Below are 57671 nucleotides of genomic sequence, written 5' to 3'. Positions count from 1 at the left end.
CCAGCATCGCCGAGCTGGACGAGGCGGTGCGCACCGCGCGCGCGGCCGGCTGCCAGGACCTGATCCTGCTCAAGTGCACCAGCACCTATCCGGCCACCCCGGCCAACACCAATGTGCTGACCATTCCGCACATGCGCAACCTGTTCGGCTGCCAGGTCGGCCTGTCCGACCACACCATGGGCCTGGGCGCCTCGGTGGCGGCGGTGGCGCACGGCGCCACCGTGATTGAAAAGCACTTCACGCTGCGCCGCGCCGACGGCGGCGTCGACTCGACCTTCTCGATGGAGCCGGAAGAGCTGGCCGCGCTGGTGGTGGAAACCGGGCGCGCCTGGGAATCGCTGGGCCAGGTCACCTACGGCCCCACCGAGGCGGAGAAGAAATCGCTGGTGTTCCGCCGCTCCATCTACATCGCGCAGGACATCGCGGCCGGCACCGTGCTGACGCAGGACAACCTGCGCTGCGTGCGTCCCGGCCTGGGCCTGCCGCCCAAGTATTACGATTTGCTGCTGGGCCGCAAGGTCAACCGCGACGTGGCGGCCGGCACGCCCATGAACTGGGACCTGCTCGGTGGCTGATCCCTGGCGCGTGCTGCTGGTGGGGCTGGGCCAGATCGGCCTCGGCTACGACCTGCAGCTGGACGACAGCAGCGTCTATTCGCACGCGCGCGCCTTCGCCCGCCATCCGGACTTCGTGCTGGCGGCCGGCGTGGACGGCGACGCCGCCGGCCGCGCCGCCTTTGAAGCGCACTACCGCGCCCCGGCCTACGCCAGCGTGGCCGACGCGCTGGCGGCCGGGGTGGCGGTGGACGTGCTGGTGGTCGCCGTGCCCACCGCGGCCCACGGCAGCGTGCTGCGCGCCGTGCTGGCCGAACGCGCGCCGCGCGCGGTGCTGTGCGAAAAGCCGCTGGCGCCCGGCCTGGACGAGGCGCGCGCCATGGCCGCGCTGTGCGAAGCGCGCGGCAGCGCCCTGTACGTAAACTATATGCGCCGCTCCGACAGCGCCGTGATCGAAGTGGCGCGCCGCCTGCACGGCGGCGCCATGGCCGGCCCGGTCAAGGGCGTGTGCTGGTACTCGAAAGGCTTGCGCCACAACGGCTCGCACTTCGTCAACCTGCTGGAGTACTGGCTGGGGCCGCTGAACGGCCACCGCCTGCTGCAGCCGGGCCGCCGCTGGGGCGAGGACGACGCCGAGCCGGACGTGCAGCTGCAGTTCGCGCGCGGCAGCGTGCTGCTGCTGGCCGCGCGCGAGGAAGACTTCTCGCACTACACCATAGAGCTGGTGGCCGGCAACGGCCGCCTGCGCTACGAGCAGGGCGGCCGCCTGGTGCAGTGGCAGCCGGCCGTGGCCGGCGCGCTGGCCGGCTACCGCGCGCTGGCGCCGGAACCCGAAGTGCTGGCCAGCGGCATGCAGCAGTACCAGTACCACGTGGCCGAGCAGCTGGCCGCCGCGCTGGGCGGCCGCCCGCACGTGCTGTGCGGCGGCGCCGACGCGCTGGCCACGCTGCAGCACGTGCAGACTATCATCGATGAATGTACCCGCACTTAAAGGACTAGCATGAAAAACCTCGCCATCGCCGGCGGCGCGCCGCTGCGCACCGCGCCCTTCACCCTGCGCCGCACCATGGGCGCCGAGGAAAAGCAAGCCGTCAACGAGGTGATGGACAGCGACCAGCTGTCGTCCTTCTTCGGCAGCCCCGGCGACCAGTGGCTGGGCGGCCCCAAGGTCAAGGAATTCGAACGCAAGTGGGCCGAGCGCTACGGCTTCCGCCACGCCATCTCGGTCAACTCCTGGACCACCGGCCTGATGACGGCGGTCGGCGCCATGGGCATCGGCCCGGGCGACGAGGTGATCGTCTCGCCCTACACCATGTCGGCCAGCGCCACCGCCATCCTGTTCTACGGCGGCATCCCGGTGTTCGCCGACGTCGACCCGGACACCTACAACCTGACCGCCGAGACCATCGCCGCGCGCATCACGCCGCGCACCCGCGCCATCATGCTGGTGCACATCTTCGGCCAGGCTTGCGACATGGACCCCATCATGGCGCTGGCGCGCCAGCACGGCCTGAAGGTGATCGAGGACGGCGCGCAGTCGCCGGGCGTGCTGTACAAGGGCCGCCCGGTGGGCGCGATCGGCGATATCGGCGGCTTCAGCCTGAATTATCACAAGCACATCCATACCGGCGAAGGCGGCATGCTGGTCACCAACGACGACCAGGTGGCGCTGCGCTGCCAGCTGATCCGCAACCATGCGGAAAACCTGGTCGAGGCGCACGGCGTGCAGGACTTGACCAATATGATAGGCAGCAACTACCGGCTGACCGAGCTGCAGGCCGCCATCGGCATCGTGCAGCTGGACCGGCTGGACGCCTACCTGGTGCGGCGGCGCAAGCTGGCGCTGCGCCTGGAGCAGCAGCTGGCCGGCATCCCCGGCCTGCAGACCGCGCGCCTGGCCGAGGGCGCCGAACATGCCTACTACGTCTACCCGATCAAGTACGACGCGGCCGTGACCGGCATTCCGCGCGCGCTGTTCGTGCGCGCCGTCAACGCCGAACTGCCGGCGCCCGGCCACCCCGAGCAGATCGGCCTGTCGCCGGCCTATGTGCGCCCGCTGTACCTGGCGCCGGTCTACCAGCAGCAGATCGCCATCGGCAGCAAGGGCTTCCCGTGGACCATGAACCCCGGCGTCAAGTACGACTACGGCAAGGGCCTGTGCCCGGTGGTCGAGCGCCTGCACGAAGAGCAGATGCTGCTGACCATGCTGGTGCGCGAACCGCTGGAGGAGGCCGACATCGACGACTTCGCCGCCGCCATCCGCAAGGTGTTGCGCCACAAGGATGAATTGCCCACCTGAACTAAGGGGCCATGCTTGCGCTGACTGGGGGAATTGGTTAACCTAGGCGAAAGCATGAGGGCGCTGGCCCGATCGGACACACTATGCAAGAGCAGGAAGAGGAACGTGGCTTGCTGCTGCAAGGGCAACACGTCACGCTGGAGCCGTTTACCGCCGACAGCATCACGCCGGACTATGTGGACTGGCTGAACGACCACGAGCTGATGAAGTTCAGCAACCAGCGCTTCCGCCGGCACAGCGCCGACAGTTGCCGCGCCTACGTGGCCAGCTTTGCCGGCAGCGGCAACCTGTTCCTCGCCATCCGCCACCAGGGCCGCCTGGTGGGCACCATGTCGGTCTACCGCTCGGCGGTGCACGGCACGGCCGACATCGGCCTGATGATAGGACGCGGCGGCGGGGGACGCGGCTGGGGCCGCGACGCCTGGGCCACCATGCTGGCCTACCTGCTGGCGCGCGGCACGCGCAAGGTCACCGGCGGCACACTGCGCTGCAACAGCGCCATGGTGCGCATCATGCAAGCCTGCGGCATGCAGGCCGACGGCGTGCGCGCCGCCCAGGAACTGGTCGACGGCCAGCCGCAGGACGTGTTGTATTTCGCCAGTTTTCAGGCCGCATGCTGACCCCCCTGCCATCCGCTTGTCCGCCGGCGCCGCTGTGCGCGCCGCTGGCGCTGGTCGCGCACGACGCCGGCGCCGCCAACCACCTGCTGGCCTGGTACGACGCCGGCCTGCTGGGACCGGCGCACCGGGTGCGGCCCTGCCTGGCCGGCCCGGCGCTGGCGCTGTGGGGCGGGCGCGGCCCGGTGCTGGAACTGGCGCAGGCGCTGGACGGCGCGTGCGCCGTGCTGAGCGGCACCGGCTGGGCCAGCAGCCTGGAACACGAAGCGCGCCGCGCCGCGCGCGCGCGCGGCCTGCCCTCGGTGGCCGTGCTGGACCACTGGACCAATTATCCGCAGCGCTTCGCACGCGGCGCCGAGCCGGTGCTGCCGGACGCGCTGTGGGTCAGCGACGCCCACGCGCGCGCGCTGGCCGAGGCCAGCTTCCCCGGCGTGCCGGTGGCCGAGCTGCCCAATCTCTACCTGCAGCAGCAGGCCGACCGGATCGGCGCGCCGCCCGTTGCCGGCGCGGGCGCCCCGGCGCGCGTGCTGTACGTGCTGGAGCCGCTGCGCGACAGCTGGGGCGCGCTGCCGCAGCCGGGCGAGCTGCTGGCGCTGGACTTCTTCGCCGAACACCTGGCGCTGCTGGGCCTGCAGGGCGCCGCGCTGCGCCTGCGCCCGCATCCGTCCGACCCGCCCGGCAAGTACGACGCCTGGCTGCTGCGCCACGCCGCGCTGGGCGCCACGCTGGACAGCTCGGCCTCGCTGGCCGAGGCGCTGGCCTGGGCCGACACCGTGGCCGGCTGCCAGACCTACGCCATGGTGGTGGCGCTGGCCGCCGGGCGCCGCGTGGTCAGCAGCGTGCCGCCGTGGGCGCCGCCCTGCGTGCTGCCGCATCCCGCCATCCTCCATTTATCCGCTTTGTTGCCGCACGCGGCCCCTCCGCGCGCTTTATCCACATAGGTGTCTTATCATGATTAATACTTACGGCCAGCCGCTGTTCCCCGACCTGAAGTACTGCGCCCGCTGCTGCATGCCGGAGACCAACGAAGGCATGCAGTTCGACGAGATGGGCATCTGCCAGGCCTGCCAGTCCTCCGAGCAGAAGATCCGCATCAACTGGGTCGAGCGCGAGAAGGAGCTGCGCAAGATCCTCGACTACTACAAGAGCCTGAACAACGAGTACGATTGCATCATCCCTATCTCGGGCGGCAAGGACTCCACCTTCCAGCTGCACGTGCTGACCAAGGTGTACGGCATGCGCGCGCTGGCGGTCACCTTCAGCCACACCTGGTTTACCGAGACCGGCAAGTACAACCTGCAAAATTGCCTCGAGAAGTTCGATGTCGACCACATCATGTTCTCGCCCAGCCGCTCGCTGGTGAGCCGCCTGGCCAGGCAGTCGCTGTTCAAGATCGGCGACGCCTGCTGGCATTGCCACTCCGGGGTGGGCGCCTTCCCGATGCAGACCGCGGTGCGTTACGGCATCCCGCTGCTGATCTGGGGCGAATCGATTGCCGAATCGTCCGGCCGCGCCACCCACCGCAACCCGGTGCGCAAGTTCGACCGCGACTACTTCACCAAGGTGTCGGCCAAGCGCTACCCGGAAGAGATGGTCAACGACGAGATCAGCCTGCGCGAGATGGCCTGCTTCAAGCTGCCGTCGGTGGAGGACATCGAGAAGCTGGGCGCGGTCGGCATCCACCTGGGCGACTTCGTGTTCTGGGACGACGAGCGCCAGATGGAGTTCGTGCGCGACGTGTACGGCTGGCGCGAGGACAAGGTCGAGGGCACCTACAAGAACTACAAGAGCGTCGAGTGCCGCATGGCCGGCGTGCATGACTACACCAAGTTCCTCAAGCGCGGCTTCGGGCGCGGCACCGACCACGCCAGCCAGGACGTGCGCGCCGGCCTGCTGACGCGCGAGGAAGCGTTCGAGCTGGCCAAGCAGGCCGACACCGAACGCCCGCCGGCGCTCGACTGGTACCTCGAGATCACCGGCTTCAGCGAGGACGAGTTCAACACCGTCATGCGCCAGCACCGGGCCCAGGTGACGGCCGGCGGCGGCCTGACCGACGCCGCCTTCAGCGACGCCGTGCAAGCCTACCGCGCCGCGCAGGTGAAGGCATGAGCGCGCGCACCCCGGCCCAGCTGGCCGAGTACACCGCCAGCCAGCTGCTGCCGCTGCTGAAGGCGCGCGAAGTGAGCGCGCGCGAAGTGACCCAGGCCTGCCTGGACAGCATCGCCGCGCGCGAAGCCGACATCCACGCCTGGACCTACCTGGACCCGGAACTGGCGCTGCGCCAGGCCGACCAGGCCGACCAGCGCCTGGCGGCCGGCAGCGGCGGCCCGCTGTGCGGCCTGCCGGTGGCCGTCAAGGACATCTTCAACACGGCCGACATGCCGACCCAGATGGGCAGCCCGCTGTTCAAGGACTTCACCCCCGGCAACGACGCGCGCGTGGTGCACTACCTGCGCATGGCCGGCGCCATCATGCTGGGCAAGACCGTGACGGCGGAATTCGCCGTGCACGCCCCCGGCCCGACCTGCAACCCGCACCACCTCGGCCACATCCCCGGCACCTCGTCGAGCGGCTCGGCGGCGGCGGTGGCGGCGCACATGGCGCCGGTGGCGCTGGGCACGCAGACCGCCGGCTCCATCATCCGCCCGGCCAGCTATTGCGGCGTGATCGGCTTCAAGCCGTCGTTCGGCCTGGTGCCGCGCACGGCCATGCTGAAGACCACCGACACGCTGGACACGGTGGGCGTGTTCGCCCGCAACGTGGACGACGCGCAGATGATGTTCGACACCATCCGCGTGCACGGCATCGATTTCCCGATCGCGCACAAGATCCTGAACGACCCGGCGCGCCAGACCGTCGGCGAGCGGCCGTGGCGGGTGGCGGTGCTGCAGGGCCCGCGCTGGAACGACGCCGAGCCCTATGCGCGGCAGGCGCTGCAGGACTTCGCCGTGCGCCTGGCCGACGTGGCCAATGTGCACGTCGAGCACCTGGTGCTGCCCGACAGCTTCAACCGCGCGCACGACATCCACGCCACCATCTACGACAAGGCGCTGGCCTACTACTTCAAGGAAGAGTTCGAGGCGCACACGCTGGTGAGCCCGGTCATGTACGACATCGTCACGCGCGGCAACCAGCTCAGCGTGGAGCAGTACCAGGGCGCGCAGCAGCAGCAGACCGCGCTGGCCAGGGAACTGGACGCGCTGCTGGCGGCGCAATACGACATCGTGATCGACCTGTCGACCGGCGGCGAAGCGCTCAAGGGCCTCGATTCGGTGGACCGCCCGGACAACAGCCTGATCTGGAGCCTGTGCGGCGTGCCCAGCATCAACCTGCCGCTGTTTACCGGCCCGCTGGGCCTGCCGTTCGGCGCGCAAGCCTTCGCGCGCCGCTACAACGACTACCTGCTGCTGGCATTCGCGCGCCACCTGCAGGCGCAGGGCGTGTTGCACGCCAACACGCCGCTGCCGGCGTTCGCGCGCTAGCGCGACGGCACAGGCCGGGCCGGAGCCCGGCCGCGCGGGGCGCCAGGGGGGCTGCGCGCCCGGGCGGCGCTTACAGGAAGTGGCGCAGCGCGTGCGCCTCGGCGCCCGCTGCCAGGTAAGCGGCGAACTGGCGGCGCCGGAACTGGTTGAAGGCGTCCTCGTCGAGCCGGTACAGGTCCAGCCGCGCCAGCGCGCCGGCCACGTCGCTGCGCGGCATCAGCTGCGGGTCCGACCACAGCGTCTCGGCCGGGCACAGCGGCGCCGCCAGCGGGTTGAGCACCGGCACCTGGTTGCGCAGGCACTCGATGGCGGCGCTGGTGGGCGCGTCGTACATCAGGCACAGGTCCAGTCCCTGCACGAACTGCGGCAGCGTGCAGGCCACGCCGGCCAGCTGGGTGTCGCGCGCTATGCCGGCGTGCTCCTCGATCAGCCCGAACATGGTTTGCCCCGGACGGTTGCGGATCGCCAGCTCGATGCCGTGCTCGCGGCACCAGGCCGCGATGCGCGCCAGCCCGTCCAGGTAGGCCGCCAGGCCGGTGCTGAGCACCCCGCTCAGCGACAGCCCGCTCAGCATCACGCCCACGCGGCGCAGCGGCCGGCTGGCGCTGTCGCCGCTGCACGTTTCCGGATAGGCCAGCGCCTGGCGCCGCAGCTGGCGGCCGTCGGCGCGCAGCATCGGCAAGCCCTGCATCGGGTGCGTCAGCGCCGTCAGCTGGTCGGAATTGAAGGCGCTGCTGATGCTGACCTTGGCGTGCGCCAGCTGCAGCACCGGCACCTGGTGGCGCTGCGCAAAGCACAGCAACGGGCCGTGGAAGCCGGCGTCGTGGTCCGACAGCAGCATCTTGCCCGGGCGGCTGGTGCTGAAATAACGTTCCAGCAGCTGCAGCGTGATCAGCTGCGACTGGTACAGCTTGGCCAGCTGCAGCGCCTGGCGCGCGCGGTACTCATGGCTGGTGATGTAGGGCGCCAGCAGGCGGTGCAGCGCGTGCAGCAGGCGCTCGCCGTGCGGCGCCACCGACGCCAGCCCGTGCGAGGCCAGGTGGTTGTGCTCGACCCGCAGCATCTTCACCTGCAGCTCGGGCTGCATCGGCACGCCCCAGTACTTCGGCTCGATGTTGATGCTGCGCTTGCCGGCCGCCTTCAGCTCGGCCGCGAAATAGGGCGCGTCGTAGAAGCAGGTCGGCAAATGGGTCAGCACGTCGTAGCGCCCGGCGCGGCCCAGCAGGTCCGGCACCACGTCCGACTCGTCGGCGCGCTCGCCGTAATGGCTGGCCTGCGCCGCCATGCCCCAGCCTTGCAGCCGTTCCATGAGCAGCAGCGCCGGCAGGAAAGACGGCCAGTAGAAATTGGCCGGGTTGTCGTTTACCGGCAGGTGCAGCGTGTGGCCGGCGAAGCGCTCGCGCAGCGCGTCCCACAGCTGGCTGTACCACAGGTAGCTGATGAAGAAATAGTACAGGTTCAGCGCCTGCCAGCCGCGCAGCGACACGTCGCCCAGCATCTCGGCCATGTCGCGCATCAGCTCCTCTTCCAGCGCGGCGGCCAGCGCGCGCGCCTGCGGGTCGAGCAGCGCGTAGTCCGGCAGCGCGTCCGGCAGCACCAGCTCCGGCTGGCGCAGCTCGCTGCCGGCCAGCACGTCGGCCAGGGTCGGGTCGAAATACCAGGTGCGGTAGTCGTCGCCCACGCCGTCCGGCACCCGGGCGGCGGCCACGTCGTACGACGAAATGACGAGCAGGATGTGCGCCATCGGTCAGCGCTTGATGACCAGTCCCTGCCCGGTCGGCAGCGGGAACACGCGGTATTTGCGGGCTTCGAACCACGCATCCTCGGCGATCTTCTGCAGGCGGTACTGGCCCGACCACTCGTAGTCGTCCAGGATCACCATGCCGCCCGGGGTGACGCGGTCGAACAGCGCGTCGAGCACGGCGATTTCGAATTCGGCGCTGTTCAGGTCGATGTGCAGCATGGCGATCTTGTCCGGCGAATTGCCTTCCAGCGACTGCGGCAGCAGGCCCTTGACCAGGCGCACGTTGTCGTAGCCGGCGAAGCGCGCCTGGATCTCGTCGAACATGCCTTCCTCCTGGCCGTCGAAGGTGTGGTGCTCGACCGGGTTGTAGTCGTAGGTGTCGTAGCCCCAGAAAGTCTTGTCGAAGTTGTCCTTGCCGAAGTAGTCGATCACGGTCTTGATGCCGGTGCCGCGGTACACGCCGCACTCGACGAAGTCGCCCTCGACCTGCGCGCAGTGGTAGGCCGAGCAGGCCAGGATGTAGCGCCGCCAGGCGATGGCGCGGTCGGCGTCGTTCTGCGTGTTCGATTCCCAGGCGCGCACGAAGTTCTCGTCCGAGAACGGCGAATTGCTCTTGCCCCAGGTGAAGATGTTATCGCCCAGGTAGGTGCCGGGCACGCACAGCGTCTTGGCCTCTTCCATCAGCTGGTAGAAGCGGGCCGGATCGGTCAGGCCCCACACGGTGCGCACCATGAAGTTGATCACGCGTTCGGGATGTTCGATCGGGGTTTGGGCCGGCAGTATCATGGTCTTTTCTTTCGGAACGGAGGGCGTGGAGGCTGGCAGGGCGGGGGTCTTGACCACCGAGCGCAGCGCGGTTTCCATCTGGCGCACAAAGCGCGGGCTGTCGAACAGGATCGAGCTGTCGCGGTGCGTTTGCAGATGCTGTTTCATGGCGGCGATGCGCTCGGGCTGGCCCGCCAGCGCCACCGCCAGGTCTTCGTATTCCTGCAGCGAGTGCGTGATCAGTTCGGGCAGGCCGACTGCGTGCAGCAGGCTGCCCGCCATGCGCGCGCAGAAGGTGTTGCCGGCGCAGGTCAGCAGCGGCAGGCCGGCCCACAGCGCGTCGCTGGCGGTGGTGCCGGCGTTGAACGGCAGCGTGTCCAGGAACAGGTCGGCCACGCCGTAGCGGGCCAGGTAGGCGGCCGGCGTGGCCCGCTCGGCGAAGTGCAGGCGGCTGGCCGCCACGCCCAACCGCTCGGCGCTGGCGCGCAGGTTCTGGCGCACCACCTCGTGGTCCGACACCATCCACAGCACGCTGCCCGGGGTGCGCTGCAGGATGCGCATCCAGGCCGCGAACACCGGCTCGGTGATCTTGAAATTGTTGTTGAACGAGCAGAACACGAAAGCGTCGTCCGGCAGGCCCAGTTCGGCGCGCTGCGGGCGCGGGCCGATGGCGCGCTGGCGGTCGTTGATCTGGAAGCACTCCGGCAGGTACAGCGGCTGCTCGCTCATGTGCGGCGCCAGCTGCGCGGGCAGCACGAAGCGGTCGGCGATCACGTAGTCGATGCAGGGCAGGGCGGTGGTGCCGGGGAAGCCCAGGTAGGTCAGCTGCACCGGCGCCGGGCGGTACGACAGGATGTTGGGGCGGGTGCCCAGCGTCAGGCCGTGCAGGTCGATCAGCAGGTCGATCTCGTGCGCGCGGATGCACTGCGCGGCCTCCTCGTCCGTCATGGTGTCGATGCGGATGTAGTGGTCCATGGCCCTGACCACGCGCGCGCGCAGCGGCGAGTTGTCCTCCTTGGTCCACGAGAAGGCGTACACCTCGAATTGGCGGCGGTCGTGCAGCTCGTACAGCTCGGCCGTCAGGATGGCCACCGCGTGCGAGCACAGGTCGGACGACAGGTAGCCGATGCGGATGCGGGTGTGGCGATAGCCCTCGGCCGGCGCCATCGGTTCGGCCGGCGGCATCACCTTGTCGGCCACGAAGCGGCGCGCCGCCTGCAGCTGCTCATCCGGATCGTCCGAGGCGCTCAGCATGGCCAGCGCGGAGGTCGCTTCCACCATCTCGGCGTGGCTGATGCCGGCGATCGGCGCGTAAATCGGCCAGCTGCACTGCTTCTGGCGCAAATGGATCACATGGGTCAGCACCTTGGGCTGCCGCGGGTCCAGCGCCAGGCTTTGCATCAGCAGCTGCTCGGCCAGCGGCAAGTCCTTGCGGTTCTCCAGCACGCGGCCCAGGTTGTTCAGCGCCTGCACCCGGAAGGCGCGGTCGGCCGGCACGTCCGGACTGGCCAGCGTGGTCACCACGTTCCACATGAGCAGGGCCTCGGCCTGCAGGCCGCGCCGCTCGAGCAGGGTGCCCAGGTTCATGTGCGCTTCGATGAAGCGCGGATTGAGCAGGATGGCGCGGCGGTAGGCGTCTTCGGCGGCACTGTCGTCGCCCTGGTTGGACAGCGTCACGGCCATGTTGTACAGCACCGCGTAGGCGGCCGGCGACTCGGTGTGCTCCAGCCAGCAGCGGAACAGGGCCACCGCGCGCGGCGCGCGGCCGGCTTCGGTTTCCGCCGCCGCCGTGGTAAACAGCTGCACGATGGGCAATCCTCCCGCCACCGCCAGCTGCTCCGCTAATTGATAGGCTTCCGCCAGCGCCTGCCGCGCCAGCAACGCGTCCAGCCGGGCGAGTTGTGCCGGCAAGCTGGTCTCCTGCGGTGTACTCATCATCGTGGGATTAATTTTCTCGAGGCAACTATTCTAAACGAAAAAACGGGGCCGCAGCGCCCATATTGGCCCCACTATACCGCAGATGGCACGCCGCCAAAGCAATAAGGAAGCGGGTGTTTCCGCACTGTTGTTAAACCGTGGCGGGAAGGTGCGTGTATCATCGTCGGGACCTGATTCCCGGACCCTGGACGCCATGCTGCACACCCCCGCCGATTTCCTCCCCATGCAAGTGCCGGACCGCGCGGCCGGCGCCTGGACCTTTGTGTGCCGGGGCGACAAGCTGTTGCTGCGCGAGGCCGATCTCAGCCTGCCCGAGCCGGCGCTGCTGGCCGCGCTGACCGCGCTGGACCGGCCGCACGCCGTGGGCAGCTGGGCCGGCCGCCATTACCAGGCGCTGCATGCCGGCCCCGACTTCCCCTTGCCGCCGGGCCACGCCTTCATCGGCCTGCGCGCGCTGTTTGGCGCCGTGCCCGACGGCTTCCTGGGCGTGGCCGGGCGCGCCATCCAGCTGGCCGAATGGGCGCGCACCCACCGCTACTGCGGCGCCTGCGCCACGCCGATGGCGCAGCTGGCGGGCGAGCGCTGCTTCCAGTGCCCGGCCTGCGGCATGAGCGCCTACCCGCGCATCTCGCCGGCCATGATGGTGCTGATACGGCGCGGCGACACGGTGCTGCTGGCGCAGCACGCCAACGCCCCGGGCGGCCGCTACACGGCGCTGGCCGGTTTCGTGGAGGCCGGCGAATCGGTGGAGGAGGCGGTGCACCGCGAGGTGCACGAGGAGGTCGGGCTGCGGGTGCACAAGCTGCGCTACTTCGGCAGCCAGTCCTGGCCTTTCCCGCATTCGCTGATGATCGCCTACACGGCCGACTACCTGGATGGCGACATCCGCACCGATCCGGCCGAGATCGCCGAGGCGCGCTGGTTTGGCGCCGGCGACGCCTGGCCCGATTTCGCCCACACCGTCTCGATCGCCGCCGAGCTGGTCAACGCGCACCGGCCGCCGCAGCGCTAGCGCCCGCCGATGCGCGCGCCGCATTTTCTATATACTGACGCCAATCGCAATTTTTATGGCTACATCATGACTAAAGAAGCAGCATTTTCGGAAAACGACTGGCGCCGCCTGCTGGAAAGCCTGGGCGAAGACCCGGACCGTCCCGGCCTGCACGAGACCCCGCACCGCGTGTCGAAGGCGTGGAAGCACTGGACCTCGGGCTACGCCCAGGACCCGGTCGAGCTGCTCAAGGTGTTCGAGGACGGCGCCGAGCAGTACAACGAGCTGATCGTGGTGCGCGGCATCCCGGTCTACAGCCACTGCGAGCACCACCTGGCGCCGTTCTTCGGCAAGGCCACCATCGGTTATGTGCCCAACGGCAAGATCGTCGGCCTGTCCAAGCTGACCCGGCTGGTGGACTGCTTCGCCAAGCGCCTGCAGGTGCAGGAACGCATGACGCAGCAGATCGCCAACGCGCTGATGGACGCGCTGGAGCCCAAGGCGGTCGGCGTGGTGGTGCGCTGCCGCCACCTGTGCATGGAAAGCCGCGGCATCCGCACCCCGGGCGAGGAGACCATCACCTCCTCCATGCTGGGCGAGCTGCAGCCCAACCTGGCGCTGCGCACCGAATTTTTGGCCCTGGCCCGCGAGCCCTGACCATCATGGCGAGCGCGATCGAATGGCAAAGCGGCGATCTGGGCGCCGCATTCGGACTGGCGGCCTCGGTCGGCCGTCCGCTGTTTCTGTACTGGGGCGCCGGCTGGTGCCCGCCGTGCAACCGGCTCAAGGCTGACGTGTTCAGCCAGCCGGAATTCGCGCAGCGCATGCGCGGCCTGCTGCCGTTCTGGCTGGACGGCGACGCCGCCGGCGCGCAGGCGCTGGCCGCGCAATACAAGCTGCGCAGCTACCCGACCCTGGTGCTGTACGGCGCCGACGGCCGCGAGATCACCCGTTTGCCGTGCGAGCTGGACGGTGAACTGTTCCTCGGCGCGCTCGATCTGGCGCTGGGCGCCGGCCACACCGCCGCCGAATCGCTGCAGGCCGCGCTGGGCAACACGCGCCCGCTGGCGGACGCCGAATGGTCGCTGCTGAGCCTGTACTCCTGGGACACCGACGAAGGCCAGCTGCTGCCGGCCGCCGAGCTGCCGGCCGTGCTGGCCAGGCTGGCCGCCGCCTGCCCGCCGGACGGCGCCTGTGCCGACGCGGCAGCGCGGCTGCACCTGCACGCGCAAGTGGCCGCCGCCGGCCGCATCGTCGGCGACGCGCCGGCCGGCAACGCCTCGGCCAGCGCCGCGCAGGCCGCCGCCGCCATTGCCGCCGCGGCCGACCGCCTGCTGCGCGTGTTCGGCGACACGCGCCTGGCGCGCGCCAACATGGACATCCTGGTCAACAGCGGCGTGAACCTGATCAAATGGTCGGGCGCGCGCCAGGCCGAGCTGGTGCAGGCGCTGGACCAGGCCGCGCGCGAGTTCGCCGCCGACAGCCGGCTCTCGCTCGGCGACCGCCTGACGGCGGTGCGGCTGCAACTGCGCCTGGTGCGCCTGGGCGGCCCGAGCGCCGACGCGGCCGAGCTGGTGCGCAGCAGCGTGGCCGCCGCCCTGGCCGAGGTACGCGACCCGTACGCGCGCCACACGCTGGTCAACACGGCAGTCAGCGCCCTGAACGACGCCGGCCGCGCCGACGAAGCCGAAGCCCTGCTGCAAGCCGAGCTGCCCGGCTCGCACTCGCCCTACTACTTCATGCTCAGCCTGGCAGCGGCGGCGCGCCGCCGGGGCGACATCCCCGCCACGCTCGGCTGGTACGAGCAAGCCTGGCGCGCAGCGGTGGGCAGCGCGACCCGGCTGCAATGGGGCGCGACCTACCTGGTGAGCGTGATCGACATGGCGCCGGAAGACCAGCCGCGCATCGAAGCGGCCGCGCAAGAGATCGCGCGTGACATTTCCGCTGCCAGCGACGCCTACCAGCAGCGCAACCGCACCCACCTGCAGCGGCTGGCCGGCAAGCTCGCCATGCTCACCGTCCCCGGCCCCCAGGCCGGCGCCCTGCAACGCTTGCTCACCGCCAACCTCTAACCCCCATATCCCCAGCCAAGCTGAGCCGCATTCTGCCCACTTCGGGGTCAGACCCCGAAGTGGGCAGAATGCGGCTCAGTTCGCTTTGCGGACGGTTTTCCCCTATGAAGACAGCGGCGCAGCAGCCAGCTGCGTAGTATTGCTCGATGGAATTCTGGTTCCCCAAACCAACTTTATGCCTGGCGAGCTGAGCCGCATCCCGACCACCTCGGGGTCTGACCCCGATCTCGGGGGATGCGGCTCAGCTTGCTTTAGGGGCGGCTTACTTGGCGGCCGGGATGGGTGCGGGGAGGGCGGCGGCGTCGCGCGCGGCGCGGAATTCGGCGCCGGGCTTCCATTGCGGCGTGGCGGCGTCTTGCGCGGCGCGCAGGCCGACCTGGAACAGCAGTTCGACATCCTGCACCGCGCCGCTCAAGTCCCAGTTGGGATGCACCACGTCCGTTACCTTGTGGTAGTCGTGCGCCGTGTAGGCGTCCAGCGTGCCGGCGGCGTAGCCGGGCGGCTTGCCGATGAACTCGCGCCCGCCGTGCGTGTACACCACCGGCACCCCCATCTTGGCAAACTCGAGCTGGTCGCTGCGGTAGAACGCGCCCATTTCGGGATTGCCTTCCGGCCGCACCACCCGCCCCTGCAACTTGGCCACCGCCGCCACCAGCTCGTCGGCCGTCGATTTGCCGTGGCCGGTAAGCTCGATGTCGCGCGTCTTGCCCCACAGGTTCAGGCCGTCCACGTTGATGTTGAGCACGGTTTTCGCGGCCGGGAACAGCGGGTGCCGCGCGTAGTACTGCGCGCCCAGCAGCCCGCGCTCTTCGCCCGTGGTGAGCAGGAACAGCACGCTGCGCCTGGGCGCCTGCGGCAGCGCCTTGTACGCGCGCGCTATTTCCAGCAGCGCCGCCACGCCGGACGCGTTGTCCTGCGCGCCGTGGAAAATTTGCCTGGTGCGCGGGCCGGGCAGCGATTCGTCGATGCCGAAATGGTCCCAGTGCGCGCTGTAGATCACCACCTCGTCCTTGAGCTTGGGATCGGCGCCGTCGATTTTGGCCACCACGTTGTGCGACGGCATTTCGTTCCACGCATTGGCCACGCTGGCCGTGACGGTGGCCCCCAAGGGCACCGGCTTGAATTCGCGCGACAGTGCCGCTTTCTTGAGCGCGTCGAAGTCCTGCCCGGCGGCCCGGAACAGCTCCCTGGCGCGCTCCAGCTGCAGCCAGCCGGCCACGCCGGGATAGCTCGGGTGGTCGCCCTTGGTGTACTTCAGGCCGTAGCTGCCGCGGCCCCAGCTGTTGCGCACCACGTCGTAGGGATAGCCGGCCTGCCGCGTTTCATGCACGATCAGCGCGCCGGCCGCGCCCAGCCGCGCGGCGGTTTCGAACTTGTTGCTCCAGCGGCCGTAGTAGCTGGTGACGGCGCCGCCAAACTGCGCCGGGTCCAGCCGCGACGGCCGTTTCGGGTCCGGCAGCGGCGGGTCGTTGATCAGCATCACCAGCGTCTTGCCGCGCAGGTCCATGCCCTTGTAGTCGTCCCATTTGTATTCCGGCGCCTGCACGCCGTAGCCGACGAACACCAGCTCGGAATTGGCCAGCGCCACCTTGCGTTCCACGCGCGGTGTCCAGGCCACGTAGTCGGCCGGAAAATTCAGCGGCACCGGCTTGCCGGCGGCGCTGTAGACCAGCGTCGGCGACGGCTGCACGTACACCAGCGGCACTTTCTGCAGGTAGCTGCCGTCCGGGTTGGCCGGCGCCAGGCCAAGCTTCTTGAGCTCGTCCTGCAGATAGGTGATGGTGATGGCTTCTCCCCGCGTGGCCGGCGCGCGGCCTTCGAACTCGTCCGAGGCCAGCGCCTTGATGTGGCGCAGCAGGTGGCCGCCGTCGATCTTGTGGGCGGCCGCTGAGGCTGATGCTGAGGCCGGCGCTGCGGCGGGCACTGGCGCGGCCGGAACCGCGGCGGCGGCAGCCGTGCCGGACAGTAGCGCGAGCGCCAGGCTGGACATTTTTTTCATTGGAACAGTTGCGGAAAACTCAATTCCAACATTGTGTCATATCCAGCCCGCTTGCATCACATTCGCAGCCCGGCAAAGCAACACATTTGAAAAGCAGATGATTTGAAACAGATAATTGCGCTTTTTTATCGCCAAATTAAATCATAAGATGACTCCATCGAAACGTATCACCTTCCAGGAGAAAACATCATGAACGCCAAACACCTCATCGCTTCCGTCTCCCTGATCTTCGCTGCCGGCGCCGCCCTGGCCGAGCCAGCCGAGCTGAACTTCCCCAGCCTGGCCGCCGCGCCTGGCACCGGCCTGACCCGCGCCGCCGTGCAGGCCGAAGTCATCCGCGCCCGCAACGCCGGCGAACTGGAACTGAGCGAAGTGAACTACCCGCCGCTGGCCCCGGCCACTTCCACGCTGACCCGCGAGCAAGTGAAGGCCGAGGTGATCGCCGCCCGCGCAAACGGCGAACTGGACATCAATGAAGTGAACTACCCGTCCTTCTTCGATGCCCGCGTGCAGCGCCCCGCCGCCACCCTGACCGCCTCGGCAAAACGCAGCGCCGCTGCCCAATAAAGAGGCTTGGTTTGTTTTGCGCAACACCCCGGCCCGCAAGGCCGGGGCCGCGCCGCGATTAAGTGGTTTTCCTCCCTCCATTCAGAGTATTCTTGTCCTACAAGAACATTCTATGGAGACAGCAGTGAGCAATCTTTCTTTCCGTCAGAAGCTGTGGATCCCGTTGATTTGCAGTTTGTTCTGCATCACCGCCATCTTCCTGTACGACGCCATCCAGCTGCGCAACACCCGCATCGAAGAGCGCATGGCCGACCTGGCCAATCTTGACGACCTCGGCATCAGCGTGCTGAAAATGTACGGCGACAAGGCCCAGTCCGGCGCGATGAGCAAGGAGGAGGCCCAGAAGCAAGCCATGGCCGTCATCAAGAGCATGCGTTATGGCAAAGATGGCTATCTGTCCATCACCAGCAATGCCGGCGTGACCATCATGCATCCCATCAAGCCGGAGAACGACGGCAAGAACATGATGGACTTCAAGGACCCCAAGGGCACCTATCTGTACCGCGACATCGTGGCCGTGGCCAACAGTCCGGCCGGCACCGGCTTCGTCAAGTACTGGTGGCCGCGCCCGGGCGCCAAGGAGGCTTCGCCCAAGCTGAGCCACGTCATCAGCTACAAGCCGTGGGACTGGAACCTGATCACCGGCGTCTACATGGACGACATCGACGACGCCTTCCAGGCCGGCCTGCTCAAATCCGGCGGCGTGCTGCTGCTGGTGTGCGCGCTGCTGGCCGCCATCGTCGGCTACATCAACCGCAGCCTGCGCCACACCATCGGCGGCGAGCCGGAGTACGCGGCCGAAGTGGCGGCCCGCATCGCGGGCGGCGACCTGAGCAGCGCCGTGCACACCAGCCCGACCGACAACAGCAGCGTGCTGCACGGCATGAAGGCGATGCAGGCCAGCCTGGCCGCCACCATCGGCGAAATCCGCCGCAGCGCCGACACCATCGCCACCGCGTCGTCCGAAATCGCCAGCGGCAATATGGACCTGTCGGCGCGCACCGAATCGCAGGCCAGCTCGCTGGAGGAAACCGCCGCCTCGATGGAGCAGCTCACCACCACCGTCAGCCACAACGCCGACAATGCGGCCGAGGCCAACAAGCTGGCCAAGGCCGCCTCGCAGGTGGCGCAGCAGGGCGGCACGGTGGTGTCGCAGGTGGTGCAGACCATGGACACCATCAACCATTCCGCCACCCGCATCGTCGACATCATCAGCGTCATCGACGGCATCGCCTTCCAGACCAACATCCTGGCCCTGAACGCGGCGGTGGAAGCGGCGCGCGCCGGCGAGCAGGGACGCGGCTTCGCGGTGGTGGCGTCCGAAGTGCGCAACCTGGCGCAGCGCTCCGCCTCGGCGGCCAAGGAAATCAAGGAATTGATCAACGACTCGGTCGGCAGCATCGAGGCCGGCAGCGCGCTGGTGGCCAAGGCCGGCGCCACCATGGATGAAGTGGTGGGCAGCGTGGCCAAGGTGACCCACATCATGGGCGCCATCACGGCCGCCACCGGCGAGCAGAGCACCGGCATCGGCCATGTGAACCAGGCCATCACGGAGATGGATTCGGTCACGCAGCAGAACGCGGCGCTGGTGGAGCAGGCAGCGGCGGCGGCCGGCGCCATGCAGGAGCAGGCGGCCAACCTGGCCTCGCTGGTGTGCCGCTTCCGCCTGCATGCGCACGAAACCGGCGTGGCGCTGGTACGCTAGGGGACGGCTTCGGGCCCGGCAGGCCCGAACAGTTCCGCCACAAAATCCACGAACGCCTTCACCTTGGCGGCGCGCTGGTGCTTCTGCTGGTACAGCACGGAGACATCCGGGCCTGCCGCCTGCCAGTCCTGCAGCAGCGGCACCAGCGCGCCGCTGCGCAGCGGTTCCTGCAGCGACACCGACATATGCTGAACGATGCCGGCGCCGGCCGCCGCCGCAGCGGTCAGCGCCTCCACGTGGTCCATCGCCACCTTGCCCTGCGGCGTGTAGCTGAAGGCCTCTCCTTCCTGCTGGAAGCGCCAGGGCCGTATCTGGCGCGACTTCGGATACAGGAAATTCAGGCAGGGGAACTCGCCCAGCTGCTCCGGCGCCTGCGGCGCGCCGTGGCGCGCGATGAAGGCGGGCGAGGCGCAGGTGACGTAGCGCGTGCGGCATAGCGTGCGCGCCACCAGCTGCGAATCCGGCAGCTCGCCGATGCGCAGCAGCACGTCCACGCCTTCCTCCACCATGTCTATCATGCGGTCGCCGGCAGTCATCTTCAGGGTGATGTCCGGGTAGCGTTCCATGAAACGCGGCAGCGCCGGCGCCACGTAAAGGCGCGCCAGGATGCCCGGCATGTCCACCCGCAGCACGCCGCGCGGCTGCTGCGCCGATTCCTGCAGGCTGTCTTCCAGTTCGCCCATCTCGCCCAGCAGGCGCAGCGCGTAGGCGTGGCACTGGCGGCCCTCGCCGGTGAGCGACATGCTGCGCGTGGTCCGGTTCAGCAGCTTGACGCCGAAGTGCGCTTCCAGCGCGGCGATCTGGTTGGTGACGGAGGAGGTGGAAATGCCCAGCTTGTCCGCCGCGCGGCTGAAGCCGCCGGTTTCCACCACCGTGCAAAACACTTTCAGCGCATCCAGCCGGTCCATGTCCGCTCCCTTTTGTTGATTTATTCCCGATTGTCCACGATTTCGAAATTCTGCATCGGCCGCCGCCCGGTTTTTCCCGGCGCCGCCAGTCTCTACACTGGTTTCATCAACCACAGGAGGACATCATGCAAGCAATGATCTCGAAACAGGCAGGCGCGCCGCTGGCGCTGGAAAACATTCCCGTGCCGGCGCCCGGCGCCGGCCAGGTGCTGGTGCGCATCGCCGCCAGCGGCGTCAACCCGCTGGACCTGAAGATCGCATCCGGCCAGGCCGGCCACGCGAAGATGCCCTTGCCCGCCGTGCTGGGCATCGACATGGCCGGCGTGGTGCAGGCGGTGGGCGAGGGCGTCAGCGGCTTCCGGCCGGGCGACGAGGTGTTCGGCATGACCGGCGGCGTGGGCGGCGTGCAGGGTTCGCTGGCGCAGTACGCGGCGGTCGACGCGGACCTGCTGGCGCACAAGCCGCTTACCGCCTCGCTGCGCGAAGCGGCCGCGCTGCCGCTGGTGTTCATCACCGCCTGGGAAGGGCTGGTGGACCGGGCCCGGGTGCGCGCCGGCCATAAGGTGCTGGTGCACGGCGGCGCCGGCGGCGTGGGCCACGTGGCGGTACAGCTCGCGCGCGCCTTCGGCGCCGAGGTGTATGCCACCGGCAGCGCCGGCCAGCGCGCGGCGATCGAGGGCCATGGCGCTACCTTCATCGACTACCGTACCGAATCGGTGGCCGACTACGTGCAGCGATATACGGGAGGCGAGGGCTTCGACATCGTGTACGACACGGTGGGCGGCGCCACGCTGGACGCCTCCTTCGCGGCGGCGCGGCTGTACGGCGGCCACGTGGTGAGCTGCCTGGGCTGGGGCACGCATGCGCTGGCGCCGCTGTCTTTCCGCGCCGCGACCTATTCGGGCGTGTTCACCCTGCTGCCGCTCTTGTCCGGCAAGGGCCGCGCGCAGCACGGCGCCATCCTGCGCGAGGCGGCGCGGCTGGTGGATGCGGGCAGCGTGCGCGTGCAGCTGGATCCGGCGCGCTACGCGCTGGCGGACGCCAACGCCGCCCACGCCGCCCTGTCCAGCGGCGCCGCGCGCGGCAAGCTGGTGATCGATGTGATTTAGCTGGCCGGGGCCGGCGGCGCAGCCGGAGCGGGGGCGGGAGCAGGGGCCGGTGGCGCCGCAGCGGGCGCCGCCGCCGGCTCGAACACCAGCTTGCCGTCCACCACCTTGAAGTCGCCCACCTTGGCGCCGGTGGCCGGCCCGGTCTCGCTGACCAGCGCGCAGTTCTGGGTCTCCACCTGCCACACCTGGTCGCCCGAGCGCAGGCTCCAGAAATTGTCGGGCGACGAGAACACTTCCACGTCCACTTCGTCCACGATCATCTCGCCCAGCGGAATCTGGCGCTGGCAATCCGGCATGCGCGTGGCCACCAGGATGATGCGCGCGTTGTCGTTCCAGAAGTAGTCCTGCTGCCGCCGCAGCGACAGCGTGTGGTTGCCGGTGCTGTCGGTGTAGTAGGTTGCGCTGTCTCTGGCGCAGCCGGTCAGCAGCAAGGGGAGCATGGCGAACAGGATCTTGCGCATGGCGGCGTGTCTTTCTGTGGGCATGAACCTATTATAGCGGTGCCCATGCGCTGCCGCACTATTGGCAACAAATCAACGAAACTGCATGATGATCGGCTACACTCGTGTATTCCTATGCAACCAGGAACTACCGCATCATGACTGGAACCTCCGCGAAAGACGACATCAGTTTCCGCCGCATCCTCGCGCGCAACATCACCATGCCGCTGGTGGCCGGCGTGATCAACGTCGGGGTATTCGCCGCCATCCTGGTCTACCTGCTGAATGTGCTCACGTGGGTGGAGCACACCGAGCGGGTGATCGGCAACGCCAACGAAATTGCCAAGCTGATGGTGGACCAGGAGTCCGGCATGCGCGGCTTCGCGCTCACCGGCGAGGAAAGCTTCCTGGCCTCCTACAAGCTGTCCAAGCCCAAGATGGACACCGCGCTGGCCACGCTGCGCGAGATGGTGGCAGACAATCCGGTGCAGATGAATCGTGTGCGCAACATCGCCGCCCAGCAGAAGCAGTGGGACGTTTTCGCGCAGAACGTGATCGAGCTCCGCCGCACCGGCGGCGACTATCTGGAGCCCATCAGGGCCGGCCGCGGCAAGCTGGAATTCGACGAAGTACGCAATCTGTTCCAGCTCTTCGTCACCAGCGAACAGCGCCTGCTGGCCGAGCGCCGCGCGGACGCCAAGTCGGTCACCGGCATCGCCGTCACCGCCTTCCTGCTGGCCAGCCTGGTGGTGAGCGGCGTGCTGGCCATGCTGGGCCGGCGCGACATGCGCAAATTGTCCGATACCTATGGCACGGCCCTGCAGGAACAGACCGAGCATGCCGAACGCCTGCAGGAACAAGCGTGGCTGCGCGCCGGCCAGACCCAGCTCGCCGAGCAGGGCATCGGCCAGATGGCGCTGCCGCAGCTGTCGTCGGCGCTGCTGCAGTTCCTGTCGCACTACGTGGGCGTGGCCGCCGGCGCGCTGTATGTGCGCGAGCAGGACGGCAGCCTGCGCCGCGCCGCGTCCTACGGCTACGGCCAGGAGGACGAGCAGTATGGCGCCGTGCTGCCGCCGGGCCAGGGCTTGCCATGGCAGGCGGTGCAGCAGCGCCGCCTGATCCAGCTCGACAAGCTGCCGGACGACTACCTGAAGATCAGCAGCGGCATGGGCGCGGCGCCGCCGCGCCATTTGCTGCTGGCGCCGGTCGACAGCGACGGCGTTGTCAACGGCGTGGTGGAGCTGGGCTTCCTGGAGCCGGTGTCGCTGCGCCAGCTGGACTTCATCAAGCTGGTCAGCAGCAATATCGGCACCGCCATCGAAGCCACGCTGGCGCGCCAGCGTATCGCCGAGGTGCTGGCCGAAACGCAGCAGCTGAACGAGGAACTGCAGGTGCAGCAGGAAGAGCTGCGCACCGCCAACGAGGAACTGGAAGAGCAGTCGCGCGTGCTGGAGGAATCCCAGGCCAGCCTGGAAAACCAGAAGGCGGAACTGGAGCAGACCAACGAGCAGCTGTCCGAACAGGCGCTGGTGCTGGACCAGAAGAACGAAGCCCTGGGCGAAGCCCAGCAGCAGCTGGAAGAACGCGCGCTGGACCTGGAGCGGGCCAGCCAGTACAAATCGCAGTTCCTGGCCAATATGTCGCACGAGCTGCGCACCCCGCTCAATAGCTCGCTGATCCTGGCCAAGCTGCTGTCGGAGAACGGGCAGGGCAACCTGAACGAGGAGCAGGTGCGCTTCGCGCAGACCATTTACTCGGCCGGCAACGACCTGCTCAACCTGATCAACGACATCCTCGACATTTCCAAGGTGGAGGCGGGCAAGCTGGAGCTGTTGCCGGAGGAGCTCAGCGTGCAGCAGGTGGTGCGCGGCATGGGCCATGTGTTCGAGCCGCTGGCGCAGCAGAAGCACCTGCAGTTCACGGTGGAGCTCGCGCCCGGCGTGCCGGAAACGGTCTACACCGACCGCCAGCGCCTGGAGCAGATCCTGAAAAACCTGCTGTCGAACGCCATCAAGTTCACCGAGGCGGGCCGCATCGCACTGCGCGTGTCGGCCGATGCGGCGGGCCAGCTCAGCTTCGCTGTCAGCGATTCCGGTATCGGCATCCGTCCCGACCAGCATGAGACCATCTTCGGCGCCTTCCAGCAGGCCGACGGCACCACCAGCCGCCGTTACGGCGGCACCGGCCTGGGGCTGTCGATCTCGCGCGACCTGGCGCGGCTGCTGGGCGGCAGCATAGAACTGCAGAGCCAGCTGGGCAAAGGCAGTACCTTCACGCTCACGCTGCCGGCGCAATGGGCCGCGCCGGCGCATGGCGCCGCCGTGCTCACGCCGGCCATGGCGCCGGGGGCTTCCTACGGCATGGACGGCGCCGCCAGCGCCAATGGCGGCCCCGGCGGCGGCCCTGGTGCCGCCGCCGGCGCGGCGCCGGCCGGGGCCCGGCCGGGCGCGGCGTCCCAGCCTGGGGCGCTTGCACCTGCGCCTGCATCCGCGTTTGAGTCGGCCGGCCAGGCCGCCGTGCCGGTTCCCCGTCCCTTCGAGGACGACCGCGGCCTGGCGCCGCCGCCCGAGCGCCTGGTGCTGGTGGTGGAAGACGAACCGGCCTTCGCCCGCATCCTGTACGACCTGGCGCACGAGATGGGCTACCGCTGCGTGGTGGCGTTCGCCGCCGACGAGGGCCTGCAGCTGGCCGAGCAATACCGTCCCGACGCCATCCTGCTCGACATCCGCCTGCCCGACCGTTCCGGCCTGTCCGTGCTGCAGCTGCTGAAGGACAATCCGAACACCCGCCACATTCCCGTGCACGTGGTATCCGCCTCCGAAAACGCCGAGGCGGCGCTGCACATGGGCGCCATCGGCTTCGCGCTCAAGCCGGCCACCCGCGGCCAGCTGGAGGAGGTGTTCCGCAAGCTGGAAGACAAGTTCACGCAGAAGATCAAGCGCCTGCTGCTGGTGGAGGACGACGCCCGCCAGCGCGACAGCGTGGTGGCGCTGATCTCGGACGACGACATCGACATCACCGCCGTCGAATCGGGCGAGGAAGCGCTGGCGCTGCTGCGCACCACCGTGTTCGACTGCATGATCATCGACCTGAAACTGCCCGACATGCAGGGCAACGAGCTGCTGCAGCGCATGGCGCAGGAGGAGATCGCCTCCTTCCCGCCGGTGATCGTCTACACCGGCCGCAGCCTCACGCGCGCCGAGGAGGCCGACCTGCACAGGTACTCGCGCTCCATCATCATCAAGGGCGCGCGCTCGCCCGAGCGCCTGCTGGACGAAGTGACGCTGTTCCTGCACAAGGTGGAGTCGCAGCTGTCCAGCGAGCGCCAGACCATGCTCAAGACCGTGCGCAGCCGCGACCGCGTGTTCGAGGGCCGCCGCATCCTGCTGGTGGACGACGACGTGCGCAACATCTTTGCCCTGACCAGCGCGCTGGAGCAGAAGGGCGCCACGGTGGAAATCGGCCGCAACGGCGTCGAAGCCATCGACAAGCTCAACGCCGTGCCGGAAATCGACCTGGTGCTGATGGATGTGATGATGCCGGTGATGGACGGCCTGGAAGCGACCCGCCGCATCCGCGCCGATGGCCGCTTCGGCCGCCTTCCCATCATCGCCATCACCGCCAAGGCCATGAAGGACGACCAGGAGCAGTGCCTGGCCGCCGGCGCCAACGATTACCTGGCCAAGCCGATCGACCTGTCCCGCTTGTACTCGCTGCTGCGGGTCTGGATGCAGCCATGAGCCATCACGAACACCGCAGCAGCATCGACATCGAGCTGAGCATGCTGATGGAAGCCATCTACCAGAAGTACAGCTACGACTTCCGCGACTACACCGGCGCCTCGCAGAAGCGCCGCGTGCTGCACGCCATGGGCGAAATGAAGTGCGACACCATCTCGGTGCTGCAGTCGCGCGTGCTGCACGATCCGGCCGCCTTCACGCAGCTGCTGCAATACCTGACCATTCCGGTCACGGAGATGTTCCGCGACCCGAGCTACTACGCCGCGCTGCGCGAGCACGTGACGCCGGTGCTGTCCACTTATCCGTCGCTGAAGATCTGGGTGGCCGGCTGCAGCACCGGCGAGGAAGTTTATTCCATGGCCATCCTGCTGAAGGAAGAGGGCCTGCTGGAGCGCAGCATCATTTACGCCACCGACATCAACCCGCAATCGCTGGAGAAGGCCAAGAAGGGCGTGTTCCCGCTCGACAGCATGCGCGACTACACTGCCAACTACCAGGCCGCAGGCGGCAGGCACGCCTTCTCGGACTACTACACGGCCGCCTACAACGCCGCCCTGTTCGACCGCTCGCTGATGGAAAACGTCACCTACGCCGACCACAGCCTGGCCACCGACAGCGTGTTTGCCGAAACCCATTTCATCAGCTGCCGCAACGTGATGATCTACTTCAAGAAGAAGCTCCAGGAGCGCGCCTTCGGCCTGTTCCACGAGTCGCTGTGCCACCGCGGCTTCCTCGGCCTGGGCAGCAAGGAGAGCATCGACTTCTCGGCCTATGGCCCGCGCTTCGAGCCGGTGGTGAAGCGTGAGCGCCTGTTCAGGAAGCTGTCATGAAAACTTCCTTCAGCGAGCTGCTGCAAGGCCGCGCCTTCGAAGCCGTGGTGATAGGCGCTTCGGCTGGCGGCGTGTCGGCGCTGCTGGAGATCCTGCCCGGCCTGCCGGCCGGCGCGCCGCTGCCCATCGTGGTGGTGGTGCACATGATGCAGGGGCGCGCCAGCCAGCTGGCCGAAGTGTTCGCGCAGCGCATGGCGATGGCGGTGCTGGAAGCGGAGGACAAGCAGCCGGTGGCGGCAGGCACGGTGTACTTTGCGCCGTCCGGCTATCACTTGTCGGTAGAATCGGACCGCTGCTTTTCGTTGAGCTGCGAGGCGCCGCACAATTTCTCGCGCCCCGCGATCGATTTCATCATGGCGTCGGCGGCGGACGTGTACGGTTCCGCGCTGGCCGGCGTCCTGCTCACCGGCGCCAACCACGACGGCGCGGCCGGCCTGGCCGCTATCGGCGAAGCGGGCGGCCTCACCGTGGTGCAGGACCCGGACGAGGCGCAGGTGGACGTGATGCCGCGCGCCGCCATCCGCCTGCGCACACCCGATTTGATATTACCGCTGAGGGACATCCGCACCCTGCTGGCATTGCTGGAAAATAGATTGGAGAGGAGCTGATGCTGGAACGGACCAAGCTGCTGATTGTGGACGACCTGCCGGAAAACCTGCGCGCGCTGCATGCCCTGCTGCGCGACGAGGAGCGCGCGGTGTACCAGGCCGCATCCGGCGAAGAAGCGCTGGCGCTGCTGCTGGAGCACGACTTCGCGCTGGCCATCCTGGACGTGCAGATGCCCGGCATGGACGGCTTCGAGCTGGCGGAGCTGATGCGCGGCACCGAGAAGACACGCCACATTCCCATCGTGTTCGTCAGCGCGGCCGGCAAGGAGCTGAACTACGCCTTCAAGGGCTACGAGGCCGGCGCGGTGGACTTCCTGTACAAGCCGCTGGACGGCGACATGGTGAAGAGCAAGGTCAGCGTGTTCGTGGCGCTGCACCGGCAGCGGCAGGAAACGCAACGCCAGGTGGAAGCGCTGGAGAAGGCCCGCGCCGAACAGGAAGCCACCTTGCGGGAGCTGAACGCGGCGCAGGAGGACCTGCAGCGCGCCTTGCGCACGCGCGACGAGTTCATGTCCATGGTGGCGCACGAGCTGCGCACGCCGCTCAATACCCTGTTCCTGGAAACGCAGCTGCGCAAGCTGCAGATCGAGCGCGGCTTGCAGGAAGCGTTCAATCCGGAAGTGTGGAAGAAGATGGTGGCGCGCGACGACCGCCAGATCCAGAGCATGATACGGCTGATCGACGACATGCTGGACGTGTCGCGCATCCGCAGCGGCAAGCTGTCGATACGGCCGGCGGCCACCGAGCTGTCCGGGCTGCTGCAAAGAATAGTGGCGGACTTGTCGCGCCAGGCCAGGGAGACCGGCTGCGAGATCAGCCTGGTCGCGGAGCGCGAAGTGAGCGGCTGGTGGGACGAGTTCCGGCTGGAGCAGGTGATCGTCAACCTGCTGACCAATGCGCTGCGCTACGGTTGCGGCAAGCCGGTGGAGGTGAAGCTCGATGCGGACCCGCGCGAAGTGCGGATTTCGGTGCGCGACGGCGGCGCGGGCATTAGCGAGGAAACGCAGGCGAAGATCTTCGAGCCGTTTGAGCGCGGGCTGGACACCGGTGTCAGCGCGGGCCTCGGCCTGGGACTCTACATCTCGCGCCAGCTGGCCGAAGCGCACAACGGCACGCTCACGGTGGTCAGCGCGCCGGGTGACGGTTCCGTCTTTACGCTCACGCTGCCGCGCTCGGCGGGTTAGGGCGTGTCCACCTAACCCGTCCTGCGCCGCCCGCCCGGCATTCGGGGCCACGGCGGGCGGCTTGGCGGGGGCGCCGAGCCGGGCGCGCCGAGCCGGGAGGGTAAGCCGCCATCGGTGCGCAGTCTCAGAACTCTTCCCAGTCGTCGGCCGGTTTGCTCGGCGCCAGGCGCTGCGCAGGCTTGGCGGCCGGGCGCGCGGCCACGCTGCGTGCCGGCGCGCTTGGCTTTGCCTGGGCCGCAGCGCGAGCCGGTGCGGCGCGGTGCGGCGCAGGCGCGTGCGAAGCATGCGTTCCCGTCTTGAAGAATCCCACCACCGTGGCCAGGTTGCCTGCCTGCTCCTGCATGCTTTGCGACGCTGCCGCAGCTTCCTCAACCAGCGCCGCGTTCTGCTGCGTCACCTCGTCCATCTGCGCGATCGCCGAGTTGATTTGTTCGATGCCCAGGGTCTGCTCCTGGCTGGCCGACGTGATCTCGCCCATGATGTCCGTCACGCGCTGGATGCTGGACACGATATCGCCCATGGTCTGGCCCGCGTCGTTGACCAGGCGCGAGCCGGTGTCCACATTGGCCACCGACGCGTTGATCAGCTCCTTGATCTCCTTGGCCGCCGCCGCCGAACGCTGCGCAAGGTTGCGCACCTCGGACGCCACCACGGCAAACCCGCGTCCCTGCTCGCCGGCGCGCGCCGCTTCCACGGCGGCGTTGAGCGCCAGGATGTTGGTCTGGAAGGCGATGCCGTCGATCACCCCGATGATGTCCACGATCTTGCGCGACGAATCGTTGATGGTGCCCATGGTGTCCACCACCTGCGCCACGATTTCGCCGCCCTTGCTGGCCACTTCGGAGGCCGACCTGGCCAGCGTGTTCGCCTGGCGCGCGTTGTCCGCGTTCTGCTTCACGGTGGAAGTGAGCTCCTCCATCGACGATGCGGTTTCCTCCAGCGAGCTGGCCTGGTGTTCGGTGCGCGACGACAGGTCCAGGTTGCCGGCCGCGATTTCGCTGGAGGCGGTGCTGATCGCATCGGTACCCGTGCGGACCTGGCTCACCACGTTGAGCAGGCTGTCGTTCATGGCGCGCAGCGCGTTCAGCAGGCGGCCGGTCTCGTCGCCGCTGCCGGCCTCGATGTGCGAGGACAGGTCGCCCGAGGCCACGGTTTCGGCCAGGTCCACCGCCTTGTTCAGCGGGCCGGTGATGGAGCGCGTGATGAACCACGCCACGCCGGCGCCGATGGCGATGCCCGCGATGCCCAGGGCCAGCAGCAGGACCTGCGAGCTGCTGTACACCTGTTCCACGTCGACTGCCGCGTCGCTGGCCAGCTTGGCCTCGTAGTTCACGAACGCGTCCAGCGCCGCCAGCACCGCGTTCAGCGAAGGGCCGGTCTCCTTGAGCAGGAACGCGGTCGCGTCCTGGATTTCGCCCTCCTTGCGCAGCCGCACCAGCTCGTTGTTCTTGGCCGCGCCGGATTTCAGCGCCTCGTCCACCGCCGCCATCAGCTGCCTCTCCTTGTCGTCGGACAGCAGCTTCAGCATGGTTTCCCTGGCGGCGCCGTACTTCTTGCGCGCCTCGGCCACCTTGGCCAGCTCGGCGTTCATCGATGCGGTGTCGGGCACCACGATCATGGTGGTCAGCGCCAGCGAGATGGTGCGCACGTTGTCCACCAGGACGTTGGCGGCGGCCATCTTCACGTTTTTGTCGGCCACGATGTCCTGCGTGCGGCTGCCGATGCGCGACAGGGAGCTCAGGCCCAGGATCAGCATCGCCGTCAGTAGCGCGAGCACGATCGCGAAGCCTACGCCCAGCCGGGCGCCAATTTTCAAGTTTGAGAGTGCCATGTTGTCCCCATTGTTGCGTGGATTGTTATGCGGTTTGCTATCTGATCATGCCGGTTTCCCATTGTTCCTTAAAACGGTGCCCCGGCGGGGCAAAATCATGCGGCGCTGGCACCGGAAAACTACATGTTGTCGCGGAGTAACAACGTGATGCGGCACATGGGCTGCGCGGCAGTCGTAAAATAGGCGAGTAGGGGGCGTGGGCGCATTGCGCCGTAAGCCGCCAAACCGCAGCGTAGAGGAGAGTCCCGTGCGGCGTGACCTGGAAAAGCGCGAATGGCTATGGCGGCGCAATTGTTCGCTGACGCCGCGCCAGACGGCGGTGGCGTGGGCGGTGCTGTGCGTGCTGTCGCTGGCCGTGGCCACGGTGTTCCTGCTGCACGGCATCTGGCAGGTGCTGTGCTTCACCGGCGTGGAGCTGGCCGCCGTGACGGCGGCCTTCCTGTGCTACGCCCGCCATGCCGCCGACTACGAGCACGTGGTGCTCACCAGCGGCTGCCTGCTGGTGGTGCGCGTATCCGCCGGGAAGACGGTGCAGACCCAATTCCAGCCCTGCCGCACAAAGATCACGCCGCCGGAGCGCGGCGGCGACCTGGTTACGCTGGAGTCGCAGGGCGCCGCGCTGCAGGTGGGCCGCTACGCGCTGGCCCCGCAGCGCCTCGCCTTTGCCAGCGAGCTTCGCATGGAGCTGCTGGCCGGGCGCTTCTAGGCTGGCTCAGAACCGGTAGCCTACGCCCACCGACACCAGCAGTGGATCGACTTTCACGTTGCTGAGCTTGGTGCCCGCGCTGTTGACGTCGCTGCGGATCTGCACTTTCTTCACATCCAGGTTGAGCGACCAGTTCTTGTCCAGCGCGTAGTCCACGCCGGCTTGCAGCGCCAGGCCGAAGCTCTTGTGTTCCAGGCCCGCGTTGCCGTTCAGGATGCGCACCTTGGAGAAGGTGGTGTAGTTCAAGCCGGCGCCCACGTAGGGGCGGAACTGCGCGTCCGGCAGGAAGTGGTACTGCGCCAGCAGCGTGGGCGGCAGGTGCTTCATGGTGCCGATGCTTTTGCCGTCCAGCAGCACGTCGTGCTTTTGCGGATAGGTCAGTACCAGCTCCGCCGCCAGGTTCGGGGTGAAGAAATAGGAGACGTCGAACTCGGGGAAGGTCTTGCTGTCGATGGTGAGACGGTCGGACGCGCCGGTGCCGCCGACCGGGCCCGATTTGTCGGCCGGATCGAGGTGCAGTGCGCGCACGCGCACCAGCCAGGGGCTGGCTTCCGCTGCCATGGCCTGGCCAGCGGCCAGGGTTGCGAGACCTAAGATAACTGCGGCTACAGGGTGCTTCATGACTTCCTCTCTGCTGTGTCGTTAAGTGATGAAGCCAGTCTATTGATAATGCTCAACAATAACTTTGATGCAAGTCAAAACTGTCCGAAGCCGTTACGAGTCGGCAAGGTGGCGCTCCTTCTGCATGCGGCGGCCTAGACTGGACTTTCCTCGCATCGCGCGCAATCACACGAAAGGGAACGAGCCATGACACACACACTCGCGGCAGTATTTGATAACCGCCAGGACGCTGAGCAAGCACGAACCGCCGTGCTGGCGGGCGGTTTCCGTGAACATGCAGTGCAGCTCAGCGCAGACACGCAAGCGGCTGCGCCGGACAAGGACGACGACTCCCTCGGCAGCAGCATCAAGCGCTTCTTCCACAATCTGTTCGGCGACGACGATAAATCGGACACCTACGCCGAAGCGGTCAAGCGCGGCAACCATGTGCTGACCGTGCAGGCCGACAGCCAGGAAGAAGCGGAGCGCGCCGCCGACATCATCGAAGTCTATGGGCCGCTGGATATCGACGAGCGCAAGAATGAGTGGAGCTCGGCCGGCTGGAGCGGCGCCCGTACGGCCGGTGCGGCCGCGGCCGGGAGCCAGTACCAAGGCGCGCAGCAAAGCGCGTCGGCCGGCACGTCCGGCAGCGGCGCGGCTTCGGCTGCCGGCAACGTCACCGGCAGCGGCGCGGCTTCGGCTGCCGGCAGCAGCGCCGGCAACAGTGCTGGCAGCACCGCCGGCGCCTCGCAGCAGCGCGGCGCGAGTGGCGGGCAATCCATCCCCGGCATCCAGGACGACCTGAGCATCTCGACGCGCAGCTTCCAGCGCGGCGGCGTGCACATCTACGAGCGCACGGTGGTGGGGCGCCTGGGCGCGGCCGACTTGAGCGATGACTACTACCGCAGCCACTGGGACAACAACTTCTCCAGCGCCGGCGGCAACTATGACGAATACGAACCCGCCTACCGTTACGGCGAGCGCATGGCGAGCGCGGATTCCTTCCGTGGCCGCTCCTGGGACGACGCCGAACCGGGGCTGCGCAGCAGTTGGGAAAGCCAGTATCCGCAGTCGGCCTGGGACAAGTTCAAGAGCGCCGTGCGCCACGGCTGGGAGCGGCTGACATCGTGACAAGCTGATACAAATCTCTGCTCTGCAAGAGGGAAAAACCGGGTGTAAGATAAGCACGCTTGAAATCCCGTCAACCCCTCTCCAGGAGAAAGCATGGCGCAGCTCAACGTCAACGGATCAGTACGTGAATTCGAGGCGGAGGACGACACGCCGCTACTGTGGGTGCTGCGCGAGCAGCTGGGCATGACGGGCACCAAGTACGGCTGCGGTGTGGCGCAATGCGGCGCCTGCACCGTGCATATCGACGGTGAAGCCACCCGCAGCTGCGTCATGCCGGTCTCCGCGCTGAACGCCAGGCAGAAGATCGTCACCATCGAAGGCCTGTCCAGGGACGGCTCGCACCCGGTGCAGAAAGCCTGGGCCGCGCTGGACGTGCCGCAATGCGGCTTCTGCCAGTCCGGCATGATCATGGCCGCCGCCGCGCTGCTCAAGCAAAAACCGAAAGCCACCGACGCCGACATCGATGCGGCCATGACCAACATCTGTCGGTGCGGCACCTACAACCGGGTGCGCGCGGCGATCAAGGTGGTGGCCAAGGGCGCCGACCCGAAATCGGCCGGGCTGGCCATCACGCATGTGGGCGACCACGCCGGGAGCAAAGCATGAGCCGCGCCGGCCGCAGCGGCGCGCGCAGTGACGCCGTTTCCCGCCGCAGCTTCCTGAAGGGCGCCTCGCTGGCGCTGGGCGGCCTGATGGTGCCGTTCTCCATTCCGCTCGAAGCCGCCGCGCAGGCCGGCAATGGCGCCATGCCAGCCATTCCGCCCGAGGTGAACGCCTGGGTGGTGGTCAAGCCCGACGACACCATCGTGATCCGCATCGCCCGTTCCGAAATGGGGCAGGGCACCCTGACCGGCCTGGCCCAGCTGGTGGCCGAGGAGCTGGACGCCGACTGGAGCAAGGTCACCACCGAATACCCCACCCCCGGCCAGAACCTGGCGCGCAAGCGCGTGTGGGGCAGCTTCTCCACCGGCGGCAGCCGGGGCGTGCGCGAGTCGCACGAGTACGTGCGCAAGGGCGGCGCCACCGCACGCATGATGCTGGTGCAGGCCGCAGCCGATGCGTGGCAGGTGCCGGCCGCTGAGTGCAGCGCCGCCAACAGTGTCATTACGCACGCCGCCAGCGGCCGCAAGGTCAGCTACGGCAAGGTGGCCGAGGCAGCCGGCAAGCTGGCCGCGCCCGCCGACGTGAAACTGAAAGACCCGAAGGACTGGAAGCTGGCCGGCAAGCGCCTGGCGCGGCTGGACACGGTAGACAAGACCACCGGCGCGCAAATCTACGGCATGGACCTGAAGCTGCCGGGCATGCTGAACGCCGCCATCAAGGACTGCCCCGTCTTCGGCGGCAAGGTGAAGAGCTTCGACGCCGCCGCCATCGAAAAACGCCCCGGCGTGAAAAAGGTGGTGCAGGTGGGCGACAGCGCCGTGGCGGTGGTGGCGGACACATGGTGGCGCGCGCGCACTGCGCTCGACGCGCTGCCCATCGTGTGGGATGAAGGCGCGAACGCCAAGCTTTCCAGCGCCGACATCGCCGCCATGCTCAAGGAAGGCCTGGACGCGCCGGATGCCGTGGTCGGCAACAGCAACGGCGACGCGCGCGCAGCCATCGCCTCGGCCAAGCGCAAGGTGGAGGCGGTGTATTCCTATCCCTTCCAGAACCACGCCACCATGGAGGTGATGAACGCTACCGCCAAGTGGACGCCGGAGCGCTGCGAAGTGTGGACACCGACCCAGAACGGCGAAGCCGCGCTGGCCGCCGCGTCCGAGGCGTCCGGCCTGCCGGCCGCCAAGTGCGACGTCTACAAGCTGCACCTGGGCGGCGGTTTCGGCCGCCGTGGCGCGGTACACGACTGGGTGCGCCAGGCGGTGGCCATCGCCAGGGAGCTGCCCGGTACGCCGGTGAAGCTGCTGTGGACCCGCGAGGAGGACATGCAGCACGGCCGCTACCATCCCATCACCCAGTGCAAGCTGACGGCGGGGCTGGACGAGAAGGGCGACATCACCGGCCTGCACATGCGCATTTCCGGCCAGTCGATCCTGGTATCGGTCGGCATGTCCATCAAGGACGGCAAGGACCCTGCCGTGTTCCAGGGCCTGAACGCGCCGGGGCCGGAAGCATCCATCGGCTACACCTTCCCGAACCTGCTGATCGACCACGCCATGCGCAACCCGCCCGTGCCTGCGGGTTTCTGGCGCGGCGTGAACCTGAACCAGAACACCATCTACCTCGAGTGCTTCCTGGACGAAGTGGCGCACGCCACCAAACAGGACCCGCTGGCGCTGCGCCGCAAGCTCATGGCCAACAACCCCAAGAACCTGGCGGTGCTGAACGCGGTGGCCGAGAAAGCCGGCTGGGGCAAGCCCGCACCCAAGGGCGTGTTCCGAGGGCTGGCGCAAACCATGGGCTTCGGCAGCTATGTTGCCGCATGTGCCGAGGTATCGGTCCATAAAAACGGCAAGCTGAAGATCCACCGCATCGTCGCCGCCACGGACTCGGGCCATGCCGTGAATCCGCAGCAGATCGAAGCGCAGGTGGAGGGTTCCTTCGTGTACGGCCTGTCCGCCGCCTTGTACGGCGAATGCACGCTGAAGGATGGCCGCGTGGAGCAGACCAACTTCGACACCTATGTGCCGCTGAAGATGGACGAAATGCCGAAGGTGGAAACCATCGTCATGCCGTCCGGCGGCTTCTGGGGCGGGGTGGGCGAACCGACCATCGCGGTGGCCGCGCCGGCGGTGCTGAACGCCATCTTCGCCGCCACCGGCAAGCGCGTGCGGGATCTGCCGCTGAAGAACCATAGCCTGAAGAAGGCCTGACCCGCAGGCCCGGCCCCGCCACGTCCCGACCCATGGCCGCCACGCCGCCCGCCGTCTCAACCCGCGCCACCCGCCAGGGGACTGCTCCTGCGGCGCGCGGCGGGAGCGGCGGCGTGCGCCGCGCTGCGCAGGCCGCGCAGGTGTCGCACTTTGCGTTGCTCTCCACGTTGCTCGCCACACTGCTTGGCATGCTGGTTCCCGCCGCCAGCCACGCTGCGGACTTTTCCGTCCCTTTGCCGGGCGCTGTCGCAGGCGATCCTGCGCGCGGCCGCGCCGTGGTCGCCAACCGCCAGGTGGGCCTGTGCCTGCTGTGCCACACCGGCCCCATCCCTGAAGAACGCTTCCAGGGCAACCTTGCGCCGCCGCTGGACGGTGCGGGCGACCGTTCCACCGCCGCCCAGCTGCGCCAGCGCATGGTGGACGCCTCCAGCATCAATCCCGCCACCATCATGCCCGCCTACTACAAGATCGACGGTTTGAACCGCGTGAGCCCCGCCCACAAAGGAAAAACCATCCTCACCGCCCAACAGATTGAAGACGTGATAGCCTATCTGCAAACCCTGCGCGCGGAGCCGGCACGATGAGCACCAACGCGAACACCAACACAAGCCGCCGCAAGCTGCTGCGGGCCGGCGCCACTTTGCCATTGCTGCCGCTGCTGGCGCTGGTACGCCCCGCAGCCGCCACCCCGGAAGACCTGCGCGCCGCCATCGCCGCCTATACCGGTGGCGCCGCACCGAAAACCGGCAAGGTGTCTTTCAACATCGCCAAGCTGATCGACAACGGCAACGCCGTCCCCGTCACCATAACCGTGGACAGCCCCATGACCGCCGCCGATCACGTCACCGGCATCGCCATCTTCAACGAGCGCAACCCGGAAACCGATATTGCCCGCTTCACCCTCGGCCCGCGCAGCGGCAAAGGCGAAGTCTCCACCCGCATCCGCCTGGCCACCTCGCAAAAGCTGGTGGCGGTCGCGCGCATGAAGGATGGCAGTTACTGGCAGCAGACGGCAGACGTCATCGTTGCGCTGGCTGCCTGCATAGAAGGGGAGGCCATATAATGGCGCGCGCTCTGATCCATATGCCAGCCACCGCGCGCAAAGGGGAAGTGATAGAAATCCGCGCCCTGATCGGCCACCCGATGGAAAGCGGCTACCGTCCCGACGCCGGCGGCAAGCTGGTCCCGCGCGACATCCTCACCAGCTTTGCTTGCCGCTACAACGGCGAAACCGTGTTCAGCGCCGAGCTGCACCCCGCCATTTCCGCCAACCCCTACATCGCCTTCTTCACCGTCGCCACCGACAGCGGCACGCTCGAATTCACCTGGCAGGGCGACAACGGATTCGCGCAGACCGAAAAGATGCCCATCGCGGTGAGCGCAGCATGAAACCGGCCGCCGGCCCCGTGGCCGCTGTCGCGATCGCCATCGCCGTCACCAGTTCGCTGCCGGCCCACGCCCGCGATGGCCGAAGCGCCACGCAGGACACCCGTAAATCCGGCGCTGAATTCATGGGTGCCGCCACCCAGGCCATGCAGCGCGACGACACCCAAAACCCCGCCATGCTCTGGATCAGCGGCGGCGAAGCGCTATGGAACGCCAGGGCCGGCAAGGCCGACCGTTCCTGCGCCAGCTGCCACGGCGACGCCAAACAAAGCATGCGCGGCGTGGCCGCCCGCTTCCCCGCCTTCGACAAGGGCGGCAAGCGCGTCATCACTCTGGGCCAGCGCATCGACATGTGCCGCCAGGGCGCCCAGCAAGCCGCCCCCCTCAAGCCTGAAAGCGACGACCTGCTCAGCCTCGAGAGCTACGTCGCCATGCAATCGCGCGGCATGCCCGTCAACCCGCCACAGGACCCCGGCACCCGCGCCGCCGCGGACCGGGGCCGGCAGCTCTACCGCCAGCGCATCGGCCAGCTTAACCTCTCCTGCGCCCAGTGCCACGACGACAACTGGGGCCGCAAGCTGGCCGGCGCCACCATTCCGCAGGGACACGCCAATGCCTATCCGATCTACCGCCTTGAATGGCAAGCCATGGGCTCCCTGCAGCGCCGCCTGCGCAACTGCATGAGCGGCGTGCGCGCCGAAGTGCCGGCCTATGGCGCGCAAGACCTGGTCGACCTCGAAGCCTTCCTTTCTCTCCGCGCCAGAGGCATGGCGCTTGAAACCCCGGGCGTACGCCCATAACAAGGAGCTGCCATGCAACTGACACGACGTCGCACCATTGCTGCCGCACCCGCCGCACCCGCCGCATCCGCTACACAGCCAGCCCGCCGGGCCGCGCGTTTGCGAGCTGCCGCCGGCGCTTCGCTGGCCGCTGCGCCCGCCAAGGGCTCGCGAGCTGCCGCCGCGGGCGCTGCGCTAGCCGCATTGCTTGCCTGCTTCCTTCTCGATCCGTCCCCGGCCAGCGCCGCCGAAGCCATCGCGCCCGGCGCCCGCCTTGCCGCCACCTGCACCGGCTGCCACGGCACCAACGGCGCAACCGCCGGCAACACCCTGCCCGCGCTGGCAGGGCAGTCCAGGGAAGCGCTGCTCGCCTCTCTGCAAGCCTTCAAGGCCGGCACCCGTCCCGCCACCGTCATGACGCAGCTCGCAAAAGGCTACAGCGACGAGCAGCTGGCCCAGCTGGCCGCCTTCTTCGCCGCCCAGCCCGCACCCCGCGCCGCTGCGGCAGGAGGCGCCAACCCTGCCGATGCCGGAAAGCTTGCCGCCATCGTTGCTACCCAAGGAGCCCGTCCATGAAACGCCGCCAATTCCTGCAAGCCTCCGGCGCCGGACTGGCGCTCGCCAGCACCGGCTGCGCCACCATCGGCGGCAGCGCCAAACCGCAAGTGGTGGTGGTCGGCGGCGGCTACGGTGGCGCCACCGCAGCCAAGTACGTGCGCCTGTGGAGCGGCGGCGGCATCGACGTCACGCTGATCGAGCCCAACGCCAGCTTCATTTCCTGCCCGCTCTCCAACCTGGTGCTGGGCGGCTCGAAGCAGCTGGCAGACGTCACCATCGGCTACGACGCCCTGGCGCGCCACGGCGTGCGCATCGTGCGCGACAGCGTGCAATCCATCGCCGCCGAGAAGCGTACCGTCACCCTCGCCGGCGGCCAGACCATCGCCTACGACCGCCTGATCGTCTCCCCCGGCATCGACTTCCTGTGGGACCAGCTGCCCGGCATGCAAAAGCCAGGTGCGCAGGAGCGCATCCTGCACGCCTGGAAAGCCGGCGCCCAGACCACGGCATTGCGCGCCCAGCTCGAAGCCATGCCGGACGGCGGCGTCTACGCCATGACCATTCCCGCCGCCCCGTACCGCTGCCCGCCCGGTCCCTACGAGCGCGCCTGCCAGGTCGCCCACTACTTCAGCCAGCGCAAGCCGAAGTCCAAGGTGCTGATACTGGACGGGAACGACGACGTTGTGTCCAAGGGCGCGCTGTTCAAGAAGATATGGCAGGACCGCTACGGCAGCATCATCGAATACCGGCGCGGCTTCAAGACGGTGGACATCGACGCATCCGGCCGCGCCGCCATCTCCGAACTGGACGACCGCGTGCAGGCCGACGTGCTGAACGTGATTCCGCCCCAGCGCGCCGGCGCCATCGCCGTGCAGAGCGGCCTGGCCAACGCCAGCGGGCGCTGGTGCACGGTGGACTTCGTCACCTTCGAATCCACGCAGGCGAAGAATATCCACATCCTCGGCGACGCCATCCTCGCCGCGCCGCTGATGCCCAAGTCCGCCCACATGGCCAACCAGCACGCCAAGGTTTGCGCGGCCGCCGTGGTGGACCTGCTGAACGGCCGGGCGCCGGAGCCGAAGCCCATGCTCACCAACACCTGCTACAGCTTCGTCTCCGACAAGGACGTGATCCACGTCGCCTCGGTGCATGCCTACGACGCGGAGAAAAAGACCCTGCTCGTGGTGCCCGGCTCGGGCGGCCTGTCCAGCGCCGCCAACGCACTCGAGGGCGAGTACGCCATGAGCTGGGCCCGCAACATCTGGGCAGACACCCTAGGCTGACGCTGTTCCGTCGGACTGCCCGCCTGCCTGCTTGCTGCGGCGCCTGCCGCAGTAAGCCAGCACGCCCAGTCCGGCCCCCAGCATGCCCCAGGTGGCCGGTTCAGGCACCGGGTTCAGGGGATTGAGCAGCATGCCCCAGCACCCCTCGCCGTACGCGCCGCCCTGTCCGCAAGCGGTGGCGGCGATCTGCCCGTGGTCGTTGATCGCATCCACGCGCATCAGGTCCACTCCCGCCGCAGGATCGATCAGGGTGCTGAGCACCGTGGTAGTGCCGTTTTGATACAGCACGGGTGTCGCCACGCCGTTGATCTTGAGGATAGTCACCACCTGCCCAGAATCGTTGATATCCGGTTTTCCCCATTGGTAGTCGTTCCATACGCCCAGGTCATGCATGGTGCCGCCGGAGTACAGGAACACGTGCCGCACGCCGTCCGCGGTGTCGGACACGCCGACGATATCGCCGTGTTCATTGATGTCGTGCGCCATGCTGTAGGCCCCGCCCAGCGTCCCCATTTCATGCATGCCGGTGGCGTCGTAGGTGAAGGCGCGCATCGCCCCCGCAGTGGTGTGCGAGCCGCCGACAACGGTGCCGGCGTCGTTGACGCCCATGGCGTAGCTATCCTTGCCGCCCAGCGTGCCAAGGTCGGTCGATGTGCCGTTCTGGTAAATGAAGGCATGGCGCGGCGGCGGATTGGACCAGTCGTCAAAGCCCATGCCCCCGTCGCCCACCACCATGTCATTGTTGTTGATGGCGTTGACCCTGGTGGTGGCCTGGTAGACCAGGTCCGGCACCTTGAGGTAGTCGTTGTGCGTGAAGAAGTGGCCCTGCCCGGTGGTGGTGTCGAACATGTTGAAGTTCACAGCCATGTTTCCGGCGTCGTTGATGCCGGTGATGTAGTGGTTGTAGATCTTGCCCTGGATGCGCGGAATAAAAGAGAACTGTCCGTTCTTCCATGTGTACGCCTGGTCGTACCAGGTTTCCTCGATCCGGTAGACCACGCCTACCGTGCCGTTGTTGTTGATGGTGGTGGCGGAACCGTATTCCGCGCCATACAGCGAGATGATGCCGGTGGCAAGACTGACCGGCGTGTACTGGTACTGCGCCTGCGCCACGCCGGGCAGGGCGAATGCGGATATCAGAAGAAAAGGCAGCAAACGTTTGACTAGCATGATGGGAGCTCCTTGGGTTTGGGGGTAAAGCCGGATTAGCGTATCGCCGCCGCGCGCGGCGCGGCGCGTGGTAGCTCTTGGTAAACCATCGTTGCTGATTGCTCAGCATCAAGGCCCAGTGCCCCCGCCTGTGACACCATCGTTGAACCCCAACGCGAGGACACGATGATGGAAAAACTGCTGCCATACTTCGAACGCGAGCTGGGCATGCTGCGCCGCGCCAGCCACGAATTCGCCGAACGCTACCCCAAGCTCGCAGGCAGCCTGCTGATGAACGGCGAAACCTGCGCCGACCCGCACGTGGAACGGCTGATCCAGTCCGTAGCCCTGCTCAACGCCCGTACCGCCAAGCGCCTGGACGACGACTACGCCGGCTTCACCGAAGCCTTGCTTGGCGTGCTTTACCCGCACTACCTGCGCCCGCTGCCGTCCTGCTCCGTCGCCCGCTTCGACAACAGCGGCGTAACCGGCGGCACGGACGCCACCGTAACGGTCCCGCGCGGCACCGCGCTCAAGTCCCTCGGCAAGACCGCGCCCGGCTGCAAGTTCCGCACCGTCTACGACGTGGCCGTGGCCCCGGTGCAGATCAGCGTGGCGGGCTTTGAAACCTGCATCCACGCGCCATCGTCGCTGCAGCTGCCGTCCGACGTCACGGCCTCCATCCGCATCACCATCGCCTGCACCGCCGCCAACCGCAGCCTGGCCGAACTGCGCCTGCCGGTGCTGCGCTTGTACCTGGACGGCGAAGCTTCGCTACGCGCCACCTTGCGCGACACGCTCTTCATGCGCGCCGCCTGCGCCTGCGTTGAAACGGAAGGGCAGTGGCGGCTGCTGGAGCGCGTGCCGCTGCGCCCGGCCGGCTTCGACGACGCCGACGCGCTGCTGCCCTTCGAGCCCGCCGGGCAGCCTGCCTACCGCCTGCTCAGTGAATACTTCGCCTGTCCGGAAAAATTCGACTTCATCGACATTGAGCTGGCCGAGCTGCTGCGCCACGCCGCGCCCGGCTGCGCGACCGTCACCTTGCACCTGCCGCTGAACGGCGTGCGCGCCGGCTGCGGCGCCGCCCGCATCCTGCGCACGCTTACGCGCGACAACCTGCTGTTGTCCTGCACGCCCATCGTCAACCTGTTCCGCCACATCGCCACGCCCATCCAGATCACCCACACCCGGAGCACTTACCCGCTGCTGCCGGACGCGCTGCCCGCCAGGGCCTGCGAGATCTACAGCGTGGACTCGGTGCACCTGCTGCAGCGCTCCGGCGCCCGGGACAGTGTCAGTACCGAATTCGTTCCCTACTACTCGCTGCGCCACGGCGAATCCCCCAGCCGCAAGGGGCGCTACTGGATCGCGCGGCGCGACGAGGAACTGGCCAGCGGCCGCACCGCCCACGAATACTCGCTGGCGCTGGTGGACCGCGACTTCGACCCGCTCAAGTCCGAGCCCGGCATCGCCTCCATCGGCCTCACCTGCACCAACCGCAACCTGCCGCACGAACTGCAGGGCGGCCTGCCCGGCGGCGACCTGGCCACCGAGGCCAGCACCGGCAGCGTGCCGATACGGCTGCTGCGCAAGCCCACCCCGTCGCAGCGCCTCGCCACCGCGCGCGGCGCGCAGTGGGGACTGGTGTCGCACCTGTCCCTTAACCACCGCACGCTCACGCAGCAAGGCCTGCCTGCGTTCACCGCCATGCTGCGCCTGTACGCCTTGCCCGGCAACGCCATCTCGCAGCGCCAGATCGACGGCATCACCGGCTTGGCGCACACGCCGGGCACCGCCTGGCTGCGGCGCGGCACCGGCCTCGCTTGCCTGCACGGTGTGGACATCCGCATCACGCTCGACGAGCAGGCTTACGCCGGCACTGGCGTCCACATCTTCGCGCAAATGCTCGACCGCCTGCTGGCCCTGTACGCCCACCTGAACAGCTACACCCAGCTCACCGTCTTCTCGCACGCCAACGGAAAGGAGCTGCTGCGATGCCCACCCCGCAACGGAAGCCTGGCGCTGGCCTGACTGGGCTGATTTGCACGCTGCTGGCCGAGCCGCAGCGCTTCGACTTCTTCCAGGCCGTGCGCCTGCTCGAACAATGGCTGCGCAGCCAGCCGCAGTCCGACGCGCAGTCCGATGCACAACCCGACGCGCACCTGGACGCACAATCCGACGTGCAATCTGACGCGCACTCGGATGCGCACTCAGATGCGCAAGTCGACACGCATGTGGACGTCCCGGCCGCCGCCTGGCCCGCCGCGCAGGCCGAGCCGCCGGGTACGCTGCAGCTACGCTACCGCAACCACCTTTCGCTAGCCTTCCCCCCGGGGGAGATCAGCGGGCTCGATCTGGCCGGCGGCCGGCTCGACCTCACGCCCGCCTTCATGGGCCTGCTCGGCGGCAGCGGCGCGCTGCCGCACCACTACACCGAACGCATCGCCGCGCACGAACAGCGCGAAGACGGCCAGGCCCCGCGCGCCTTCCTCGACATCTTCTCCAACCGCGCGCTCGCCATGTTCTGCCAGGGCTGGGCCACGTACCGACCCGAATGCATGCAGGAAGCTGACGGCAGCGACGGCTACCTGGCCCGGCTCCTGCTACTCTCCGGCGCCCAGCCGCCGCAGGGTGGCATCATCGACCGCGAAACCTTCGCCCGCTATGCCGTCCAGATCCGCAGCCGCACCGTCTCGCACGACGTAATGACTGGCATGCTTACCGAATACTTCGGTGTGCCCTTCAAAGTGGAGCCCCTGATCGGCGTATGGGAAGCGCTGCCCGTCGCGCAGCAAGCCCAGCTGGGCCGCAGCCATTGCGGCCTGCGCAACGGCGTGTTGCTCGGTGAGCGCATCAACCGTTGCGACACGCTCGCCCGCATCCGCATCGGCCCGCTCCGCAAGGCAGACTTCGACCGCTTCCTGCCCCGTGGCCCCGGCGCCGAAGCGCTGCAAGCAACGCTCGCCATGTTCTGCACGGTCGGCATCGCCTTCGAAGTCCGCTTGCGGCTGCGCGCCGCCGACACCTGCGGCTTCTGCCTCCGCCCCAGCGAACCGCAAGGCGGCGCCCGCCTCGGCGTGAACGCCTTCCTCCTCAATGCCCCCTCAGAAAGCGACCGAGAAGACGCCAGCTATTTGCTGACCCCATAGCTTTGCCTGTTCGCCCAGCTCGCAACGCGTTGGCGGCGGCGCTGGTACCGAACGGCTTGCCAAACTTTGGAGCGTGCTCACGCTGGTCAAAAAAGCGCCTGGACTTCAGTGGGGTTTGCTCTGCCTTTGCGACACATCAATGCCGGCGCACCGCCGCGCGCCTAGAATGCCAGTTCTTCCTGGCAGAACGCCCTCCACAAGTGGTCTGCCCATCCAGCCCCCACGAGGCCCGACCATGCCTATTCCACGCACCAAACCCGGCACCAAGATTGCCGCCGCCCGGCAGGAGCTTGAATCCGTGCTCGCCAAACTGGGTGAAGCGCGCCGTACCTACGCGCGCTGGGAAGACACCGCCGTGCGCCTGCGCGACCTGGGCAGGCGCACCCTCGAGCCCCTGGAAGAGCAGTTCGGCGTCTACGCCCGGCAACTGATACGCGTCTTCGATCAGGCTTACGGCAACGGCACGTTGACCGAACCCGAGCGTACCTCGATCGCCGAGACCATCTGCGTGCTGGCGGACCGGATGCTCAGCACAAAGGATGACAGCGAAATCCGCCAGTTCTACAGCCGCTACAGCGGCAGCGACTACCGCACAGACCGTGCCCGCTTCCTGCCGGTGCTGCGCGAAGTGGGCGACATGCTGCTGGCCGACACCTACCCTGTATCCTGTTCTTTCGATGAAGAAGGCGACCAGGCCGAGGCCGAGGAGCTGCACGCCAAGCTGGTGGGCATCATCCTCACGCTGCCGCTGGAGCAGCAGCCATACCTGCTCGAGCAGGCCAACGCCGGCTACATCAACGAAGACCCGGTTGCACTGCGGGTGCTGGACATCGAGCTGGACCTGACCCGGCGGCCCGGCACCGCGCGCCTGGGCGTGAGGCAGATATCGCGCAAGGTCGAGTTCATTGAAGACTACCTGGAAGACCTGGAATTCGACACTGTTGGCATCCAGTTCTCGCTGATGGTTCAGCTCAACCTGCCGGGCAGCCCGCCGTTCACGGAAAGCATTGCCCAGCATTGCATGCGGCTGCAAAAGCACCTGCTCGAACACCAGCTGGAAAACATCGCCTGCGACGTGGCCGACTTCCGCGACATGGCCAAGCTGAAAGCCTGGCTCAAGGAGAAGCAGCAAAACAAGGACGAAGCCGCACCGGTCCAGCACTAGGGCGCGCGGCGCCCAGGCTGTTACTGCAGGCGGATTGCCGTATCAAACACCCAGGTGCGGCGGATCTCGATCACGTCGTACTGGCGCGCCACCGTGGGCGGGAACGCGCCATACGGCGCCTGGCTCGCCACCACGCGCCGTATCGCCTCGTCGATAGCGGGCACGCCGCTGGAGACCACGAACGTCACCTTCTCCACCGAGCCGTCTGCACGCACCGCCACCGTCACCGTCGGCTGCGTGTGCGGCTGCTTCACCACCTCGCGCACCATCTCGAAGGTCATGTTCAGTTCGATTTTTTTACTCATGGCCTCCGAGTAGAGGACCAGGTCGGCATTCGGATCGGCGCGGCCGTACATCCATCCGCGCCGCAAGCCGCTGGCCATCGGCAGCAAAGAGCGGGAAGGGCGGTTCTGCGCCTCGCGCTGGGCCGCTTCCGCATCGAGCTGCTTGCCAATCGCCCGCAGCCGCTCCTCGCGTTGCGCCTCCCGCTCCGCCTTTTCGCGCAGCGCCTGCTCCTGCTGCGACGTAACCTGCCTCGCCCCCTCTTGCTTCGCCGCTTGCCGCGCAGCCTCCTGCCGTGACGCTTCCTGCCGAGCCATCTCCTGTCGCGCAGCTTCTTGTCTCGCTACCTCCTGGCGGGCAGCCTCCTGCCTCGCAGCCTCCTGACGCGCGGCCTCCTGACGTAATGCTTCCCGCCTCGCCAGCTCTTGTCGCGCAACTTCCTGGCGTGCGATCTCCTGCCTTGCTGCTTCCTGCCTCGCCAACTCCTGCCGTGCGGCCTCCTGGCGGGCAGCCTCCTTTTTAGCCATCTCTTGTCTCGCCAACTCCTGCTTCGCCAACTCCTGCCTCGCCAACTCCTGCCTCGCCAACTCCTCCCGCGCCGCTTGTTGGCGTGCCGCCTCTTGCCTTGCCAGCTCCTGCCGAGCTGCCTCCTGGCGCACCGTCTCATCCAGCCTTGCCTGCTCCTGCCGCGCCGCCTCATTCCGTACCGCGTTCTGGCGAGCCATCTCCAACTGCTCCCGCGCCTTTTCATCCTGCCTGGCTTGCTCCTGCCGCAGCGTTTCTTGCCGCAGCGCCTCGCGCCGCAACTCCTCCTGCCGAACAAGCTTCTGGCGTTCCGTATCCAGCCGCGTCGTCTCGGCCCGGTCCCGCTCCTGCCGAGCCGCCTCTTGCCGTGCCTGCTCATCCCGGTTAGCCAGCTCTTGCCGTATCGTTTGCTGACGAACTTCCTCCTGCCGCGCCAGCTTCTGCCGTTCCGCCTCAATTCGAGCAGCTTCCGCACGCTCCCGTTCCAGCCGGGCGAAATCCTGCCGCGCCTTCTCGTCCAGCCTGGCCTGCTCTTGCTGCGTCTCGCGCCGCAAAGTCTCCTGCCTGACTTGCTCCAACCGCTCTGCATCCAGTCGCGCCGCCTCGCTCCTGGCCGCCTTCTCGGCGCGTGCCGCATCTTCCCGCAACTGCTCTTGCCGCAACGTTTCACGCTGCGCCGACAACTCCGCCTGCCGTGCGCGCTCCGTAGTCTGCCTCTCCTGCTCCACCCTGGCCCGTTCAAGCGCCTGCTCCCGCGCATCGTCATCGATGCGCTTCTGCCCCAAATCACCTGCGCTCTCCGGCGCCGGCACATCACCTCCCTGCACGGGCGAATTCCGCTCCAGAACGGTGGTTGGCGCTCGCGTCTGCGGCGCATCGGGAGCAATCGGCAAGTTCACTTCCGGGCGCTTCCAGGCCGTCATCCCAACCGCTTGAGACTGTGCAGGAGAAGGTTCCGGCAAGGGAGCAGGCGCACGTGGCTGCGCAGCAGCGGAACTGCCTACTGCACCATTGACCTTGGTGGGCGAGGGAGCCTCTGGCGTCAGCGCCGGCGCGGGCGCGGGCGGAGGAGGGGGAGGCATCAGCACAATGCGCAAGTCGCTCGCCTCCAGCCGCAGATCCTTCCAGGGGAGGCTCAGTCCGGGAAACCCGAAGGTTTGCCCGCCAAAGGTAACGCTCAATAGCAGCGCGTGAATGACCAGCGAAAGCAACATGGCGTTGCTCAACCGCCAGCGATCCCGCTGCATGAAGCCAGCCGCTCTCAAGCCGAAAACCCTTCGCGCAGGCAGTGTCCAGGGTCGTTTAAAACAGTCTTGCTACTGGAGGCACTTAATCTGGGAACCATCGAATCGCCGCGCACGGAATGTTGATCATATCGACACAGCCTATCACAAGCGTAGACCCTGCCCAGCCTTCCGTTGCGTCCGCTCAAAGTAGGCCAGTCCGAGCAATGCAATCATCGCCACAATCTTCCAAACATCGGAGCAATCATGAAAAGCGTGATACGGCTGGGCGACCCCACCACGCATGGTGGCCGAGTCATAACTGCGCGCGCCGCGCATTTCACTGTGCACGGCATCCCTGTTGCAAGCGTCGGCGACCAGTGTTCCTGCCCAATCCCGGGCCACGGCACCACCAACATCATCGAAGGCAATCCGTGCCACACGATAGACGGCATCGAAGTCGCTTACGATGGCCACAGGACCAGTTGCGGCGCCCAGCTCATCCCCACCCCAGCCGATTTCTCCGCCGATTGTTAAGCCCCAGCGCAGCGCAACTGCTTGCGCATGATCAAGATCAGTTGATCCTGGTAATGACATCATCGCTGAACCAGTTCACCCCGTCAGGAGTCCCCGTGGAAAGCGACCTGCTCGACTTCTTGNTTGCTTGCGCATGATCAAGATCAGTTGATCCTGGTAATGACATCATCGCTGAACCAGTTCACCCCGTCAGGAGTCCCCGTGGAAAGCGACCTGCTCGACTTCTTGGTAGAGACCAAGGACCTGATTACCACTAACCGTCCCTTGCGTCTGCGTCTGGACTGCTCCACCCAGCTGTCCCACGACATGCTGCTTCCGCAACGCGTGTACGGCACCGAAAGCATCTGCGGCAGCCTCGAATACCGGATCCTGTGCGTCTCCGCGCGCGCCCGGCTGCCGCTCAAGGAGTTCATCGGTCTGCCCGCCGCCCTCGACTTCGTCACCGATCGTGGCGAGCTGCGCAGTGTCTGCGGCGTCATCACCGAGATCGCTGCTGGAGATAGCGACGGCGGCCTGGCCAGCTACCAACTCGTATTGCGCGACGCGCTCTCCATCATGGACAAGCGCATCAACACACGCGTGTTCCGTAACAAGGACGAAGTGGAAATCGTCCAGCTGATCCTGGACGAATGGCGACTCGGCAACCGCGTGCTCGCCATCTGCTTCAAGCACGAACTGGCCGACTTTTTCGACACCATCAGCTACCCCAAGCGCGAATTCACCATGCAGCACAACGAGTCAGACGGCGCCTTCATCCGCCGCCTGCTCAAGCGGCGCGGCATCGCCTGGTACTTCCGTGCCGACCATGGCCAKAGCACGCTGTTCCACACCATGGTGCTGTTCAACCGCGCCGACAGCGTGCGCCAGAACGCCGCCGGCACCATCCGCTACCACCGCGACAGCGCCACCGAAGAACGCGACGGCATCACCTCCTGGAGCGCCGTGCGCACACTGCAGCCGGGCAGCACGGGCAGTCACAGCTGGGACTACCGCAATCCGCTGGGCGTGCATTTCATGCGGGCCACCGCGCAGGGCGAGGCCGATCAGGGCAGCAGCGGACTATGGATGGCCGCCAGCCTGGACGACTACCAGGTGCTGCCCCCGCAYGCCGGCGACGACCATGAAGACCTGTTCAAGCTCGGCCAGCTGCGCATGCAGCGCCACGATTACGAAACCAAGTGCTTCCACGCCGARGGCAGCGTRCGCGACTTGTGCGTGGGCGAGTACTTCACGCTCGAAGGMCATCCGGAGATCGACAGCCACGCCGACGCCGAGCGCGACTTTACCGTCAYCGCGCTGCAAATGACCGCGCAGAACAACCTGCCCAAGGCGCTGGCCGCGCGCGTGGAGCGCCTGTTCGCCCGCAACCGCTGGATGCGCGGGCAGCCACACGACATGCAACTGCACAAGGAGCTAGCCGGCCAYGTGGCAGAAGGCAGCTCGCGCATGCACATCCAGTTCACCGCCGTGCGGCGCGGCATTCCCATCGTGCCGGCGTACGACGCGCGCACCGAGCTGCCTCAGCCGCAGATGCAAAGCGCCATCGTGGTCGGTCCYGAAGGTGAAGAAGTGCACTGCGACGAGATGGGCCGCGTGAAGATCCGCTTCCCCGGAACGCGCGCGCAAGACCACGTCGAGCGCGGCCTGGCCGGCACCGGCGACAACGAGTGCGACTCGGCTTGGGTGCGCGTCGCCTCCAACTGGGCCGGCAACGGTCCCGGCCATCAGACCCAATGCGGCACGCTGGGCTTGCCGCGCATCGGCAGTGAGGTGCTGGTGCCTTCCTGGGCGGCGATCCGGATAAGCCGGTGATTGTTGGGCAGCTGTACAACNGTGCGACTCGGCTTGGGTGCGCGTCGCCTCCAACTGGGCCGGCAACGGTCCCGGCCATCAGACCCAATGCGGCACGCTGGGCTTGCCGCGCATCGGCAGCGAGGTGCTGGTGGCCTTCCTGGGCGGCGATCCGGATAAGCCGGTGATCGTGGGGCAGCTCTATAACCAGCATGGCCTGCCGCCTGCGCTTAGCACCGTGGACGGCCTACCGGGGAGCAAGTACCTGTCAGGGATCAAGAGCCGCGAAATCAAGGGCGGGCGCTCGAATCAGCTGCGGCTGGACGATACGACCGGCGAGATCAGCGCGCAGTTGGCGAGCGACCATGGCCGTAGCGAACTTAATCTTGGTTACCTGACGCAGCCTAGAGCTGACGGCCATGGCGAGCCGCGAGGCGAGGGTGCAGAGCTGCGGAGCGGCCGAGCGGTTGCCGTACGTGGAGAAAACGGCATCCTGATAAGCGCAGCGGCCTGCGGCATGGGCCAGCAGCTTGATCGGGCCGAGTTGCTTGGTGTGCTGGATATCCTCAACAGCATTTCCGGACAGTTGGCTTCCTTGGCGCAGACCCATTGCTCGGACGGAGCCGCAGGCGAGCAGCTTGCGGGGCTGAATGAGAAGCTGAAAAGTTGGTCGGTCGCTGCCGGAAATCGGTCCGTCATCGCGGCAAGCGCGCCGGATGGCATGGCGTTGATCAGTAATGAAAACATTGTCGTCGGCGCACAGACAAAGCTGGACTTGGTATGCCAGGGCGAAGCACAAATCGCATCCGGGCAAAGCATCTTTGCGCGCGCGGCGCAGGGCCTTAGCTTCTTTGCTCATAAGCTCGGCATAAAGCTCATCGCGGCCAGCGGCAACGTCCTAGTTCAGTCGCACCAAGGCGACATCAGCCTCATTGCCACAGGTCGCATCAAAATCGCCGCAGGCGAAGGCGTGGAAATTCAAGCACCGGAAGTCAGAATCGCCACCAAGGGAGCGCAAGCAGATTTCGGTGGTGGTGCTATTACGGAGCAATGTAGCGGTAGCCACGTCATCAAGTCCGCAACGTTCGCACATACCAAAGGTGGCGACGGCAGCATCGACGAACTGAAATTCCCTAGTACGAAGCTCGAAACGGATGAACGGATTGTGCTTCATCACTCGCAAACCGGCGAGCCCGTTGTAGGACGCCGCTACACCCTTACGCTACCGGACGGCAGCAGCATCGAAGGCGTCACCGACGAGCACGGCCGGACCGAGCTGGCCAACAGCGATGAACTTGGCGACATCGAAGTCGTTATCCATCCAGAAGACAAAGAAGGAGACTGAACATCATGGCCGCGACGCCTGAACCAACACGCCCATTGACCAACATCCGTCACGAAACCGATGGCACCATTCGCGCCACGGCTATGCTGTCCCCCAAGGCATGTACCACGCGCGCTAGTATAGAGGTGCCGCCCAACAAGGTGATCCCTGTGATTTTCGTTCCTGGAATTATGGGCAGTAATTTGTGCGCGACGCGGAATCCGGACAAGCCGCCCAACAAGATTCTTAATCCTGGGGAAGCTGCTTGGCGTCCACCAAACGGGGTAGATGAAGGGCTAAGCGAGGCGAAAATGTGGAAGCGGCGTGATCCTCCAACGCGGCAATCTGTGCTCGACGCCGCTACTTTGGATGTTGACCGCAGCGGTGTGATCAAGGTGCCAATGAATTCACGAACTCGTGCGCCGTTGCTCAGCGAGGACGAGGCCAGGCAGCGTGGTTGGGGAGAGGTGCACTGGAGTAGTTATGGGACCGTGCTCGCTACGCTACAGGAGCGGCTGAACGCCACCTTCCGAAATGTATGGGGCCATGTGTCGCACGACGGTCATTGGCGACGCTTGAGCACCGCCAGCAAAGACGATCTGAACGAGGTTTCGGCCTGCGAACTACAGAAGGTCGCTGAATACCACTATCCGGTGTACGCCTTCGGCTATAACTGGCTGGAATCCAACGAGCAGTCGGCGGGCCGTTTGCGTGAGCGCATCGAAGATATCATTGCGTCATGGACGAAGGCCAAGCGAAAATGCTCTTCTGTCATCTTGGTTACGCATTCGATGGGTGGCCTGGTTGCTCGTGCGTGTGCCAAGACGATTCCCGAAAAAATCGTTGGAGTAATCCACGGCGCCATGCCGGCGCTGGGCGCACCGGTGTGCTATCGCCGTATTGCCTGTGGTACTGAAGCATCGCATCCCGGTAAGGGCGATCTGGAGAACATCGCTGCAGGCAAGTTCGCCGATATCGCCGGCCGGCGACCTGAAGACACTACAGCCGTCATGGCAACTTCCGCCGGGGCCTTAGAACTGCTGCCCAATCAGCTATACCCCGAGCGTTGGCTATTTGCGGCCGTGAAGTCTGACGATAGTGCGAAAGCTGTCGACTATTTGGAGCTACCGAACGGGAATCCCTACGAAATGTACCGCGACATGTCGGCATGGTATCGCGTTATCAATCCGGATCTGGCTGATCCGGCCGGGAAATACAAGGGCGACGTGAAAGCTCATATTCGTAAGGCGGTTCGGCAAGCTGAACGATTCCATACCGAGGTGCTGGGCTCCTACTATCACCCGAACACCTTCGCTTTTTACGGTGATGACGCCCAGCAGCTATCAGTCGGTAGTTGCCGCTGGCTTGCCAGTATGCGGTCGAGCGTGCTTAGCAGTAGTGCATTGGCAAAAGGTGAACCACTTAGCCACGTGGCGAACGGATCGCGGAATGTGGGCATAGCCGGTGGCAGTACATTGATATTTTCCCTTAACGAACAATACGTCGCGGGCGATGGCACTGTCCCTAGATCCTCGGGAGCCGGGCCTTCTGGCAAGGTGCTGCGCTTGTTCGATACGGGGGGTTATGATCACCAAGGGAGCTATAACAACTTGGATATGCTGTATTTGACGCAGCACTTGATCGCCAAACTGGTGCAGAAGCTATGACGGTCAAGACCGGAGGCTACTGGGCAAAGCGGTGGCGGCTCTGGGGAGGAGTACTTGTGCTTATCGCAGGAGCCAGGCTAGTCAAGATCATTCAGGAGGACCAAATGAAAATGCGGATTGCCGAGATGCCGATGAAAACCGTCTGCGTTGGCCGATTTCTCATTGACGTGCCAAAACACGCCATCGTTTCATTCGGCGCAACCAGGCTGGCCGGCTGGAGTATTTCGGTTGACTACGATGAGACTGATGATGCGTTTGAAGCGCGGCTCGCGGCGACAGAGACAGAACTAAGGACAATGAAGAACGAGAAGGGCTGGAACAGCTTGGAGTCTGTCGCCAATATCATAGCTGACGGTCTTTCCGGCAAAGTGATGCTCTTTGACCGGGAGTGGGGGTATCTCGTTGAATTCGGTGAACGGGTTTACAGTACATCTGCGAAAGTACGCGGCCTGGCTCGATTGCACGGAGTGAGTTTCGAATTTAGGGCTGAGGCCTTGGACAGCAAGGATATTCCGGAACTAGTCCGAATCATCAAACAGGTTCGTAACCGTGACGGGGAGGCGATACCCAGCGAGTCGGGATTCTGTTTCGACAACAGCCTTGTTGCCGATCCCCTCCATGCAGGCCAGAATGAATCAACGGTAATGTTTGTCGGTCTGCAGAGCCATCCCGACCTTTCCATCGCGCTGCGCAGTACGGCAGGAATTGCGCACGGCCGGACGCTCCTGCAGCGAGATGCTGACACTAACTTTAGGAGCGAATATCGCTGGTCCGTCCATAATTTTCGTCTAGGAGACCGGATCGTTAACGGCATCCCTGGCCAAGAGCTCATGGACCGTATCCGGGAGCACAGCGGCGTTACTGGGCACGATTTCGAATGGGAGGCATTGAGTAAAAAGGACAGCGTTTTTACTCCTAATCTTGGACTCGAAATGAGCACCGGCCATGGCCGTCCCGGGGCACCTGTCCAATCCAGCCTTTCTGATGTCGAAGCCATCGCGTTGTGGGACAAAATACTGTCCAGCTTGCGCGTCCGCCCGACCCGAGCAGTTCCTGCAGCCGCCGCCGCGTCGCAAGCGCCAGTCTGGGCGCGGGCGGATTAAAAAGTGAAAAACTAGGAGCAAACATGTAGAATGTGATACGGCTGGGTGATCCCACCACGCACGGTGGAAAGGTGATCTCCGCGCGCGCCGCGCATATTACCGTCGGCGGCATCGCCGTTGCATGTGTGGGCGATCAGTGCCCCTGCCCAATACCGGGCCACACGGGCTGTAGAATCATGGAAGGCAATCCTGACCATACAGTGGACGGAATAGCCGTCGAGCCTGTCAGAATTTTTATGTGTCCGGGGTCATGAAATAATACCGAAAGGGACGTTCCATGACCGAAGCAATGACCACTAAAAAACCTAGGAAGAAAAGAGCACCGCCGCCGTTTCCCGTCGAGCTGATCGACCAACTGCTGGCCCAGGTGCAGAACAAGGACGCCGAGTCGATTCTTGGCGAGAGCGGGCTGGCGGGCCAGCTCAAGAAGATGCTGGCCGAGCGCATGTTGACGGCGGAGTTGAACCACCATCTGGCCAACGAAGCCGAGTCGAGCGAAAACCACCGCAACGGCAGCAGCTCCAAAACGGTACTAACCCCAGGCGGGAAAATCCAGTTGGATATCCCTCGTGACCGGCTTTCCAGCTTCGAGCCGAAGCTGGTCGCCAAGCATCAACGGCGCATGGAAGGCTTTGATGACCATGTCATCAGCATGTATGCCCGGGGCATGAGCGTGCGGGAAATCCAGGGTCACCTGCTGGAGTTGTATGGCACGCAGGTTTCGCCGGACCTGATTTCCACCATCACCGATGAAGTCATGGAGGAAGTCGTCCAATGGCAGCAGCGGCCGTTGGAGCCGATGTATCCGATCATTTATTTCGACGCGCTGCGCCTGAAAATCCGGGACGAAGGCTCCGTCAAAAACAAGGCGGTGTATCTGGCGCTGGGCATTCGCGCCGATGGCCGCAAGGAAGTGCTGGGCCTGTGGATTGAGCAAACGGAAGGCGCCAAGTTCTGGCTGAAGGTCTTTAACGAGTTGAAAAACCGGGGCTTGAACGACGTCCTGATCGCCGTGGTCGACGGCCTGCGCGGTTTCCCGGAGGCGATCGAAGCAGTCTACCCGCAAGCGCAGATCCAAACCTGTATCGTCCATTTGATCCGTAACTCCCTGGTACTGGCGTCCTGGAAGGACCGCAAAGAGCTCGCTGCCTCGCTAAAACCCGTCTACCAGGCCGTTAACGCCGAGGTGGCGGCTGCGGCGCTGGACGACTTTGCGGCCGGCCCTTGGGGCACCAAATTCCCGACCGTGGCGGCCATGTGGAAGCGCCAGTGGGGGCAGGTAATCCCATTCTTTGCCTACCCGCCGGAGGTGCGTACCGTGATTTATACGACCAACGCCATTGAAAGCCTGCACATGCAACTGCGTAAGATCGTCAAGAACCGGGGCCATTTCCCAAGCGACGACGCGGCTACCAAACTACTCTTCCTGGCCTTGCGCAATATTGAAAAAGATTGGAAGATGCCTGCACGAACCTGGAAGCAGGCAGTTAACCAGTTCGCCATCACGTATGGGGAGCGTTTCACCAACGCGATCAGCTAATTAAACTTTGGCCCCGCACACAAAATTTCTGACAGGTCCTAGCCGTCGCATAAGAGGGTCACAATATTAGTTGCGGCGCTCAGCTCATCGCTACGTCGGACAGTTTCTCTGCGGATTGATGAGATGAACCAGTGGAACGGATTCCGGTCTGCCTTCAAATTCAAACGGTATTCAACCCATGAAACGTTCCTATGAACTTACGGCGATGTTCCGTCATGCCGGCGGGCTTGAAGTCTCGACGATGCTGGGTGAATTGCACGGGCTCGTTCCCGACCTTCTAGCCTGCTCACCGATGCTGGACGCATGGCTCCTCAAAGGCAACACAAAGGCGGAAGCCTCCCTCTACGAGGTCTTCGGACCTGCGGGGCCGACCGCTGCCGCAATCGCCGTGCTAACCGAGTCCCTGAAGCACGAAATCGATCCGCGCATCGTCAGCATGTGGAATGGTCGCGAGGGCGGCGAGGGCGCGTCCGTGCAGTACATAGGTCGGCCGGCACCGGAAACCAGCGCCGTGGTAGTGCGTGCCAAGCCCGGCACCTTCGCGAAGGACTGGGAGCTTGTCGCGAGTTTGGTTAGCAAGTCAATTGCACTTTGGTCTCCTGCCGTCATAACGATGGAATCGACCGGCTACTTTGACAAGAAGGTGTTCAAAGATCGCCCCGGAGTGGGCTGGATGCTCTATCTGCCGAAGGTGCTCACCGTTCAACAGGTGCCCGAGGCCCGCGCCCTTGCGCCGGTGCTGGGGAGCGCCAAGATGCAAGTCGGCACCATCATCGTCAGCGTTACCGATGCTCCGTTCTCGGACGAGAATCCGGAGCACGTCCGGATCGCGAACGACATCGAAATTCGCCTGGCTGATCAGGCTCTCTTGTCCCGCTACGCGGTCCCCTGAACTGTGACGAGCATGTTGGACGTCCGGACGTGCGAACAGTGCGGCACCCCAGCGCCGCCCAATCCTGGTATACTGTACAAAAAAACAGTATTCTAGGGACGTCGAAAGGAAACGGCCGGCCCAAGGGGCCGGCCATGCGTCGAAATCGATCAACTATTTGCCTGCGGCACGTTAAAATGCCTTGGTTTGCGGTTAAGGGTTTAAGTGGAGAGCAACATGGGACGTCCGATAGGGATCGATCTTTTCGCAGGAGCGGGCGGGTTATCGTTGGGGTTTGAGCAGGCCGGGTTCGATATCGCCGCCGCTGTCGAGATCGACCCCATCCATTGCGCCACCCACGAATACAATTTTCCGGAGTCGAAGACCATCTGCGCGAGCGTAGTGGACCTGACCGGCGAAGAAATCCGAAGCCTTGCAGGCCTTGAAGGGCGGGACATCGATGTGGTTTTCGGCGGCGCACCGTGCCAGGGCTTCTCGATGATCGGCAGGCGGGCCCTGGACGACAACCGCAACCAGCTAGTGTTTCACTACGTCCGCCTGGTGAGCGAACTCCAGCCCAAGTACTGCGTCTTCGAAAACGTAAAAGGCCTCACCCTCGGCAAGCACGCGCAATTCCTCTCCGAACTGGTGGAAGCCCTTGGCCAGGCCGGCTACAAAGTCCTGTTGCCCTACAAGGTCTTGAACGCGAAAGACTTCGGTGTCCCGCAATCGAGGGAGCGCCTCTTCCTCATGGCCGCGCGCCACGACCAACAAATGCCGCAATACGCGGAACCTTCGGACCTGCAGGTGACCGTGCGCGACGCCATCGCCGACCTGCCGGACGCCGACGGCTTCGGCGCCTTGAAGCTGTCCGATTCCGTCGCATTCAACTGGCGCACGGACTCCGCCTACGCCTTGCGCCTGCGCGGCATGCTGAAAGACCCTGCGGACTTCAGCTACAAGCGTAGTTTCGATCCCGACCTGCTCACCTGCAGCCTGGTCACCGAGCACACCGAAGCATCCAAGGCCCGCTTTCGCGCTACTGCGCCCGGCAAGACAGAATCGATCAGCAGATTCCTGCGCCTGGCGCCGGAAGGCGTATGCAACACCCTGCGCGCCGGGACCGACAGCGCGCGCGGCGCGCACACCTCGCCCCGGCCCATTCATCCAGTCCATGCGCGTGTGATAACAGTGCGCGAGGCGGCGCGGCTGCACTCCTATCCGGACTGGTTCAGGCTGCACGCCACGAAGTGGCATGGATTCAGGCAAATCGGAAACAGCGTGCCTCCGCTGCTTGGCCGGGCGGTGGCAAGTTCCATTATCCAGGCGCTCGACGTCAAACCTGTCAAACCCAAACGGGTAATCAAGCTGGACGGGACTATGTTGCTGACGATGAATATGGGCCAGGCATCCGCGTATTTCTCGGTTGCGCGCGGCGTTATTGCGCAGCGCGCCAGGAAGCCCAGCGAACCGAAGCGCGGCGCAACGCCGGACACCATGTCGCAGTCATTCGAATTTGCCGAACAAGCGGACTGACCCGTATCCAGACGAACTTATGACCAATACCACGCCGCTCAAGAAACCGAACCGATACCAATCCATCATCACGCGGGTTTTCTTCGACAACTATACGGCCCCTGCCGTTGAATTTGAGTTCACGCGCGACGAATTCGTCGACATCGCCGAATCCCTGGGCATCGTGCTGCCCAAGAACGTCGGCGACGTGATCTACTCGTTCCGATATCGATACGAGCTGCCTGCAGCCATTTGCGGCACCGCAGCCGAGGGGCGCGAGTGGATCATTGAAGGGGCAGGACGCTCGCGGTACCGGTTCAAGCAGGTTCGTCTCAACCGCATCGTTCCCCGCGAGGAACTGCTCACCATCAAGATACCGGACGCAACGCCGGAAATCATCGGCAGGTACGCTCTCACGGACGAGCAAGCGCTGCTGGCGAAAGTGCGCTACAACAGGCTGATCGACGTATTCCTGGGGATTACCGCCTTCTCGCTTCAGAACCATCTTCGCACTACGGTCGCCAGTGTCGGCCAGATCGAGATCGACGAAGTGTATGTCGGCATTAACCGCCACGGCCGCCAGTTCGTAGTGCCGGTCCAGGCCAAGGGTGGAACCGACAAGCACGGCGTGGTGCAAACCCAGCAGGACATCGAATGCTGCGCGCAGAAGTTCCCCGGCCTGACATGCCGGGCCGTATCGGCCCAGTTTATGACCAACAACAGAATCGCCATGTTCGAACTGACCGTCCAGGACGGCGACATCAAGGTCGTCGACGAGAAGCACTACCAGCTGGTCGCTGCCGCCGCAATCACGCCAGACGATCTGCGACTGTACGCGGAACACGGCGATTGACGTGGCTTTCCCCGCCCTCCTTCCTATGGCTTGGCCAGGCCGGCGAATTTTCCCTTTACATATCGGCGCCACCGCCCAAACTACTTCCTGACTATTCTTTGAGCCGCATCAAAGGCAATCCGTAAGCGTCTTCCCAGCGCCGTCTGGACTGCCTGACCAGCGTCATCCATGATCGAATTTTGGCACAGCGTTTGTGCCCACAATTTTCGATTATGGACACAAATTTTCAATCGGTCATTTCGTAAGCGTCGACTCAGCACCGTGTTGAGTGCCGTAACAGTTTAGTTGATGATGGCTGGCCGCAGGCCAGCGTTCATTTATTTGCCAGCCACAAGGTG

General features: G+C 66.1%; 49 protein-coding genes (1 of these 49 running past the window's edge). 40 read left to right on the top strand and 9 right to left on the bottom strand.

Translation table 11 applies throughout. The features are described 5' to 3' along the window. The 7 genes from pseI to ASD15_RS06555 form a co-directional block, all read left to right on the top strand. A protein-coding gene (gene pseI, locus ASD15_RS06585) for a pseudaminic acid synthase (RefSeq protein ID WP_057154019.1) crosses the window boundary here: on the top strand, positions 1-575 show its 3' portion. The gene continues 472 nt to the left of window position 1, outside the view; only the last 575 of its 1047 coding nucleotides appear in the window; its start codon lies off the left edge, out of view; the stop codon is at positions 573-575. Continuing rightward, positions 568-1545: a Gfo/Idh/MocA family protein gene (locus tag ASD15_RS06580; protein WP_057154018.1), complete on the top strand. Its 978-nt coding sequence runs from the start codon at positions 568-570 to the stop codon at positions 1543-1545. The genes pseI and ASD15_RS06580 overlap by 8 nt, the downstream gene beginning before the upstream one ends. 9 nt (positions 1546-1554) lie before the next feature. Beyond that, positions 1555-2853 (top strand): DegT/DnrJ/EryC1/StrS aminotransferase family protein, encoded by a 1299-nt coding sequence (locus ASD15_RS06575; RefSeq protein ID WP_057154017.1) that lies wholly within the window; start codon positions 1555-1557, stop codon positions 2851-2853. Between the two features lie 83 nt (positions 2854-2936). Continuing rightward, the gene (locus ASD15_RS06570) at positions 2937-3473 is read left to right on the top strand and encodes a GNAT family N-acetyltransferase (protein WP_057154016.1); all 537 of its coding nucleotides are present in this window, start codon (positions 2937-2939) and stop codon (positions 3471-3473) included. Beyond that, positions 3467-4411, top strand: coding sequence for a hypothetical protein (locus ASD15_RS32185; protein WP_057154015.1), 945 nt, complete (start codon positions 3467-3469; stop codon positions 4409-4411). The genes ASD15_RS06570 and ASD15_RS32185 overlap by 7 nt, the downstream gene beginning before the upstream one ends. Positions 4412-4421: 10 nt before the next feature. Further along, positions 4422-5579 carry an N-acetyl sugar amidotransferase gene (locus tag ASD15_RS06560; protein ID WP_082551632.1) on the top strand — a complete coding sequence of 386 codons (1158 nt, stop codon included), beginning with the start codon at positions 4422-4424 and terminating at the stop codon, positions 5577-5579. Beyond that, positions 5576-6952: an amidase gene (locus ASD15_RS06555; protein WP_057154014.1), complete on the top strand. Its 1377-nt coding sequence runs from the start codon at positions 5576-5578 to the stop codon at positions 6950-6952. Before ASD15_RS06560 ends, ASD15_RS06555 begins: the two co-directional genes overlap by 4 nt. Positions 6953-7022: 70 nt before the next feature. Here ASD15_RS06555 and ASD15_RS06550 read toward each other — a convergent pair whose 3' ends face one another. Both ASD15_RS06550 and ASD15_RS06545 read right to left on the bottom strand, forming a co-directional pair. Beyond that, positions 7023-8696, bottom strand: coding sequence for a hypothetical protein (locus ASD15_RS06550; protein WP_057154013.1), 1674 nt, complete (start codon positions 8694-8696; stop codon positions 7023-7025). Positions 8697-8699: 3 nt separating this feature from the next. After that, the gene (locus ASD15_RS06545) at positions 8700-11372 is read right to left on the bottom strand and encodes a TylF/MycF/NovP-related O-methyltransferase (RefSeq protein WP_229418089.1); all 2673 of its coding nucleotides are present in this window, start codon (positions 11370-11372) and stop codon (positions 8700-8702) included. 220 nt (positions 11373-11592) lie between these two features. On the opposite strand from ASD15_RS06545, the gene nudC reads away from it, so the two are divergent. From nudC to ASD15_RS06530, 3 genes are all read left to right on the top strand, one after another. Beyond that, positions 11593-12411: an NAD(+) diphosphatase gene (gene nudC, locus ASD15_RS06540; protein ID WP_082551630.1), complete on the top strand. Its 819-nt coding sequence runs from the start codon at positions 11593-11595 to the stop codon at positions 12409-12411. 66 nt (positions 12412-12477) lie between these two features. Next, a complete protein-coding gene (gene folE / locus ASD15_RS06535) occupies positions 12478-13047 on the top strand; it encodes a GTP cyclohydrolase I FolE (RefSeq protein ID WP_056392666.1) in 570 nt (189 codons plus the stop codon). A 5-nt stretch (positions 13048-13052) separates the two neighbouring features. Beyond that, positions 13053-14462 (top strand): thioredoxin family protein, encoded by a 1410-nt coding sequence (locus ASD15_RS06530; protein WP_082551629.1) that lies wholly within the window; start codon positions 13053-13055, stop codon positions 14460-14462. 262 nt (positions 14463-14724) lie between these two features. Here the strand turns inward: ASD15_RS06530 and ASD15_RS06525 are convergent, their stop codons facing one another. After that, on the bottom strand, positions 14725-16461 hold the full coding sequence (locus ASD15_RS06525; RefSeq protein WP_057154011.1) for a M20/M25/M40 family metallo-hydrolase: 1737 nt from the start codon (positions 16459-16461) through the stop codon (positions 14725-14727). A gap of 189 nt (positions 16462-16650) precedes the next feature. On the opposite strand from ASD15_RS06525, the gene ASD15_RS06520 reads away from it, so the two are divergent. Together ASD15_RS06520 and ASD15_RS06515 are read left to right on the top strand one after the other, a co-directional pair. Continuing rightward, the gene (locus ASD15_RS06520) at positions 16651-17028 is read left to right on the top strand and encodes a DUF4148 domain-containing protein (protein WP_082551628.1); all 378 of its coding nucleotides are present in this window, start codon (positions 16651-16653) and stop codon (positions 17026-17028) included. Between the two features lie 124 nt (positions 17029-17152). Beyond that, a complete protein-coding gene (locus ASD15_RS06515; RefSeq protein ID WP_057154010.1) occupies positions 17153-18733 on the top strand; it encodes a methyl-accepting chemotaxis protein in 1581 nt (526 codons plus the stop codon). Here the strand turns inward: ASD15_RS06515 and ASD15_RS06510 are convergent. Beyond that, positions 18730-19641: a LysR family transcriptional regulator gene (locus ASD15_RS06510; protein WP_057154009.1), complete on the bottom strand. Its 912-nt coding sequence runs from the start codon at positions 19639-19641 to the stop codon at positions 18730-18732. The genes ASD15_RS06515 and ASD15_RS06510 overlap by 4 nt on opposite strands. 125 nt (positions 19642-19766) lie before the next feature. On the opposite strand from ASD15_RS06510, the gene ASD15_RS06505 reads away from it, so the two are divergent. Next, positions 19767-20750: a zinc-dependent alcohol dehydrogenase family protein gene (locus ASD15_RS06505; protein WP_057154008.1), complete on the top strand. Its 984-nt coding sequence runs from the start codon at positions 19767-19769 to the stop codon at positions 20748-20750. On the opposite strand, the gene ASD15_RS06500 is transcribed toward ASD15_RS06505, so the two are convergent. Next, a complete protein-coding gene (locus tag ASD15_RS06500) occupies positions 20747-21235 on the bottom strand; it encodes a hypothetical protein (RefSeq protein ID WP_157200845.1) in 489 nt (162 codons plus the stop codon). The two genes, ASD15_RS06505 and ASD15_RS06500, sit on opposite strands and share 4 nt — an antisense overlap. 113 nt (positions 21236-21348) lie before the next feature. Between ASD15_RS06500 and ASD15_RS06495 the strand changes: the two genes are divergently transcribed. The 4 genes from ASD15_RS06495 to ASD15_RS06480 are packed head-to-tail and all read left to right on the top strand — an operon-like array spanning position 21349 to position 27552. Further along, on the top strand, positions 21349-24930 hold the full coding sequence (locus ASD15_RS06495) for a response regulator (protein ID WP_057154006.1): 3582 nt from the start codon (positions 21349-21351) through the stop codon (positions 24928-24930). Beyond that, positions 24927-25760: a protein-glutamate O-methyltransferase CheR gene (locus tag ASD15_RS06490; RefSeq protein ID WP_057154005.1), complete on the top strand. Its 834-nt coding sequence runs from the start codon at positions 24927-24929 to the stop codon at positions 25758-25760. Before ASD15_RS06495 ends, ASD15_RS06490 begins: the two co-directional genes overlap by 4 nt. Continuing rightward, entirely contained in the window at positions 25757-26368 is a 612-nt protein-coding gene (locus tag ASD15_RS06485) for a chemotaxis protein CheB (protein WP_057154004.1), read from the top strand. The genes ASD15_RS06490 and ASD15_RS06485 overlap by 4 nt, the downstream gene beginning before the upstream one ends. Beyond that, complete coding sequence (locus ASD15_RS06480) at positions 26368-27552, top strand: hybrid sensor histidine kinase/response regulator (RefSeq protein WP_057154003.1); 1185 nt, start codon at positions 26368-26370, stop codon at positions 27550-27552. The genes ASD15_RS06485 and ASD15_RS06480 overlap by 1 nt, the downstream gene beginning before the upstream one ends. A 124-nt stretch (positions 27553-27676) precedes the next feature. Here ASD15_RS06480 and ASD15_RS06475 read toward each other — a convergent pair whose 3' ends face one another. Next, positions 27677-29383 carry a methyl-accepting chemotaxis protein gene (locus ASD15_RS06475; RefSeq protein ID WP_057154002.1) on the bottom strand — a complete coding sequence of 569 codons (1707 nt, stop codon included), beginning with the start codon at positions 29381-29383 and terminating at the stop codon, positions 27677-27679. Between the two features lie 247 nt (positions 29384-29630). Between ASD15_RS06475 and ASD15_RS06470 the strand changes: the two genes are divergently transcribed. After that, on the top strand, positions 29631-30089 hold the full coding sequence (locus tag ASD15_RS06470) for a DUF2244 domain-containing protein (protein ID WP_162249883.1): 459 nt from the start codon (positions 29631-29633) through the stop codon (positions 30087-30089). Between the two features lie 6 nt (positions 30090-30095). Here the strand turns inward: ASD15_RS06470 and ASD15_RS06465 are convergent, their stop codons facing one another. Next, positions 30096-30710 carry an OmpW family protein gene (locus ASD15_RS06465; RefSeq protein WP_057154001.1) on the bottom strand — a complete coding sequence of 205 codons (615 nt, stop codon included), beginning with the start codon at positions 30708-30710 and terminating at the stop codon, positions 30096-30098. Between the two features lie 186 nt (positions 30711-30896). On the opposite strand from ASD15_RS06465, the gene ASD15_RS06460 reads away from it, so the two are divergent. The 9 genes from ASD15_RS06460 (at position 30897) to ASD15_RS06420 (ending at position 38639) form a co-directional block, all read left to right on the top strand. Beyond that, complete coding sequence (locus ASD15_RS06460; protein ID WP_157200844.1) at positions 30897-31820, top strand: hypothetical protein; 924 nt, start codon at positions 30897-30899, stop codon at positions 31818-31820. Between the two features lie 93 nt (positions 31821-31913). Beyond that, complete coding sequence (locus ASD15_RS06455) at positions 31914-32426, top strand: (2Fe-2S)-binding protein (protein ID WP_057153999.1); 513 nt, start codon at positions 31914-31916, stop codon at positions 32424-32426. Next, positions 32423-34633, top strand: a complete 2211-nt coding sequence (locus ASD15_RS06450) for a molybdopterin cofactor-binding domain-containing protein (protein ID WP_057153998.1) — start codon at positions 32423-32425, stop codon at positions 34631-34633. The genes ASD15_RS06455 and ASD15_RS06450 overlap by 4 nt, the downstream gene beginning before the upstream one ends. A gap of 32 nt (positions 34634-34665) precedes the next feature. Then, positions 34666-35217 (top strand): sulfur oxidation c-type cytochrome SoxX, encoded by a 552-nt coding sequence (gene soxX / locus ASD15_RS06445; protein WP_229418088.1) that lies wholly within the window; start codon positions 34666-34668, stop codon positions 35215-35217. Beyond that, the gene (locus tag ASD15_RS06440; protein ID WP_057153996.1) at positions 35214-35696 is read left to right on the top strand and encodes a SoxY-related AACIE arm protein; all 483 of its coding nucleotides are present in this window, start codon (positions 35214-35216) and stop codon (positions 35694-35696) included. The genes soxX and ASD15_RS06440 overlap by 4 nt, the downstream gene beginning before the upstream one ends. Next, positions 35696-36022: a thiosulfate oxidation carrier complex protein SoxZ gene (gene soxZ, locus ASD15_RS06435; RefSeq protein WP_057153995.1), complete on the top strand. Its 327-nt coding sequence runs from the start codon at positions 35696-35698 to the stop codon at positions 36020-36022. The genes ASD15_RS06440 and soxZ overlap by 1 nt, the downstream gene beginning before the upstream one ends. Next, the gene (gene soxA, locus ASD15_RS06430; protein ID WP_057153994.1) at positions 36019-36819 is read left to right on the top strand and encodes a sulfur oxidation c-type cytochrome SoxA; all 801 of its coding nucleotides are present in this window, start codon (positions 36019-36021) and stop codon (positions 36817-36819) included. Before soxZ ends, soxA begins: the two co-directional genes overlap by 4 nt. Before the next feature lie 12 nt (positions 36820-36831). After that, entirely contained in the window at positions 36832-37374 is a 543-nt protein-coding gene (locus tag ASD15_RS32180; RefSeq protein ID WP_157200843.1) for a c-type cytochrome, read from the top strand. Next, positions 37371-38639, top strand: coding sequence for an FAD/NAD(P)-binding oxidoreductase (locus tag ASD15_RS06420; protein ID WP_057153993.1), 1269 nt, complete (start codon positions 37371-37373; stop codon positions 38637-38639). The genes ASD15_RS32180 and ASD15_RS06420 overlap by 4 nt, the downstream gene beginning before the upstream one ends. Here ASD15_RS06420 and ASD15_RS32175 read toward each other — a convergent pair. Further along, on the bottom strand, positions 38631-39809 hold the full coding sequence (locus tag ASD15_RS32175) for a PEP-CTERM sorting domain-containing protein (RefSeq protein ID WP_157200842.1): 1179 nt from the start codon (positions 39807-39809) through the stop codon (positions 38631-38633). The genes ASD15_RS06420 and ASD15_RS32175 overlap by 9 nt on opposite strands. 168 nt (positions 39810-39977) lie before the next feature. Between ASD15_RS32175 and tssF the strand changes: the two genes are divergently transcribed. From tssF to ASD15_RS06400, 3 genes are all read left to right on the top strand, one after another. Then, positions 39978-41819, top strand: coding sequence for a type VI secretion system baseplate subunit TssF (gene tssF, locus ASD15_RS06410; RefSeq protein WP_057154306.1), 1842 nt, complete (start codon positions 39978-39980; stop codon positions 41817-41819). Next, positions 41783-42937 (top strand): type VI secretion system baseplate subunit TssG, encoded by a 1155-nt coding sequence (tssG, locus tag ASD15_RS06405; RefSeq protein ID WP_057153991.1) that lies wholly within the window; start codon positions 41783-41785, stop codon positions 42935-42937. The genes tssF and tssG overlap by 37 nt, the downstream gene beginning before the upstream one ends. A gap of 235 nt (positions 42938-43172) precedes the next feature. Beyond that, positions 43173-44102, top strand: a complete 930-nt coding sequence (locus ASD15_RS06400) for a hypothetical protein (protein WP_057153990.1) — start codon at positions 43173-43175, stop codon at positions 44100-44102. 20 nt (positions 44103-44122) lie between these two features. Here the strand turns inward: ASD15_RS06400 and ASD15_RS06395 are convergent, their stop codons facing one another. Beyond that, on the bottom strand, positions 44123-46156 hold the full coding sequence (locus ASD15_RS06395) for a histone H1-like repetitive region-containing protein (RefSeq protein WP_082551624.1): 2034 nt from the start codon (positions 46154-46156) through the stop codon (positions 44123-44125). A gap of 243 nt (positions 46157-46399) precedes the next feature. Between ASD15_RS06395 and ASD15_RS31545 the strand changes: the two genes are divergently transcribed. The 10 genes from ASD15_RS31545 (at position 46400) to ASD15_RS06350 (ending at position 57333) form a co-directional block, all read left to right on the top strand. After that, positions 46400-46669 carry a PAAR domain-containing protein gene (locus tag ASD15_RS31545; RefSeq protein ID WP_082551623.1) on the top strand — a complete coding sequence of 90 codons (270 nt, stop codon included), beginning with the start codon at positions 46400-46402 and terminating at the stop codon, positions 46667-46669. Positions 46670-46870: 201 nt separating this feature from the next. Continuing rightward, positions 46871-48481 (top strand): type VI secretion system Vgr family protein, encoded by a 1611-nt coding sequence (locus ASD15_RS06385; RefSeq protein ID WP_229418087.1) that lies wholly within the window; start codon positions 46871-46873, stop codon positions 48479-48481. A gap of 37 nt (positions 48482-48518) precedes the next feature. Further along, on the top strand, positions 48519-49805 hold the full coding sequence (locus ASD15_RS06380) for a type VI secretion system Vgr family protein (RefSeq protein ID WP_082551622.1): 1287 nt from the start codon (positions 48519-48521) through the stop codon (positions 49803-49805). 5 nt (positions 49806-49810) lie between these two features. Then, positions 49811-51451 (top strand): triacylglycerol lipase, encoded by a 1641-nt coding sequence (locus ASD15_RS06375; protein ID WP_082551621.1) that lies wholly within the window; start codon positions 49811-49813, stop codon positions 51449-51451. After that, on the top strand, positions 51448-52554 hold the full coding sequence (locus ASD15_RS06370) for a T6SS immunity protein Tli4 family protein (RefSeq protein WP_057153985.1): 1107 nt from the start codon (positions 51448-51450) through the stop codon (positions 52552-52554). The genes ASD15_RS06375 and ASD15_RS06370 overlap by 4 nt, the downstream gene beginning before the upstream one ends. 32 nt (positions 52555-52586) lie before the next feature. After that, the gene (locus ASD15_RS31540) at positions 52587-52808 is read left to right on the top strand and encodes a PAAR domain-containing protein (protein WP_267877823.1); all 222 of its coding nucleotides are present in this window, start codon (positions 52587-52589) and stop codon (positions 52806-52808) included. 35 nt (positions 52809-52843) lie between these two features. After that, positions 52844-54094 carry an IS256 family transposase gene (locus ASD15_RS06365; protein ID WP_157200854.1) on the top strand — a complete coding sequence of 417 codons (1251 nt, stop codon included), beginning with the start codon at positions 52844-52846 and terminating at the stop codon, positions 54092-54094. Between the two features lie 178 nt (positions 54095-54272). Next, a complete protein-coding gene (locus ASD15_RS06360) occupies positions 54273-54986 on the top strand; it encodes an immunity 52 family protein (RefSeq protein ID WP_082551620.1) in 714 nt (237 codons plus the stop codon). Positions 54987-55202: 216 nt separating this feature from the next. Then, entirely contained in the window at positions 55203-56501 is a 1299-nt protein-coding gene (locus ASD15_RS06355) for a DNA cytosine methyltransferase (RefSeq protein WP_057153982.1), read from the top strand. Between the two features lie 19 nt (positions 56502-56520). Next, complete coding sequence (locus ASD15_RS06350) at positions 56521-57333, top strand: hypothetical protein (RefSeq protein WP_057153981.1); 813 nt, start codon at positions 56521-56523, stop codon at positions 57331-57333. Positions 57334-57671 lie beyond the last annotated feature (338 nt).

Source organism: Massilia sp. Root351, from assembly GCF_001425045.1.
GTDB lineage: Bacteria > Pseudomonadota > Gammaproteobacteria > Burkholderiales > Burkholderiaceae_D > Rugamonas.
This window is presented reverse-complemented; position numbering and strand designations above follow the sequence as displayed.

Coding starts and splice junctions, on each gene's coding strand:
- ASD15_RS06575 (WP_057154017.1), top strand. CDS start 1,555: ATGAAAAACCTCGCCATCGCCGGCGGCGCGCCGCTGCGCACCGCGCCC.
- ASD15_RS06570 (WP_057154016.1), top strand. CDS start 2,937: ATGCAAGAGCAGGAAGAGGAACGTGGCTTGCTGCTGCAAGGGCAACAC.
- ASD15_RS32185 (WP_057154015.1), top strand. CDS start 3,467: ATGCTGACCCCCCTGCCATCCGCTTGTCCGCCGGCGCCGCTGTGCGCG.
- ASD15_RS06560 (WP_082551632.1), top strand. CDS start 4,422: ATGATTAATACTTACGGCCAGCCGCTGTTCCCCGACCTGAAGTACTGC.
- ASD15_RS06555 (WP_057154014.1), top strand. CDS start 5,576: ATGAGCGCGCGCACCCCGGCCCAGCTGGCCGAGTACACCGCCAGCCAG.
- ASD15_RS06550 (WP_057154013.1), bottom strand. CDS start 8,696: ATGGCGCACATCCTGCTCGTCATTTCGTCGTACGACGTGGCCGCCGCC.
- nudC (WP_082551630.1), top strand. CDS start 11,593: ATGCTGCACACCCCCGCCGATTTCCTCCCCATGCAAGTGCCGGACCGC.
- folE (WP_056392666.1), top strand. CDS start 12,478: ATGACTAAAGAAGCAGCATTTTCGGAAAACGACTGGCGCCGCCTGCTG.
- ASD15_RS06530 (WP_082551629.1), top strand. CDS start 13,053: ATGGCGAGCGCGATCGAATGGCAAAGCGGCGATCTGGGCGCCGCATTC.
- ASD15_RS06525 (WP_057154011.1), bottom strand. CDS start 16,461: ATGAAAAAAATGTCCAGCCTGGCGCTCGCGCTACTGTCCGGCACGGCT.
- ASD15_RS06520 (WP_082551628.1), top strand. CDS start 16,651: ATGAACGCCAAACACCTCATCGCTTCCGTCTCCCTGATCTTCGCTGCC.
- ASD15_RS06510 (WP_057154009.1), bottom strand. CDS start 19,641: ATGGACCGGCTGGATGCGCTGAAAGTGTTTTGCACGGTGGTGGAAACC.
- ASD15_RS06505 (WP_057154008.1), top strand. CDS start 19,767: ATGCAAGCAATGATCTCGAAACAGGCAGGCGCGCCGCTGGCGCTGGAA.
- ASD15_RS06500 (WP_157200845.1), bottom strand. CDS start 21,235: ATGCCCACAGAAAGACACGCCGCCATGCGCAAGATCCTGTTCGCCATG.
- ASD15_RS06495 (WP_057154006.1), top strand. CDS start 21,349: ATGACTGGAACCTCCGCGAAAGACGACATCAGTTTCCGCCGCATCCTC.
- ASD15_RS06490 (WP_057154005.1), top strand. CDS start 24,927: ATGAGCCATCACGAACACCGCAGCAGCATCGACATCGAGCTGAGCATG.
- ASD15_RS06485 (WP_057154004.1), top strand. CDS start 25,757: ATGAAAACTTCCTTCAGCGAGCTGCTGCAAGGCCGCGCCTTCGAAGCC.
- ASD15_RS06480 (WP_057154003.1), top strand. CDS start 26,368: ATGCTGGAACGGACCAAGCTGCTGATTGTGGACGACCTGCCGGAAAAC.
- ASD15_RS06475 (WP_057154002.1), bottom strand. CDS start 29,383: ATGGCACTCTCAAACTTGAAAATTGGCGCCCGGCTGGGCGTAGGCTTC.
- ASD15_RS06465 (WP_057154001.1), bottom strand. CDS start 30,710: ATGAAGCACCCTGTAGCCGCAGTTATCTTAGGTCTCGCAACCCTGGCC.
- ASD15_RS06460 (WP_157200844.1), top strand. CDS start 30,897: ATGACACACACACTCGCGGCAGTATTTGATAACCGCCAGGACGCTGAG.
- ASD15_RS06455 (WP_057153999.1), top strand. CDS start 31,914: ATGGCGCAGCTCAACGTCAACGGATCAGTACGTGAATTCGAGGCGGAG.
- ASD15_RS06450 (WP_057153998.1), top strand. CDS start 32,423: ATGAGCCGCGCCGGCCGCAGCGGCGCGCGCAGTGACGCCGTTTCCCGC.
- soxX (WP_229418088.1), top strand. CDS start 34,666: ATGGCCGCCACGCCGCCCGCCGTCTCAACCCGCGCCACCCGCCAGGGG.
- ASD15_RS06440 (WP_057153996.1), top strand. CDS start 35,214: ATGAGCACCAACGCGAACACCAACACAAGCCGCCGCAAGCTGCTGCGG.
- soxZ (WP_057153995.1), top strand. CDS start 35,696: ATGGCGCGCGCTCTGATCCATATGCCAGCCACCGCGCGCAAAGGGGAA.
- soxA (WP_057153994.1), top strand. CDS start 36,019: ATGAAACCGGCCGCCGGCCCCGTGGCCGCTGTCGCGATCGCCATCGCC.
- ASD15_RS32180 (WP_157200843.1), top strand. CDS start 36,832: ATGCAACTGACACGACGTCGCACCATTGCTGCCGCACCCGCCGCACCC.
- ASD15_RS06420 (WP_057153993.1), top strand. CDS start 37,371: ATGAAACGCCGCCAATTCCTGCAAGCCTCCGGCGCCGGACTGGCGCTC.
- ASD15_RS32175 (WP_157200842.1), bottom strand. CDS start 39,809: ATGCTAGTCAAACGTTTGCTGCCTTTTCTTCTGATATCCGCATTCGCC.
- tssF (WP_057154306.1), top strand. CDS start 39,978: ATGGAAAAACTGCTGCCATACTTCGAACGCGAGCTGGGCATGCTGCGC.
- tssG (WP_057153991.1), top strand. CDS start 41,783: ATGCCCACCCCGCAACGGAAGCCTGGCGCTGGCCTGACTGGGCTGATT.
- ASD15_RS06400 (WP_057153990.1), top strand. CDS start 43,173: ATGCCTATTCCACGCACCAAACCCGGCACCAAGATTGCCGCCGCCCGG.
- ASD15_RS06395 (WP_082551624.1), bottom strand. CDS start 46,156: ATGCAGCGGGATCGCTGGCGGTTGAGCAACGCCATGTTGCTTTCGCTG.
- ASD15_RS31545 (WP_082551623.1), top strand. CDS start 46,400: ATGAAAAGCGTGATACGGCTGGGCGACCCCACCACGCATGGTGGCCGA.
- ASD15_RS06375 (WP_082551621.1), top strand. CDS start 49,811: ATGGCCGCGACGCCTGAACCAACACGCCCATTGACCAACATCCGTCAC.
- ASD15_RS06370 (WP_057153985.1), top strand. CDS start 51,448: ATGACGGTCAAGACCGGAGGCTACTGGGCAAAGCGGTGGCGGCTCTGG.
- ASD15_RS06365 (WP_157200854.1), top strand. CDS start 52,844: ATGACCACTAAAAAACCTAGGAAGAAAAGAGCACCGCCGCCGTTTCCC.
- ASD15_RS06360 (WP_082551620.1), top strand. CDS start 54,273: ATGAAACGTTCCTATGAACTTACGGCGATGTTCCGTCATGCCGGCGGG.
- ASD15_RS06355 (WP_057153982.1), top strand. CDS start 55,203: ATGGGACGTCCGATAGGGATCGATCTTTTCGCAGGAGCGGGCGGGTTA.
- ASD15_RS06350 (WP_057153981.1), top strand. CDS start 56,521: ATGACCAATACCACGCCGCTCAAGAAACCGAACCGATACCAATCCATC.